The following is a 49,460-nucleotide window of genomic DNA, read 5'->3' on the forward strand; positions in this document are numbered from 1 at the left end:
CCGGAGGAGCCGCAGGCGATCATGACCCGCCCCCCAGCTCGGCCATCCGGGAGACGAGCGCCGCGTGCTGCGCCTCCAGCTCGGCCAGGCGGGTGCGCTGCTGCTCGACGACCTCGGCCGGGGCCCGCTCGACGAACGAGGCGTTGCGGAGCTTCGACCGGATGCCGCCGAGCTGCTTCTCCAGGTCCCCCTTCGCCTTCGAGAGCTTGGCCAGCTCGGCCTTCGGGTCGATCAGGCCGGCCAGGGGGAGGATGATCTCGGCGTCGGCCAGGACGGTGACGGCACTCTCGCCCGGGCGGTCGGCCGAGGGGGCGACCGTGACCGACCCGGCCCCGACGAGCGATTGAATATACGAGGCACCCCGCGCCAGGGCCTCGGCCGCGCGGCCCTGGGCGACCAGGATCGGCTCGATCTTCGCGTTCTTGGGCACGTCGCGCTCGGCGCGGAGGTTCCGCAGGGCGGCGACCTTCTCCTGCCACTGGGCGATGTCGTACTCGGCCTCGGGGTCGTCCCAGGAGTCGGGATACGACGGCCAGGCCGCGATGCAGACGCTCTCGCTCGCCTCGGCCGGCTCGGGCAGGCCGCGGGCCTTCGCCACGCCGCCGAGGGCCTGCCAGACCGACTCGGTGACGAAGGGCATGACCGGGTGGAGCAATCGGCAGAGGCCGTCGAGGACCGTCGCCAGGACGCGCTGGGCGGCCGGCCGGGTGCCTTCGTCGCGGAGGCGGGCCTTGATGAACTCGACGTACCAGTCGCAGAACTCGTTCCAGGTGAAGTCGCGGAGCCCCTTGGCCAGGTCGGCGAAGCGGAAGGCGTCGAGCTGGGTCGTGGCGTCGGCGGCGGCCCGGCGCAGGAGGCTGAGGATCCAGCGGTCCTCGACCGCCAGTTCTTCGGGCCGGACGGGGCCGGGGGTGTAGCCTTCCAGGTTCATCAGGGCGAACCGGGCGGCGTTCCAGAACTTGTTGGGGAAGGTGCGCCCCTCCTCGAACTTCTTCGAGGTGTTGACGAGCTGCTCCTTCGGCAGGTCCTTCGCCTCGTCGGCGGGGATGAAGGTGATCGGCTGGCCGGGGGCCTTTCGGGTGGCGATGCGCCCCTGGTCGTCGGTGACGCGCTCGACGGGCATCCGCAGGTCCTGGGTCTCCGTCGCCGAGGAGGCGAGGGTGAACCGCAGGGCGTCGGCCCCGTAGGTCTCGATGATGTCGACCGGGTCGACGCCGTTGCCGAGCGACTTCGACATCCGCTTGCCGTCGCCGTCCTGGATCACCGAATGGATGTAGACGTCCTTGAACGGAACGTCCCCCATGTTGAACTGGCCGAAGATGACCATGCGGGCGACCCAGAGGGTAATAATGTCCCGGGCGGTCGAGAGGACGCTGGTCGGGTAGTACTTCGCCAGCTCGGGGGTCTGCTCCGGCCAGCCGAGGGTCGAGTGGGGCCAGAGGGCCGAGCTGAACCAGGTGTCGAGGACGTCGGGGTCCTGCTCCAGGGTGTGGGAGGGGCCGAGGGCGTCGGGGGCCAGATCGGTCTCGGAGCAGACGAGCCAGCCGGAGCCGGATTCGTCGGGGCTCCAGAAGACGTCGGGGCGATCGCCGAAGGCGTGCTTCAGGTCGGCCTCGGAGCAGGTGGCGCAGTGCCAGATGGGGATGCGGTGGCCCCACCAGAGTTGCCGGCTGATGCACCAGTCGCGCTTCTCGCCGAGCCAGTCGAGGTAGCTCTTGGCGTAGCGCTCGGGGTGGATCTTGAGGCGGCCGGAGGTGACGGCGTCCATCGCCTGCTGGGCGAAGCCGGGGGAGCCGTCGGGGTCGTCGGCCATCCGGACGAACCACTGATCGGACAGATACGGCTCGATCGGCGTCTTCGAGCGGTCGGAGTAGCCGACGCGGTTGGTGTACGGCTCGGTCTTGACGAGCAAGCCCTGGGCTTCGAGATCGGCGACGACGCGCTTGCGGACCTCGCGGCGGTCGAGGCCGGCGTAGGGCCCGGCGTTCTCGTTGTAGGTGCCGTCGGGGTTCAGGAGGTTGATCTGCGGGAGGTGGTTGCGGAGGCCGGTCTGGTAGTCGTTCGGGTCGTGGGCGGGGGTGACCTTGACGCAGCCGGTGCCGAACTTCGGGTCGACGAGGATGGCGTCGCCGATGACCGGGATCTCGCGGCCCAGGAGCGGCAGGGTGACGGTCTTGCCGATCAGGTGCTTGTAGCGCTCGTCGTCGGGGTGGACGGCGACGGCGGTGTCGCCGAGCATCGTCTCGGGCCGGGTGGTCGAGACGTGGAGAGACTCGGAGTCAGAGCCGGTGACGGGGTAGCGGATGGTCCAGAGGTGCCCGTCGGTCTCCTTGTACTCGATCTCGTCGTCGGCGACGGCGGTGCGGAGCTGGGTGTCCCAGTTGACCAGGCGCTTGCCGCGGAAGATCTTCCCCTCCTGGAAGAGGCGGAAGAAGGTGGTGCGGACGGCCCGGGCGCAGATGTCATCCAGGGTGAACCGGGTGCGCGACCAGTCGCAGGAGCAGCCCATCAGGCGGAGCTGTCCCAGGATGCGGGCCTCGTACTCGTGCTTCCAGGCCCAGATGCGGGAGACGAGGGCCTCGCGGCCGATGTCGTGGCGGGTCTTGTGCTCCTCGGTGAAGAGCCGCTTCTCGACGACGGCCTGGGTGGCGATGCCGGCGTGGTCGGTGCCGGGCATCCAGAGGGTGTCATACCCTTGCATCCGACGCCAGCGGATGAGGACGTCCTGGAGCGTGTTGTTCAGGGCGTGGCCGAGGTGCAGGGCGCCGGTGACGTTCGGCGGCGGGATGACGATGGTGTACGGGGGCGCATCGCGGCCGGGGTCGGCCTGGAAGTAGCCGCGATCGACCCAGAACGGGTACCAGCGAGCCTGGGCGTCCTGGGGGTCGTACTGCTTCGGGAGTTGCTCGGCGATACTCATGGACGGTCGAGGGGGTTCCAGGCGGTGGAGCGGCCGCGCCGTTGGCGACCGGCGGTCAGACTGAAGCTCGTGGCAGAAGACGGTTCGGGGACTGGGGCGGCGACGCCGATGCGCTCGCGGCGAGGCCGATCGGTGCGCGCCCGGAGCGCCGAGGCGGCAATCGATCGCATTGGCGGAAGTCGTTGAGAGAGAACGGATTGCCCGTGACTCTTCGATTGCGCAATGGGTTCGTTCCGTCAGATGCGCGTGCCGTGAGTTCGGACTCGGGGGGCGAGCATTGGGTTCGTTTCGTCAGGAACGGTGCCAGCCGAGGACAAGGCACGCCCGGCCGTCCGGCGCGGCCCGGCGGGCAATGGGTTCGTTTCGTCAGGGACGGTGTCGGGGGGGTGGATCGGGGGGCGGTGGGCGGCCGGTGCGCGGTCGGTGCGCGGCCGGCGAGCCGGACGGGGTGGGGAAGGACCGGAGGAACCGATCGGGATGGTTGGGCTTGCGTGGGGGAGTTCGGGTTCGTTTCGCCAGGCGCTCCGTCAGCGACTGCCCGCGGGTGGGGAGAGGGGGCTTCACGCGGGACGCAGGGCCTTGAGAGCCGGACGAAGGCCCCCTCACCCGGCCTGCGGCCACCCTCTCCCCCAGAGGGGGCGAGGGGCGAGAGCGCCGGTTTGCCCCCGGCGCGAGGGGGGGCGGGGGGCGAGAGCGTCGGGTCGGCCCCGGCGCGAGGGGGGGCGGGGGGCGAGAACACCCTGCGACCCGCTCCCCCGAGAGCGCGGAGAGGGGGCCTCGGCAGGACCGGGGGCTCGGGGGGGGCGCCAGGAGTGCCAGGGCGAGTTTCGACACGCGGTCGGGGGAGCGTCATGGTGCACTTCGAGGGAGGGTGCGCGGCGAGGGTCCAATACGTCGGGTTCGAAGGTCGGACTTCGGTGGTGGGGATTCCAAATCGTTCGGGGTGCGGAGACCTGGTCGGGCGGCCCACGGGTCGAAGGGGACGCAGCGGGCATTCGAGTCGAATCACAACCATAGTATCGAAGGATTGGGCACGTCGAGTCACAATTTTCGGGCGGGGAGGTCGATTGCCGGAATCCCCCTCGCGTCGCGAGGCAGGTCGGGCCGGTCCTCCCGTCGCCGGCCCTGCCCCGTGCGAATAGCCCTCTGGAAGGACCCGCTCGGGCGCGGGCGACCGGCCCGACGACCCTCGCGACGAGGCTCCGGAGGGAGGGATCTGCTCCTCGGATCGGGCCGAGGGCCGCGTCGGAGCCGTCTTCCCGGCCGGGGGATGGGCGCTCCCCCCGGGGCCGCGTGATGCGGGATTGCAACGGGGGGTTCGAATTCATGAAGCAGTCGTTGCGATCGTGGCTGGGAGGGCCCATGATGAGCACCTCGGCGGGGTGACGGCCCCGATCGAGTCCCTCCCATTCGTAGCGTTGAAGATAGGAGATCCTGATGCAGTCTCGACAGATCCGGCCGAAGACGGCCTGGGGCCTCGTCGCCGTGGCGGCGCTGATGCTGATGGGCTCGGCCGCGCGGGCCGAGGTGATCTACGAGAGCGCCACCACCACGTTCACGGGCGAGACGCCCACGGGCGGGTCGGCCGGCGGGGTGCAGACGGACCAGGAGTTCTGGTCCGGGGTGCGATTCTTCCTCGATCGGGCGGTGATCGCCGAGGCGATCGGCGGGCATTTCACCACGCCCGTCGCCCGGGGGAACGACCAGATCTTCGGCGTGATCGCCGCGATCGAGGGCGGCCTGGACGTGCCGGACCTGGACACCGACGTCGTCGCCCAGACCCTGCTGACGCTGCCGACCCCGGGCACCTCGGCCAATATCAAGGGGAGCGTCTCGGCCCTGCTGCAACCGGGCTGGTACGCGCTCGTCTTCGGCTCGGGCCGGTACGGGGCGACCAGCGAGCTCGCCGGCGCCATCAAGTCGAACGGCAGTGGCCCCGTGAACCAGGGGATCGACCTGACCTTCTCGATCCGCCTCTCGGACAACGTGCTGATCACCCAGTCCGCCGGCGCCCGGTACTTCCTGGAGGGCCGCGAGGTGCCTTCGAGCGTCATCCCGGAGCCGGGGAGCGTGGTGCTGATGGGCCTGGGCCTGGTCGGGGCCGGCCTGGCCTCGGCGTCCCGGCGGCGGCGCCTCGCCCGCGCCTGAGGGCCGGGTCATCGTCGTGTTGGGCCTCGGCGGGGCGGGGAAGGCCGTGCCGGCCGCCCCGCCGAGGCCCTCAATTCGACGGCCCATCCCCGGGCGAAGGCGGGCGATTCCCCTTGCCCGGGCCGGTCGGCCGGGCTACGCTCAACTCCGGTTAAACATCGGTTGGTTCGGCGGGCAGGTGCACGCGGAGGGGAGATCGCCATGCGATTCGGTCATCAGCACCCGTACGGGGTCGTCCGGCGAGAATTCCTGCAGGTGGGGTTCTCGGGGTTCGTGGGGCTGGGGCTCTCCGGGTTGCTGGCGGCTCGGGCGCAGGGGAATGAAGGGGGATCGGCACCGCCGTCGTCGTCGAGGAAGGCGCGGGGCGTGATCCTCATCTTCCAGACGGGCGGGGCGAGCCATCACGAGACGTTCGACCCGAAGCCCGAGGCCCCGGACGAGATCCGGGGGGAGTTCGGGACGATCCCGACGAGCGTGCCGGGGATCCACTTCGGCGAGCACATGCCGGGGCTGGCCGAGCGGGCGGGCATGCTGGCCGTCGTCCGGACGATGTCCCACAAGCATAATAACCACCTGAACGCGACCCACTGGGTGATGACCGGCCAGGAGCAGCCGGGGGCCTTCTTCGACAAGGTGGCCTCGCGGGGGGATTACCCGTGCTATGCCTCGGCCATGTCGTACCTGAGGCCGAGGGCCGACGGCTTGCCGGGCGGGGTGATGCTGCCGACGTACCTGATGGAAGGGCCGCTCACCTGGCCGGGGCAGCATGCGGGGTTCCTCGGGCCGAAGTTCGACCCGTGGCAGTTGACGCAGGATCCGAACCGCGACGACTTCAAGGTCGAGAACCTGGCGCTCCCCGACGGCTTCAGCGTCGAGCGGCTGGGGGGTCGGCGGGCGTTGGCCGAGTCGCTGGCGAGGGAGACGGAGATCTGGCAGGCGAAGGCCGAGGCCGAATCGTTCGCGAAGCAGCGGGAGCAGGCGTATACGATGCTCCAGAGCGGCCAGGTGGGCCGGGCGTTCGACCTGACCGAGGAGCCGGATCAGCTCCGCGACCGCTACGGCAGGCACATGTTCGGGCAGTCCCTCCTGCTGGCGCGGCGGTTGATCGAGGCGGAGATCCCGATCGTCCAGGTGAACCTGGGCCGGGTGCAGACGTGGGACTCGCACGCGGACATCTTCCGGCGCTTGCGCGAGGATCTCTTGCCGCCGACTGACCAGGGGGTCTCGGCCCTGCTGGATGACTTGCAGGCGAGGGGCTTGCTGGATGACACCCTGGTGGTCCTGGCCGGCGAGTTCGGCCGGACGCCGAAGCTGTCGTTCCTGCCGGGTCAGACGATGATCGGCCGCGACCACTGGCCGCAGGTCTTCTCGGCCGCCTTCGCCGGGGCGGGTGTGAAAGGCGGCCAGGTGATCGGCCGGTCGGACAAATCCGGGGCCTATCCGGCCACGATGGCGTTCACCCCGGCCGATCTGGCGGCGACGATCTACCGGGCGCTCGGCATCTCGGGAGAGGCCGAGGTGATCGACATGCTGGGGCGGCCGATCCGACTGGTGACCGGCTCGCCGATCGAGCCCTTGTACACGGGGGCGGCGGTCTGAGTCCGGATCGCAACGGCAAGACGTCCGAGCAGGGCCCCCCCACCCGGCCTGCGGCCACCCTCTCCCCCGCGAGCGGGGAGTCCCGTAGGGTGCTGTCGAGTCTTCGAAGACGCACCGATCGGTGACCGAAGGCCGGAGGTGCGTCTTCGAAGACTCGACAGCACCCTACGCAAAACGCCGAAGAACCGAGGCGAAAGTTCCCCCTCACCCGGCCTTGCGGCCACCGGCTCCCCCAAAGGGGGCGAGGGTCGGGATGGCTCGGACGTTTTGAAGGTTTCAACGGAAATGGTCCGGGAAGAACCCAGCCAAGCCGCGTCGAGCGAGGGGAAGGAGTGTGGGAACCGGAGGGCCGGCGATTCTCAGGACTTCTTGGGCTCCTTGGTGGTGGTCTTGGCCTGTTCCTTCTTGGGTTTCTTGGTTTCCTTCTTCTGGCTGTGGTTGCCCTTGGCCATGGGTCTGCTCCTGGGGACGGATCGATCAACAGGGAGATGAGAGGGACGGCTGCGCAATCATATCCCGCTCGGCGAGGGGATGAGGAAAATTGCGCGGCGAGGGGGTGGTTCAGAAGCGGGCGAAGCGGTCGGAGAGGGCCTGGAACTGGGGGGCGACGGGGCGTTCGGGGTCGGGCCAGATGGTGAGGAAACCGTCGTAGGCGATTTCTTCGAGCGAGCCGAGGTATTCCTCCCAGTCGAGGACGCCGGAGGGGAAGCCGAAGCCTCGGGGGTGGAGGGAGAAGGCGGAGGACGGGCCGAGGTCGGAGGCGGAGGAGGCGTCTCGGGCGTAGGCGTGGGCGACGAGCGGGCCGAGGGCACGGGCGGCCTCGATCGGGTCGTGCCCCATGCGGAGGAGGAAGCCGGGGTCGAGGCTGGCGGCGAGGCCGGGCTGGCCGAGGGTGTCGAGAAACGCGCGGAGGTCGGCGCCGGACTCGGTCCCGGTCTCGATCGCCAGTCGGACGCCGCGGTGATCGGCGCGGCGGCCGAGTTCGTGCAGGGCGTGGGTGAACAGGGCGCGGCGAGGCGGGTCGGACTCGGGGGGGACGGCGCCGACCCGGGCGAGGACGAGCTTCGCGCCGAGGTCGAAGGCCAGCGTGAAGGCGGAATCGGCCTTCGCGAGGCGGTCGTCGAGCTGGTCGTCGGTGTCGAACGGGCGCCGGGTGGGGAGGCTCAGGGCGGTGAGCGACACCTCGACGGTGCGCAGGGCGTGGCGGAAGTCGCGGCGGCCGGTGTCGGAGAGTCGGGAGGGGTTGAGGTCGCCGGCGGCGTCGAGGACGATCCCTTTGGCCCCGAGGCGGGCGGCCTGGCGGAGCTGGTCCTTGACGGCCTGGTCGGGGTCGGGGAGTAAGCGGATGCCGATCGGGGAGCGGATCATGGGTTCGGGTCTCGAATCGGTCGGAATTGGCGCAGGGGTCGGCTCTTGGTCTGATGGGATTGTATCGCGGCGGCGGGCGTTTTCGAACCGATCGCGCCGCGATCCGATCCGGCGTGACGTTCGCCCGATCGCCCGACGTGCCGTGACGGACCCCCGAACCGTGCCCGAGACCCTGCCGCCGACGATCGGACCCGCGTTGCGCATCCCCCTGGATCTTCCGGCCGATCGGCTGAACCTGCGGATCGGCGGCATGCCGGGCGCGGCCCTGCTCGAAGGGGGCGCGGCCTTCGGAGACGCGGGGCGCTGGAGCATCCTGGCGGCGTATCCGGCGGGGACGTTCGAGATCGACGCGGCGGACGACCGGGAGATCGGCCGGGGCGATCCGCTGGCCCGGCTGGGAGATTGGATCGAGGAACTGGGGCTGCTCGGGCCGTTGCCGGGGGAGCTGGGAGAGGAACCGGAGGAAGACCTGCCGCCGTTCCTCGGGGGGTTGATCGGCGTCTTCGGCTACGACCTGGCCCCCTGGATCGAGCGCGTGCCGCGCAAGGCCCCGCGCGACAGCCGGATGCCGATCGCGTCCTTTCGGTTGTATGACACGTTTGTGGCGGTCGATCACCGGTCGGACTCGGCGATCCTGTGGGTGGTGAACCTCCTCGGCGAGCCGGTCGAGCGGGTCGAGGAAAAGGCGAGGCGATGGTGGGAGGAGTTGCACGAAGATCCCGGCGAGTTGCCGAGGTCGCGGTTCGAGGCACCGCCGGTCAGCAATTTTTCGGCGGAGGGCTATCGAAGGGCGGTCGGCCGGGCGGTCGAGTACATCCACGCGGGGGACATTTTCCAGGCGAACATCGCCCAGCGATTCGAGGTGAAGGGGGAGCCGGTGCCGCTCGATCTGCACCGTCGGCTGCGGGGGCGGAGCCCGGCCCCCTACTCCGCGTTCCTGAGGCTCGATGACGATCGGGCGGTGATCAGCTCCAGCCCCGAGCTGTTTTACGAGACGACGGGGGATCGGATCGTGACCCGGCCGATCAAGGGGACGCGACCGCGGGGGGCCTCAGCTCCGGAAGACGAGAGGCAGCGGGCCGAGTTGATCGCCAGCGCGAAGGACCGCGCGGAGCTGGCGATGATTGTGGACCTGGAGCGGAACGACCTGGGGAGGGTCTGCTCGTATGGATCGGTCCGGGTGACGGAGGCGTCGTCGATCGAGAGTTACGCGACCGTGCATCACCAGGTGGCGACGATCGAGGGGCGATTGCGCGCGGGGGTGGGGCCGATCGACGTGGTCCGGGCCGTCTTCCCGGGGGGGTCGATCACCGGGGCGCCGAAGATCCGGGCGATGGAGATCATCGACGAGTTGGAGCCGACCCGGAGGAGTCTGTATACGGGGGCGATCGGGTATTACAGCCTCGGCGGCCGATCGGCGTTCAATATTGCGATCAGGACGATGCTGGTGGAAGGGGACCGGGTGAGCTATCAGGTCGGCGGCGGGATCGTGGCCGACAGCGACCCGCAACTCGAATATGAGGAGACGTTGCACAAAGGGCGAGCCATGCGGGATGTACTGGAGGGCCGGGGATGATCTGGGTCCGGGGGGAGGTCGTCCCCGACGAGGCGCTGACGGTCAGCGTGCTGGACCGGACGTTCGAGCACGGGATCGGCCTGTTCGAGACGTTGCGGACCTGGGAGGGGCGGGCAACGTTGCTCGGTCGGCATCTGGCCAGATTGACGGGGTGGGCCGAGGCGCTCGGCGTGCCGATGGACCCGCATGCGCTGCCCGATCAGGGGGCGGTGGATGCGTTGCGGGAGGCCGAGGGAATCGTCGGGGATTGCTCGCTGCGGATCGTGCTCTCGGGGGGGTTCGACGACGGCAGGCCGGGGACCCTCTGGATGAGGACGCGGCCGCTCCCGCCGGCGATTCCGGAGTCGGGGGCGGCGGTCTGTGCGCGGTGGACGGTCGCCGGGGATGATCGACTGATGCAGGCGAAGACGTTGAATTACTGGTCGAGGCGGCTCGCCTTCGAGGAGGGCAGGCGGCTCGGGTTCGACGAGAACCTGAGCCGAGACGAATCGGGGGCGATCCTGGAGGGGAGCCGGAGCAATCTCTTCCTCGTGCGGAAGGGGGAGATCGTCACGCCCCGGGTTGACCGAGCGTCGGGAGGCGCGGCCCCGTTCCTGCCGGGGATCATGAGGGGGGTGGTGATGGATCGGGCGAGTGCGCTGGGATTGACGACGATCGAGGAGGATCGGATGACGCTCGCCCGGATGATCGAGGCCGACGAGTGCTTCCTCACCAACGCCGGGCGCGGGATCATGCCCGTGGCCCGGTTCGACCCGGAAGGGATGGCCGGATCGACGGAAGGCGGCCGATACGAGGCCCCCGGACCCGTCACGCATCGCCTGATGACCGACCTGAACGCCTGGCTCCGATCGGAGGATGCCCGATGACCACCGTCGCCGACCTGGCCGCCTGGATGGAAGATTTCGCCCCGCTGCGCCTGGCGGAAGACTGGGACAATGTCGGGCTCCTGCTCGGCGACCCGGGCGAGACGGTCGAGAAGGTGATGACCTGCTTGACCGTGACGCCGACGAGCGCCTCGGAGGCGATCGACGAGGGGGCGGACCTGATCGTGAGCCATCACCCGGTCTGGTTCAAGCCGGTGCAACGGCTGCGGAGCGACCAGGCGGACGGGTTCCTCTGGTCCCTGGCGAGGGCGGGGGTGTCGGTCTACAGCCCGCACACGGCGTTCGATAACACGTCCGGAGGGATCAACGATTTTTTGTGCGAGACACTCGGCCTGGTGGACGTGAGGCCCTTGAAACCGGGGGCCGAGCTGGAGGCGACCAAGGTCGTCGTGTTCACCCCGGACGAGGACCGCGAGGCCGTGCTCTCGGCGGCCTTCCGGGCGGGGGCGGGCAGAATCGGCGATTACGTCGAATGCTCGTTCTCGACCGAGGGGGTCGGCACGTTCTTCGGCCTGGAGGGGACGAACCCGACGGTGGGGGAATCGGGACACCGCGAGGTGGCCCGGGAACAGCGGATCGAGCTCGTCTGCCCGAAGGCCCGATTGGCCGCAGTGCTCTCGGCAATTCGACAGGCCCACGGCTACGAGGAACCGGCCATTGATGTTTATCCGACGATCGTCAGAGACGACACGGCGGGAGTCGGCCGGGTCGGTCGCCTGGCCGCGCCGATGACGCTGGCGGATTTCGCGAATCGGGTGCGGGAACGTCTTGCCGCCTCGGGATTGCAGTTCGTGGGGAGACCGGATCGGCGGGTCGAGCGGGTGGCGGTGGCCTGCGGTGGGGCAGACGATTTTGTGGGAGATGCGGCGCGGTCGGGGGCCGATGTGTTCCTGACCGGAGAGGCGCGGTTCCACCGGGCGTTGGAGGCCGAGGCGAAGGGGATCGGCCTGATCGTGGCCGGGCACCACGCGACCGAGCGCCCGGCGGTCGAGATGCTGGCCGATCGGCTCGGCAAATGCTTCTCAGACGTGACGGTCTGGGCAAGCCGTCGCGAGCTTGATCCGCTGCAGACCCTTTAATCGGCGGACGCTCGATCGTCGGTGAACCTGTTGTGTTGCCGGTTCGGCTCGACTCGGCCTGGCTGCACGGGACCGGCGGCCTGGCCGGTCTCGAATCGACTCCCCGGCGACGGCGCCGGGGAGGGATGGATCGGGAGTACGAGAACGGCAACGCGAGCGACCGCCGGAACTCAACGGTCCTCGGTCCCGAGGGGGGAGCACCGATCGCACGATCCTCCGCCCCGCAACGACGAGGCGGTCGGAACGCAAGCGGGTCAGGACTCGTTGATCTCGTCGGTATCGGTATCGGTGTCGATGTCGGCGTCGTCCTGGGCGTCGGCGTCGACGTCGGCGATGGGGTCAAGCTCGGCGTCGAGTTCGGTCCCGTTGCCGTTGGAGAGGGATTGGGCCTCGCCCTTGTCCTTGCGGGGGGAGGCGGGGACTTCCAGCGACTGCTGATGCTCCCACTGCCCGGCCCAGACCTGGCCGGCCCACTTCTGGAGGGAGATGGACTGAACGGTCGGCCGGTCCTCGTCGCGAATCACTTCTCCCCAGGCGCCGACATAGGCGGCGCGCACCTGAGAGGAGCTTTCGCCGACGCAGAGGAGGCGTTCGCCCCCCGAGCTGAGTTGAGCGATTGCGCGCCAGTCCTGGGTCCCCGAAGTCTGCGAAACTGCCATCGTGCTTCAATTCCCCGCCCGGCCGGTTGAGAGCGATCGCAAGGCAACGGTGCGGAGGCCGGATGGTCCGGCCCCCACGATTGCAAGGCGTCAAGTCCTGCCGGGGCTTGCCATTCAGTCAGTGCGTGAGGCGCGGATCAATGCGAAAAGATCGCCGAGGCATCCCCCGGGCGGGGGATGCGATCGTCGACCGGGAGCATGCCGACCACGATCGCAATTTAGGCTGTCCGGGACGAGAAGGCAAGCGACCCTGCCCCCGGAAACGGGTTCCGGGACATCACCGAGGACCGATTGAGGCATCGATTCGGTGGGGGAGGCGCGGGCAAGAGCCAAGGAGTCGTCGACCGGGCACCGTTGCGAGGAACGCGTTCGCGTCGGCATGCAACTGCGTTGATGGTGAATTCTACCGGCAGGAGGCCCCTTCGGCGACAAAAAAAATGAAAACAACCCGATGAGCCTCAAGAGGCTGCGTCCGAAGCCCGGAGCCGCAGGAGGACCTTCCCGGGTTTGCCCGGCTCCTCCGCCGCCCGGACGGCCTCGGGAAGCCGGTCGAGGGGGAAGCTGGGGCCGACCGAGGTGGAGAGGACCCCTTGCCGGATCAGTCGGCCGACCTGGGCGAAGAGGGGGACGGCGGCGACCTTGCTGCGCGACCGCATGAAGTGGCCGAGCCAGAACCCCCGGAGGACCCGGCCGCCGGAGATCATCAGCCGGGTGTCGATCCGGATCGGCTCGCCGGTCAGGGAGCCGTAGGCCAGGAGGGTGCCGGAGGGGGCCAGCGACTCGAAGACCCCGGTGCCGATGTCGCCGCCGACCGGGTCGACGGCGAAGCGGACCCCCTCGGGCCCGACGACCCGGCGCACCTGGTCGGGGATCGGGCCGTCGGCGGTGACGATCACGGCGTCGGCGCCCAGCTCGTGCAGCTCGTCGGCGGCCTCGGGGCGTCGGACGACGTTGATCGTCTTGAAGCCGTCGTGCCGGCCGAGGCGGACGATCATCTTGCCCAGCTCGGAGTTGGCCGCCGATTGCAGGAGCCACTCGCCTCGGGGCACGCCCAGCTCGTGGCGGACCATCGCCAGCACGGTGGCCGGGTTGACGAAGAAGGAGGCGACCTGCTCGTCGGCCAGGGAGCCGGGCACGGGGATCGCCTGGAAGGCGGGGACGACGGCGAAATCGGCCCAGTTGCCCCCCTCGCCGTTGATCACCGCGACCCGGCGGCCGACCAACGCCTTGCCGATCAGGCCCGGCCCGGCGGCGTCGACGACCCCGACCCCCTCGAAGCCGGGGGAGGCGGGCAAGGTCGGGCGGATCGAGTAGCGGCCCCGGGTGAAGAGCAGGTCGGACGGGTTGACCGGGCTGGCGATCATCCGGACCCGGACCCGATTCGGGCCGGGCTCGGGCGTGGGGACGTCTTGAATCCGCACCACCTCGGCGGGCTCGCCGAAACGATCGAAGACAGCGGCTCTCATGCGGAAGGTCGCCTCGTTGGGGGGGATCGGGACGCGAAGAACCGGCGCGCGAGGCCGACCCGGGGGGATTCGGACCGCCGTCTCGTCTCGCGGGCGGGGGCGATCGCGGCGGCATGCCTGCCGGAGGGGCCCGGGGGGCAGCGATCGGGGCCATCGGGTTGGTCATCCGGCGATCGGACACTATCCTAGTCGTTCCATCCCGTCGGATCGAGAGACTGAACCGCAACCGAGGCAAGCAAGGGGCCCGTTCATGCCGACGCACGAGCCGATTGTGTCGACCGATTGGCTGGCCGACCACCTGGACCACCCGAACCTCCGCGTGCTCGACATCAGGGGGTATGTCAGCACCCGCCCGGTCGGGCCGGGGGTCGAGGAGGCGGCCTACCGGGGCGCCCCCGAGGAATTCGAGGCCGGGCACATCCCGGGCGCCCGATTCGTGGACTGGACGGCGGACATCATCGACTCGGACGACCCGGTCCCCGCGCAGCTGGCGCGGCCCGATCGCTTCGCGAGGGCGATGGAGCGGCGCGGGGTCGGCGACGAGTCGCACGTGGTGGCCGTCGATCACATGGGGGGGCAGTTCGCCACCCGGCTCTGGTGGGCCCTGCGATCCTACGGGCACGAGGCGGTCAGCGTGCTCGACGGCGGGATGAACCGCTGGACCGAGGAAGGCAGGCCGGTCGAGTCGGGCCCGGCTCCCGACCCGGAGACGCCGCAAGGGGTGACCTTCACCCCGAGGCCTCGGGAGCGGATGTGGGTGACGGCGGCCGAGTTGCTGGCGATGCTGGGGACCGATGCGCAGATCCTCGATGCCCGCGACGCCGGGCAGTTCACCGGGGCGAAGCGTCGGGGGCCTCGCGGGGGCCACGTCCCCGGCGCCATCAACCTGCCGAGGGAGCTGTTCTTCGCCGAGGGGGGCGGGTTCCTCGACCCGGACGCCGTGCGGGGACGGCTGGAGGATCGGTCGGTCTCGCTCGATCCCGGCCGGCCGATCGTCAGCTACTGCAACGGCGGGGTGGCCGCGACGGTCATCGCCTTCCAGTTGCATCGGCTCGGGTTCGAGGACCTGGCCATCTACGACGGGTCGTGGAACGAGTGGGGGCCTCGGCTCGACTTGCCGGTCGAGGGCGGGGAGGGATGACGAGCGATCGAGGGGGATCGGGCGCGGGCCCGGCCAGGCCCGGAGGAGACCGGCCGCTTGACACGGGCGGCCCGGTCCGGTTCAACGGAGCGTCTCTCGTCACTTGGTTTCGACCGGTCGATCCTGAATCAGCCCGGGACGCAATGCGTCGAGGAGGCCCCCGTGTTCCGAACCGCGTTCTCTCCCCAACGGCGATCGATGGCGCGTGGTCTGGTCCTGGTCGCGTTGCTCGCGCCGGCGACAGGCTGCGGGGGCGACCCGAACAAGCCGAGGCTCGGCCGGGTGTCGGGCACGGTCACCTACAACGGCGAGCCGGTGACGAAGGGGATCGTCACGTTCGTGCCGACGGGCTCGGAGACCGGCCAGTCGGCGACCGGGGAGATCGGCCCGGACGGCTCGTATGAGCTGACCACCTTCGAGCAAGGCGATGGGGCCGTGCTGGGCAACCATCTCGTCCTGGTGCAATCGATGGAGATGGACCCGAGCATCGAGGGGGGGAGCATGCCCATCCCCGATGCGCAGGGGAACCTGCCCATCGCCCCGCCGAAGTACCTGGTGCCGGCGAAGTATTCCTCCACGAGCACCACCGACCTGAACCTGACGGTCGAGGAAGGGCGGAACACGCACGACCTGACCTTGACCGATTGACCGCGCGGTCACCTCAATGACCCGGGGGGGCCGGGACCCTGCCGCCGAGATCGGCGAGGGCGTCGGCCGCCTCCCGGTGCCCCGGGTCGCAGGCCAAGGCCGCGCGATACCAGGAGGCGGCGAGTTCCACCCTCCCGAGCCGCTCGGAGAGCCGGCCGAGCCGGCACCGGACGGCCGGGTCGGTCGGCCGGGCGGCGGCCTCGGCGTTCAGGGCGGACATCCGCTCGACGGCCTGCCTCAACTCCTCGGCCCGACGGGCATCGGCGGCCGCCTGTTCGTCCCGGCCGAGGATGCGGAGCAAGGCGGCGCGCTGGTGGTAGCGTCGGGAGGTGAACGGATCCTGCTCGACCGCGCGGTCGAACCAGGCGGCGGCGGCGTCGAGGCGTCCTTCGGCCTGGGCGATGAGGCCGCGGATCGCGGACAGGTCGGGGTGTTCGAGGCCTTGCTCCCGGGCCTGGTCGAGCAGGGCGAGGGTCTGGTCGCGGTCCCCGAGTTCCCAGGAGACGCGGGCGAGGAGGCTCAGGTGCTGCTCCTCGGGGACCCGGCCGCGGCAGGCGTCGAGCTGTTCCCGGGCCTCGTGCAAGTGCCCCTGGCGCAGGAGCACGTCGGCCAGCTCCAGGCGTGCCTGGGGCTGATGCGGATACAAGGTCAGGCTGGTCCGATAGGCGTCGGCCACCTCCTCCATGATCCGGTCGCCGGAGTCGGGCATCTGGAGCCGGACGAGGCCGAGGGTCCGCCAGGCGGCATGGTCGTCGGGCCGGACGCGGGTCAGGGCGCGGAGCGATCGCAGGACCGTCTCCAGGTCGCCCAGGTCGTAGGCGGCGACGGCCATGGCCCGGAGGCAATCGGGGTCGTCGGGGCGCTCCTGGAGCGACCGGGCGAACCAGGCCAGGGCGAACGGCAGATTCCCCTCGGCCAGCAGGGCCTTGCCCTTCCAGAAGGCCGCCTCGGCCGCGAGGGGGCCGTCGGGGTCGATCTGTTCGAGCGGGGCGACGGCGGCCGACGGGCTCCCGAGTTCGAGGGCGATTTGAGCGCGGAGCAGGCGGGCCCGGTCCGCCGTGCGGGGGGTCTGCTCGGGGAGGTCGAGCCAGGGCCGGGCCGAGGCGGGGCGCCCCTGCTCGACGAGCCGGGCCGCCCGGTCGAGGTGGCGTCCGGGGCGGCCGTCCCACCAGGCCCAGGAGCCCCACGAGAGGAGGGCCAGGGCAACCGCGACGGCGGCGATCAGGGGCCCTCCGCGGGGCGATCGCCCCGACTGATCCCGAGCTTCGTCCACGCTGCGCTCCGTGACCGAGGTTCAAAAAAAGCCTGGTTTCTGCTTGTTCTGCGTCTCACCCCATCACATGATAAGCGAAGCTCCGGCTTGGGGTCAGTGGGTCATCACGCAGCGCGCCGGGGCCTGAGACGCTCCAGATCCTCTCGGCGATTCGAACCATCGAGGGCCTCCCCGATCGGGCCGTGTCGGCTCGTGAGCGGGACGCTCGGGAGAAGGAGGACGGAATGCGAGGATTCCCTCAGTCGGTCTCGGGGCGAGCGAGGCGTCCCCGCCCGACCGGCTTTACCCTGATCGAGCTGCTGGTGGTCATCGCGATCATCGGCGTCCTGATCGCCCTGCTGCTGCCGGCGGTGCAGAGCGCCCGGGAGGCCGCCCGACGCGCCCAGTGCACGAACAACCTGAAGCAGCTCGGCATCGCGATGCACAATTACCACGACACGATTGGATCGTTCCCGACGTTGCTCTGGGCCTTGCCCGGGAACAATACGCTCGCGGACAACACGTTCCGCGCCAGCTTCTTCCAAATGATCCTCCCCTACATCGAGCAGAACACCATCTACGCCGCGATCAACTTCGAGGTGCCGTTCGCGAGGGGTCCGGACAACGGGGCGATCAACCTGACGGCCCTGACGACCCAGATCAACGTCTACAAATGCCCGTCGGACCCCTCGCCGGACCAGAGCTCGTTCAGCCGGTGGGATAGCGGCGTCGGCCCCACCGGGGCGAACGGCCAGGCCCCGCTGGGCCCGAAGCTGAATTACTTCGTCAATGCGGGCGACAACACGACCGGCCCGACGAACGACACCAGCCCCTGGCCGTTCCAGAGCCTGCCGAATGTGCGCAACAACGCCTTCGGCAACGGCAGGACCTGCACCGGGATCGTCTGCCGGCAAGGGGGGACCTGGGGCATCCGCGACATCACCGACGGCACGAGCAACACCTTCGCCATCGGCGAGTCGCTGTATGAGTCGTGCAACTGGTTCTCGTGGCCGAACCCGAACGGGAATTATGCGTTCACGTCGGTGCCGATCAACTGGAAGATCACGATCTTCGAGAACGTCGGCTACGGCGACGGCAACGGCCGCCTGAACAACAGCGGCAACTGGGTCCCGTGCTTCGGCTTCCGGAGCGAGCACGCGGGGATCGTCAACTTTTTGTTCGCCGACGGCCGGGTGACGGCCGTGAAGGAGACGGTGAACCGCGACGTCTACCGGGCGCTGAGCACCCGGAAGGGCGGCGAGGTGATCTCGGCGGACGCCTTCTGATCCGGCCATCGTCATTCGATTCGGGAAAAAAAGGGGGGGACGCCCGCGACCCGGGGGCGTCCCCCCATGTCGCCTGCCGGACCCCTCTGCCCCCCCGAGGATTCCACGTGGTCTTTCGCCCATGAACATGCACACGTTTGCGCGGAACGCGGTCTCGTGGGTCGTCCTGTTCGGCCTGGCGACCGGGTGCGGCGGTTCGGCGGATCGGCAGGAGACCGCCCCGGAAGGCCCGCCGCTGAGCCAGGAGGACCAGCGGCTCTATCAGGGACTGATGCAGAAGATCAGCTCGATCATCAACGAGCAATCGGCCCGCTACACGCCGCTCCAGTACGAGTACAACGAGGGGCTGCTGGAGATCCTCGACCAGATCGAGCCGCACGCGAAGGGTGAGGCCGAGGGGGAGGCGCCCCGGTTCATGACGGACCTCGAGCCGGAGGAGGAACTCGACCACCTCCGGGAGACCGTCCGACGCTGGGAAGCCGAGACGGGGTTGGACCTCCGCACCGAGGTCGACCGCTTCAAGGAGCTGATCGCCCTGCGAGACCCGAACCAGACGTCCTTCCCCGGCTTCCACGCGGAATTCTCGGAGAGCTTCGACGAGTTCATCGCGATCGAGGTCGCCGAGCTGCGCGAGCGGACCAACCGGGCGATCCATGCCGAGGCCGAGGTCCTGCTCGACCCGCACCGGGAATCGAGCCCGGAGGTGATCCGACGGATCGAGGAGGTCCTGAACACCCCGCCCTACAACCTGCCCGAGGCGGAGACGGCCCAGGAAGATTCAAGGGAAGCGGATGCCTCCTGAGACCAATCGAAGGCCGTCGGGATCGATCGTGTGTGATCGATCACGACGGCCTGGGGGGAGCGATCCGGGAGGGAGTCGCGGCGGCCGAGGTCGATCGGGCTCCCCGCCCGGTCAGTCGATCTCGGCGCGGATCACCTCGCCCCCGTTCCGGGTGATGAGGCCCCGGAGGAGGTCCCGATCGATGGCATGGGACAGGAACCGGACCGATCCGTCGCCGAAGGCGGCCTGGAAGCCATTGGGCCAGAAGCCGCCGAACTCGGGGACGATCACCGTGTCCGGGTCGATGGGATCGTTGACGGGGATGTCTTCGGGCTGGGTCCAGGGGATGGGGCGCTTCGTTTCGACGATGGCGAGGGTGTTCGAGCTGCCGTCGGTGATCTCGGCCATGCCGGTCCCCTTGCCGGGCATCCCCATCAGGGTCGTCGGGCCGACGAGGGCGAAGTAGTCGGCGTGGGTCGGGTCGCTGTCGGAGCCGGGGACGCGGAAGACCTGGGGCATCTGTTCGAGCAGCTTCCGGTTGTTCGGGCCGTCCCAGGGTTCGTTCATGCGGTACTCATTATAGAGCGGGGCCTGTTCCAGGTAGGGGAGCAAAGCGACCCGCCAGCTATACGGGGTGCCGTCCTCGGCGTAGAGCACCGGCGGGGGGAACCTGCCGAAGGTGTCGTGATAGTTGTGCAGGGCCAGGGCAATCTGCTTGAGGTTGTTCGTCGATTGCGTCCGCCGGCCGGCGATCCGGGCGGCGTTGATCGGCTCCTCGGCCAGTTGCAGCAGCGCGGCCAGGTCCTGGTCGGTCTCGGCCTGGAGTCGGACGGTGGAACCGTCGGCGGTGATCGCGGTGGCGTCGAACAGCGTGTCGACCTCGTCGAGGATCGCGAGGAACGACTGGGCCTCGGGATTCGGCTCGGTCGCCATGGTCCGGAACCGTTCCAGCACGTTGCGCCCGAACACCTTCAGGGCGATCGCGGTCTCGGCGACCTGCGTCGCGCCTTCTTCGTCGCCGCAGAGGGCGATGCCGGCGATCGAGACGCCGTCGAGCAGATCCAGGCTGATGGCATAGGCCGAGGCGCGGTCGAGCATCGGGCCGATCAGGGCGATCGGCTCGAAGGGTACGGCCCCTCGGGGGGCCCGAGGGCCGACCAGTTGAGTCAGCCAGGGGGTCTCGAAGGCGACGAGGAGCTGGCCGGCGTTGACCGGCTCGGCCGCCTCGAACCAGAGGGGAGAGCCTTTCGGCCGATTGCGGTTGGCGATCAGATACCGGATGGTCTGCTCACTCCGCGAAATGACCATCGTCTGATCATTGAACCGAAAGACCGACAGCGGCGTCCTCCGGGCCTTCTGGTAGGTGACGCCCAGGTAGGAGACGGTCTCGGCCTCATTCACGATGCTGCCGATCAGCTCCTCGCCGGCGGGCTCGACGGTGCGGACGATGATCAGGTCGGGGGCGATCGGCAGGTTTCCCCGAGCAGGGGGTTCCTCCAGGCGACGCATCTCGACGACGGTCACTTGCTGCAAACCGGAGACGGGCAGGTCGATGCCGCCGAAGAACTTGCCCATCGGGTCGAACTCGTCGATCAATGCCTGGATCTCGGGCTGGCCGGCGAGCCGGGCCGGGCGGATCGCCGCGACGAAGGCGGCGTCGCTCGGGACGGGGGAGAGGTCGAAGCCGTCGTCGCCGAGCGGGGCGGCCTCGGCGGCGGGGTTGTCTTGCGGTCGGGCCTCGGCGGGATTGGGGGCCCGGAGGCCGACGCAGAGCAAGGCCAGGGCGGACATCGAGGCGACGGTCAACCCGCGGGAGGCCCGGGAGGGGGCGTCGCGGTCGGGCGATTGCTCGGAGCGCAGCATTTCGATTCTCCTGACAAGGGTCCCTCGGACCGGGAGGAAGGCACGGACGGGCCAGCCCGACGCGCGGTCGTCGCGTCGCAGGGCGAGCCGGGCGAGGCAGGTCAGGTACGCGCGACGGCCGCCGGAGAGCCGGGCGGCGGTGGCGTCGGCGGCGAGTTCCTGGTCGAGCCGGAGCCGCCCGGCCAGCCAGTAGGCGAGCGGATTGTACGGGTGGAGCGCCACGCCGAGCTGGGCGAGGAAACTCACCGCGAAATCGGCCCGATGGATGTGCGAGAGCTCATGGGCGAGGACGGCCCGCACCTCGGCGGCGTCCCACGATCGCCAGTCGTCGGGCAGGAGCACGACCGGCCTCCGCCAGCCGATCGTCGCGGGAGTGCCCAGCCCTGGGCTCTCGCGGAGTTCGACCGGGCGTCTGACGGACAGCTCGGCCCGGAGGAGATCGAGGAGATCGCCGAGCGATTGGTCGTGGATCGGCTCCCCCCGCGATCGGAGCCGGGCGACCGCGCCGACCCCGAACCCGAGCCTCGCCATGCTGATCGCCACCAGGGACGCCAGGGCGACGGCCACCGCCGACCGCCACGACCACGTCAGGCTCATCGGCGAGTCGAGCGCCGGGAACGGGGCGGGAAGCACGTCGGCCGTCGGTTCGCGATCGGGAGGAGCGGTGCCCCTCGCGGGGGGACCGGGCGTGGGGTCGTCCGGGACGGCCGGACGCGGTCCCTGCGTCAGGGTAACGTCCTCGATTTGGAGGGGAATCGGCGGCGGAGGGGGGGCGTCGAGCTCATCGAAGGAGCCGAGCCCGGCCAGGCTCGATCCGATCGGCAGGGCCCAGCGCGGCCCGGGGACGAGGAGCAGGAACGGGAGCAGGGCCAGGAGGACGAGGCCGGTGGCCGACGCCGTGACGCCGACGATCGGCCCGGCCCGACGCACGACCAGGTAGCAGGCCCCCGACGCCACCGCCAGGGCCATGCCCCGGACGATCCAGGAGAGCGGCCAGGTCCAGGAGTCGATCATTCCTCGGCCTCCGCGTTGAGGAACCGTTCGAGGACGGCCCGCTCGCGGGCCGAGAGGGAGCGGCGCTCGACCAGTCGCAGCAGGAGTTGCTCGCGAGACCCTTTGAAGACGTGCTCCACCACCTGGTCGAGCAGGCGGCGTGACACCTCCTCATACGTCCGGGCCGGCTGATAGCGGAAGGGCCGATCCTGGTTGACCTGGCGCAGGAACCCCTTCTCGGCCAGGATCCGGACGAGGGTCGCGACCGTCGTGTAGGCGGGGGTCCCCTGCCCCTTGCGGATCAAGTCGTCGCGGGCCTCGGCCACCCCGGCCTCGCCGAGGGCCCAGAAGGCGTGCATCACTTGCAACTCCCGCTCGGTCAGCTCCTTCGACGGCCTGGCCATCGGATCGATACCCTCGCCTGGGTTGATCTCGGGTTTTTTCGTTCTGGTTTCATCGTAATGACAGCTGTCGGGGATTCAAGCGGTTTCCCCGAAATTTTTCGGTCGCGTTTCGCGGACGGCTCCGCGATCAGTCGGCCGAGGGGACGACGCGGCTGTCGCGTAAGGCGACGTAAAGGCGGGCGTAACGGGCGAACAGCTCGTCGTAAACCGGGGCGTTCCGCCGGTCGGGCTCGACGACGCGGTCGAGGATGACCATGTCGCGGGCGGCGGCGTCGAGGTCGGCGAAGAGACCGGCGGCGACGGCGGCGGTCATGGCCGAGCCGAGGGCGCAGGACTCGGTCTCGCGGGGGAGGTGGATCGGCCGGTTGAGGACGTCGGCGTGGATCTGCATCCAGAGCCGGGACTTGGCGCCGCCGCCGCCGACGATGATCCGGCCGACGTCGAGCCCGTGGGCCGCGGCGTCTTCGAGGATGTGGCGGGTGCCGCAGGCGGTGGCCTCGTAGAGCGCCCGGAAGAGGTGGCCGGGCCCGTGGGCGAGCGAGAGGCCGACGATGGCCCCCCGGGCGGCCGGATCCTTGTAGGGGGAGCGGTTGCCTTGCCAGTCGTCGCGCACGACGAGCCCCTCGGCCCCTGGGGGGACGGCGTCGGCCAGCTCATCGAGGACGGCGTAGACGTTGACGCCCCGGTCCTCGGCCTCGGCCTGCTGCGCCGCGGCGAAGTGGCGGCGGTACCAGTCGAGGATCGAGCCGGTGGCGGTCTGGCCGGCTTCGAGGGTGTAGAGCCCCTCGACGGTGGCGTCGGGATAGCAGCCGGCGGCCCCGGAGCCGAAGACGCCGCCGGAGGACTGGGCGAGGTGGCAGGTGCTCGACCCGACGATCACGGCCACGTCGCCGGCGGCGGTCGCCCCCATGCCGATCATGCCGAGGTAGGCGTCGATGCCCCCCTGGGCCACGGGGGTGCCGGGGTTCAGCCCCAGGGCCTCGGCGGCGGATCGGCAGAGGGTGGCGCCGGCCTGGCCGAGCGGCTCGATCCGGTCGGGCCACTTGTCGAGCAGGTCGTCGAGGCCGACGGCGTGGATCAAGGCGCGGGGCCATCCTCCCTCGGGCCGGGCGTAGTTCCACTTCACGGCGCAGTGGTTGAGCGAGAGGGACCATTCCCCCGTGAGCTTGAACATGAACCAGTTGGTGCATTCGACGATGCGGTCGGCCTGGTCGTAGAGCTCCGGCTCGTTCCGCTTCAGCCAGAGGGCCTTGGGGAGCATCCACTCGGGGGAGACGCGGCCGGAGACGTACTTCAGGGCCGGGTCGCCGGTCACGCCGATCGCCTCGGCCTCGCGGTAAGAGCGCTGGTCCATCCAGAGCAAGGCGGGGCGCAGGGGGGTGCCGTCGTCGCGGCAGGCGACCACGGTGCAGGCGGTGCTGTCGAGCCCGACGCCGACGATCCGGTCGGGCGAGACGTCGGCCGATCGCAGGGCCCCGGCCACGGCCGATCGGGCGGCCGACCACCAGCCGATCGGGTCCTGCTCGGCCCAGCTCGGGCGGGGGTAGGTGGTTTCCAGCGGGGCCACGCCGTACGAGATGGTCTGGCCGGTCGGGTCGACCAGGGCCGCCCGGATGCTCTGCGTGCCCACGTCCAAGCCCAGCAAGAGGGGATCGCTGCCCATGTGCGGTGCCGCCTTCGCCACCGGGCCGACGGCGTCTCGACGTGGCGTCGCCCCGTGCGACGGGTCGAGCTGATCCGCGCGTCCCGGCCCCGATCGTCAAGGATGCTCGATTCCAACGAGGGATTGTAGCGGCAGGGCCGGGGATTCGATAGCAGGTCCGCGTGGCGTGTCGACGGCGGATCTCGGCCGGGGCCGTGGCCGGTCGGCCGACGCGCTGGTAGGGTGGAGGGAGCCCCGCCCCGAGGGCAAGCGGAGAGACGGCCGCCGAGGGTCGGAACGCCCCGGAAATCGTCTCCCTCGACGCGCCGCTGGAGTTCACCCGGGTCGGAACCGGGAGGAGACGTGACCGTGAAGATCGCCATCGTGATTCCCGACGGTGCGGCCGACGAGCCGCAGGACTCGCTCAACGACATGACCCCGCTGCAGGCCGCGAGGACCCCGGAGATGGATCGCGTGGCGCGGGACGGGGTGCTCGGCCGGTCGTGCAACGTGCCCGATCGGTTCCTGCCGGGGAGCGACGTGGCGACCCTGAGCCTCTTCGGCTACGACCCGGAGCGTTACTACACGGGCCGGGCCCCGCTGGAAGTGGTGGCGATGGGCATCGCGCTCGGCCCGGACGACTGGGCCGTGCGATGCAACCTGATGACGATCCTCGACGGCAAGATGACCGACTTCACCGCCGGCCACATCTCCAGCGAGGAAGGGGCCGAGCTGATCGCCTCGCTCGCCGCGAACCTGCACGCCGAAGGGCACGCGGTCGAATTCCATCCCGGGGTCAGCTACCGGAACGCATTGATCTACCGGGGGAGACCGGGTGCCCCCGCCCCGTTCGACGACTCGACGAGGACGACCCCGCCGCACGACGTCCCCGACCAGGACGCGGCCGACCACCTGCCCCGGGGGACCGGCTCGGACCTGCTCCGCCGCCTGATGGAGGCCGGCGCCTCGATCATCCAGGAGCATCGGGTCAACCGGGCGAGGATCGACGCCGGGAAGAAGCCGGCCAACGCCATCTGGCTCTGGGGTCAGGGCAAGGCCCCCCAGGTGCCGACCTTCGCCGACTTGCACGGCCTGAAGGGGGCGATCATCTCGGCCGTCGACCTGGTCCGGGGGACCGGGATGCTTGCCGGCTGGACCCGGATCGACGTCCCCGGCGCGACCGGATACCTCGACACGGACTACGACGCCAAGGGTCGGTACGCGATCGACGCCCTGCGCGATCACGACCTCGTCTGCGTCCACGTCGAGGCGCCCGACGAGGCCAGCCACGAGGGCCGGGCCGACGCCAAGGTGGAGTCCCTGGAACGCATGGATCACGCCATCGTCGGCCCGCTCCGGGCGGCGCTGGAGTCGTACGGCGAGTACCGCCTCTTGATCTCTCCCGACCACTCCACCCTTCTCCGGACGAAGGCCCACGACCGCGCCCCCGTGCCCTGGGCCCTCTGCGGCTCGGGCCTCTCCGGCTCGGGCAAGCCGTACGACGAGATCAGCGCGATGGAGGCCGAGGGCCCGTTCCTGCCGCACGGCTGGCGACTGATGGGAGTTCATGTCCTGAAGCGTTGAACGCAGGGCACGATCGCCCCAAACGGGGAGGAATACCGACGGTCGGCGCGCGTCGTCGGCCTTCCGCCGGGCCGTCGCGTCGCCCGAGGGCAACCGGGCGAATCGAGACGTCTGGAATCTTGGGGCTCGATCTGTCATCCTGTTACGCTCGCCCCGGCGGCCGATCGAGCGCGACGACCGGCCACCCCATCCCACCCGCATTGCCCCCCCTGCCCGATCGAGCTGGAAGCAGACAGAGAAGGAGAGCCCCCGTTGCCCCTCGTGGTCCAGAAGTTCGGCGGCACGAGTGTCGCCGACGCGAACAAGATCCTTGCCGCCGCTCGACGGGCGATCCGAGCCCACCGGGAGGGGAAGCAGGTCATCGTCGTGGTCTCGGCCCGGGGTCACACGACGGACGAGCTGATCGCCCTGGCCAAGGAGATCAACGAGCAGCCGCCGGCTCGCGAGATGGACATGCTCCTCTCGACCGGCGAGCAGGTGAGCGTCGCCCTCATGGCGATGGCGATCCAGGCGCTCGGCGTCCCGGCGATCAGCTTCACCGGGGCCCAGATCGGGATCGTGACCGACAGCTACCACACGAAGGCCCGCATCCGGAACATCTCGACCGATCGGCTCCAGGCGGCGCTCGACGACGGGAAGATCGCCATCGTCGCCGGGTTCCAGGGGGTGGATGAGCACTACAACATCACGACCCTCGGCCGCGGCGGGTCGGACACGACGGCCGTGGCCCTGGCCGCGGTGCTCGGGGCCGACGCGTGCGAGATCTACACCGACGTCGACGGCGTCTACACGACCGACCCGAGGATCGTGCCCGAGGCGAGGAAGATCGACCGCATCAGTTATGACGAGATGCTGGAGCTGGCGAGCCTCGGCGCGGGGGTCATGCACTCGCGGTCGATCGAGTTCGCCAAGAAGTTCGGCGTGCCGATCCAGGTGCGAAGCGCCATGGCCGACGCGCCGGGCACCTGGATCGTGGCCGAGCAGGACGCCCGGTTCATCGGCGCGAGCGTCACCGGGGCCGCCCTGGCGCGGGACGAGGCCCGGGTGACGGTCCTGGAAATGCCCGACCGCCCCGGAGTGGTGCACGCCCTGTTCCGCCGGATCGCCGAGGCCAATATCGTCGTCGACATGATCGTGCAGAACGTCGCGACGGACGGCCGGACGGAGGTCAGCTTCACCGTCTCCGGCGGCGACCTGGCCGAGACCCTGATCGTGACCGAGCGGGCCGCGAAGGAGATCGGCGCCGGCAAGGTGACGTACGACTCGAAGGTGGCCAAGGTGTCGGTCGTCGGCCTGGGGATGCGGGTGCACACCGGGGTGGCCCAGGGGATGTTCGACGCCCTCGGCGAGGCCGGGGTGAACATCCAGATGATCACGACCAGCGAGATCAAGATCAGCGTCCTCGTCGAACGATCGCAGGCCTCGGTGGCCCTCCGGGCCGTCCATCGGGCCTTCGAGCTGGATCGGACCCGAGAGGATCACCGCCTCGAATTCGTCCCCCGGCGCGGCCAGGCGAGCGAGGGGAGCCCCCTGGCCAGCTCCGATGCCGGCTCGTTCTTCGGCAGCCTGACCGGGATGGAGGATCTGGTCGTCTCGGGCGTCGACCTCGACGAGCAGCAGGCCCGCGTCACCCTGCTCAACGTGCCGGACGAGCCCGGTTACGCCGCGAAGGTCTTCCGGGCGATCGCGGAGGTCGGCGTGAACGTGGACATGATCGTGCAGAACGTCCGCAGCGCCTCGGGCGACACCAGGCTCTCGATCACCGTGCCCCGGGGGGATGCCTCGCGGGCGGCCCGGGCCGCCGCAGGTGCGGTGGGAGACCCCGATCACGTCCTGGTCGAGCCGACGATGGCCAAGCTCTCGGTCTCCGGGATCGGCATGAGGACGCACACCGGGGTCGCCACCCGGATGTTCGGCGCTTTGGCCGAGGCCGGGATCAACATCGCCCTGATCAACACGAGCGAGGTCCGCGTCAACGTGCTCACGGACTTCGATCGCGGCCGGGAAGGGCTCGCGACCCTGGGCAAGGCGTTCGACCTGCCGACCGGCTCCTGAGCCGTCGGCTCGCGGCGCGATCGGGAGGCGTCCTGCCCGCGGGCCGGGCGATATCCCGGCCTGGATCACCCGAGGGTGGACGGCCCGTTTCCGTGCTTGGCGCGGGGCGTGAGCATCGGTCTAATTTCCATTCGAGTCGTCGGCCCGAGACCGGGGCTGGTTAGAGATCGCGCGCCGGGGACGGTTGCGGATCGGATCACGATCATTCCTGAATCCTCGCAAGGTTATCGAAAGGACAAGGCGAACCCCGTGGCACGCGACAAGGTGGTCCTGGCATACAGCGGTGGGCTCGATACGTCGGTCGCCGTGAAGTGGATCAACGAGAAATACGGGCTCGATGTGATCGCGTACACCTGCGACCTGGGCCAGGGGCAGGAGATCGAGGCGATCCGGGAGAAGGCCCTGCGCACCGGGGCGGTCGAGGCGATCGCCGAGGACGTCCGGAATCTGTTCGTCGACTACTTCGCCTTCCCGTCGCTGATGGCCGGGGCGTTGTACGAGGGGAAATACCCGCTGGCCACGGCGCTCGGCCGGCCGCTCATCGCGCAGCGGATGATCCAGGTGGCACGCGACCACGGCGCCGTGGCCGTGGCGCACGGCTGCACCGGCAAGGGGAACGACCAGGTCCGCTTCGACGTGACCTTCCAGACCCTCGCGCCCGACCTGAAGATCATCGCCCCGGTCCGCGAGTGGAAGTGGACGCGGACCGAGGAATTGAAGTACGCCGCCGACCACGGCATCGAGGTCGAGGCGACGAAGGAGAAGATCTTCAGCACCGACCAGAACCTCTGGGGCCGCTCGATCGAGGCCGGGATCCTGGAAGACCCCTGGGTCGAGCCGCCCCCGGAGACCTTCCAGTGGACGGTCGACCCGCGGAAGGCCCCCGATGAACCCGAGGTGGTCGAGATCACCTTCGACCAGGGGCGGCCCGTGGCCCTCAACGGCGTGGAGACCGACGGGGTCGAGCTGATCGAGAAGCTCAACGCGATCGCCGGCAAGCACGGCGTCGGCCGGGTCGACCACATCGAGAACCGCCTGGTCGGCATCAAGTCTCGCGAGATCTACGAGGCCCCCGCCGCCTACGTCCTGCACGAGGCCCACCGGGAGATCGAGTTCCTCACGCTCTCGAAGGACGCTCTGCGGTTCAAGACCCACGTGAGCCAGGCCTACGGCGACCTGATCTATAACGGCCTCTGGTTCAGCGCCCTGCACCAGGACCTGATGGCGTTCGTGGCGTCGAATCAGCAATATGTCTCGGGGGTCGCTCGGATCAGGCTCTATAAAGGCTCGGCGATGATCGTCGGCCGCAAGAGCGAGCACAGCCTGTATCGCCACGAGCTGGCGACCTACGAGGAGGGGGACCAGTACGACGCCTCGGCGGCGCTCGGGTTCATCACCATCCACGGGCTCGGCCAGAAGACCCAGGCCCAGCACCAGATGCTCAAGGGGCCGGGCGGCAGCCGCCGGATGGAGCTGCCGAGCATCATCCCCCCGCGGAAATCCGAGGGTTGAGAGCCCCCCGGCCGACCGCGTCGTGGCTGAGCGACGCGGCCGGCCCGGCTTCCCGCACGCCGACGAGCCCACTCCGGGCAGGGAGTCATTCCCCGCCCCCCTGCCCTCCGGTCACGCACGGGGTCGGCGCTCAGAACTGCTTGCGACTGTCGAGCAGGAGGGTGACCGGCCCGTCGTTGACCAGCGAGACGTTCATCATCGCCCGGAAGGTCCCCGTGGCGACGGGGAGGCCGAGCGACGCGATCCGGTCGCAGAGGACCTGATAGAGGCGTTCGGCCTCGCCGGGGTCGGCGGCGGCGTCGAAGCTGGGGCGTCGGCCCTTGCGGCAATCGCCGAAGAGGGTGAACTGGCTGACGACGAGGACGGCGCCGCCGATCTCGCCCACCGATCGATTCATCTTGCCGCGTTCATCCTCGAAGGCGCGGAGCCCGGCGATCTTCTCGGCGAGCCACTCGGCATCGGCATCGGTGTCCCCCTTGCCGACGCCGAGCAGGACGAGCCAGCCGCGGTCGATCCGGCCGACGATCGCCCCGTCAACCTCGACGGAGGCCCGGGACACGCGCTGGAGGACGGCTCGCATGGGGAAACTCCGAAATGACTCGCACGCAGTCCGGGATCCGGGCGTAGTAACCCCTGGCCCCTCGACCGATCCAGAACAAGGTCAGCGGCAAGGCGAAGACGTTCCCGACGAGGATCAGGATCAGGCCATACGTCCAGGCCCAGGGACGCCTCGGCAGGAACGGCCCGGCGGCGAACAGCGATGCGACGGCCAGGCAGACGGCGGCGACACCCGGCAGGACATGGCGATCGGGCCGATCGGCGGGGTCTCCGAGGAGTCCGAACTGCCAGTCGGCCGCGACGAGCAGCCCCAGGCTGCCATAAATCAAGGCAATGATCAGACAATAGATCGAAAAAGCGACATAGACCCAGGGCGGCCGATCGCGGGCGATGGCACCGCGCCCGGCAATCGGGCGCGGCGCCTCGTACGGATTCTCGATCACCGGGTCGGTCGGCCGATTCATGGCGGGCTCGTCGGCACGTCTCAGACGGCGATCGGCAAGGAGGCGTCCCCGCTCGGGCGGATCTTGTAATGCCCGGGCATGCGGTTGCCGGCGTACTGGGGGGCTTCCCAGGTGGGAAGCTCGCAGAGGCCGCCGCTGATGTAGAGGTGGTGCCAGAGCTGCGTGGCGACCACGGACGTCAGGCCGATCTGCATGATGAGCCGGCGGGGGGTGATCCGCGGGATCCGGGTCTGCCAGGCGCGCTCCCGGGCGACGGCCTCGGGGTCGAAGTAGCCGGTGGCGCGGAGCGACTCGGGGCTGAGCAATTGATCGACCCAGGCCGGCCGGTGGGGGCCGAGGAAGGTCGGCGCGAACGAGGCGCGGAACATCGTCTTCGGCCGTCCGGCGATCTGGGGGGGGAGCGTCCGCTCGGCGACCTTGCGCAGGAGCCACTTCTCGGTCTTGCCGCGGAGCTTGTACTCGGGGGCGATCCGGCTGGCGAAGGCGGTCACGTCTTCATCCAGGAACGGATAGCGCGTCTCGACCGAGGAGTGCAAGGCGATCCGGTCCCCCTTGGGTATCATCAGGAGACCGGCGAGCATGACCTTGTACCCGACGTAGAGCGACTGGTTCAGGGGTGCCCAGCGCTTCATGTTCGGATTGGTCAGGTCGAGGTCGGAGAAGGCGTGGTGATCGCCGAGGCGGTCCCACATGTCTCGGCTGTAGACGAGCTGGGTCGCCTGAGAAATCGCCTCGAACATATCTTGCTGGATCGGCCGGGTGCCGTTCATCGCCTCGACGGCCGAGGGACGCCGGGCGTTGCGACCGCCGAGGACGCGGAACATCAGCTCGCGGCCGACGTTCATCGGGCCGCGTCCGAAGCGCCGGAAGTTCTGGTCGCGCATCTGCTGGAACTTGAACCAGGCGTAGCCGGCGAAGGCCTCGTCGGCCCCCTCGCCGGTCAGGGCGACCTTGTAGCCTTCGTCGTGGACGGCACGCGCCAGGCGCATCAGGCAGGCGCACGAGGTGTCGAAGACCGGCCCCTCGGCGGCCACGACGAGTTCCGGGTACGCCTCGGCGATCTTCGCCCGGTCCATGATGACGGTCGTCAGGGGCGAGCCGAGCACGCGGGCGGCCTCGGTCGATTGCGTCCGCTCGTCGGGGCCTGCGCGGTCGAGGCCGATCGTGAACGACGGCACCGCACTCCCCCGCTGTCGCGAGCTGAGGCCGAGGACGACCGTCGAATCGAGCCCGCCGCTGATGTAGCTGACGACGGGGACGTCGCCCCGCAATCGACGCTCGACCGACTGCCGGAGCAGGGCCTCCAGCTCGTCGACGAGCGGCTCGGGGTCGTCCATCCGCAGCTCGTCGCCGGCGTCGGGGAAGTCGAGATCCCAGTACTTCTTCAGCTCGACCCGGCCGTCTCGGACCTTGAGATAGTGGCCCGGGGGGATCGACTTCACGCCGTCGAAGAAGGTGCGGGTCGTCCCGGCGCAGAAGAAGGTGAACAGGTGGTCGATCCCCTTCGGGTCGGGGGCGGCCTCGACCAGGCCGGAGCGGAGCAAGGTCTTGATCTCGGAGCCCCACAGGAGCCAGCCGTCGCGCTCGGCGTAGTAGAGCGGGGCGATGCCGACGCGGTCGCGGCCGAGGATCAGGGTGCGGGTCTTGCGGTCCCAGAGCGAGACGGCGAACTGCCCCTTGGCCTTCTCGAACATCCCCTCGCCGAAGTCCTCGTAGAGGTGGACCCAGAGTTCGGTGTCGCATCGCGTGGCGGGGCGGTGGCCGCGGGCCACGATCTCGCGATAGAGCTCGGGATACTCGAACAGCTCGCCGTTGAAGGCGACCCAGACGGACCGATCCTCGTTGCAGAGGGGCTGGCGGCCGCCCGAGAGGTCGACGATCGAGAGGCGACGCGCCCCGAGGGCCAGGCCGGCTTCCAGGTGGACGTGCTCGTCGTCGGGGCCCCGGTGGGCGATGGCGTCGGTCATGGCCCGAAGTCGGTCTTCGGGGAACGAGCGTTGGGCGCGAAGATCGAACGCGCCGGCGATTCCGCACATGAGAAGGACGTCCTCCCGTCTTCGGGCTGCGGGGTTCAAGGCGGTCGGATCGATTCGGATCGGATCGGGACGCGCGATCAGGCGGTCATCCCAGGGAAACCAGGGGGGAGGACGTCAGCCCGTCACGAATCGCGGGAGATCAGCACCGGGGCCAGGCGACGGCGCGTGGTCAACCAGTATACCAGGGAACCGAATCCTCGCGTGATCAGGCCGCCGAAGTGGAGGACCAGCCCGCGAGCACCGAGGGGGACGTAGAACGGCACGGCGACGCTCCTCGATCGGAAGGGGATGCGACACGCAACGAGGCGATGACCAGGGCTTCCTCGGCCCCGGCCCGGACCGGGAGGCTCCGGCGGCCGTCGCACAGGGCGCTCCGGCCGGCGAAGCGGTCGGGGATGCGGGGCATCAGGGGGACCCTGGTCTCCGTCTCGCCGCACTGATTGGCGAAGATGAAGGGGATGTCGAGATCCTGGGAGACGATCCGGGGGATCTCCCCCGCGAGCGGCCCGAGGTGGCCGTACAGCCAGTTCGGTCGGCCGGAACGGCGATCGGCGAAATCGGGCCAGGCGGAGCCGACGACGGCCAGGTCGATCCGGCCGCGATAGTCGCTCCATACCCTCCGGTAGATCATGTCGGCGCAGATGGCGAAGCCGACGCGCCCCCAGGGGGTCTGCGCGATCACCGGCTCGCGCCCCTTTCGGAAGCGGGTGCATTCCCAGAAGACGAGGTGGCGCTTCCGGTAGACGGAGATCGAGCCGTCGGGACCGCAGAAGGCCAGGGAATTGTACAGGTGCCCGGCGTGATGCTCGGCGTATCCGGCGGCGACCCAGAGGCCCCAGCGTCGGCTGCGGTCACGGAGCGCGGCCAGGGTCTTCCCCTCCGCGTCCTCCGCGACGCGGGGGTAATCGCCCCGGGAACAGTACCCGGTGTTGAACAATTCGGGCAGGACGGCCAGCTCGACGCCCTCGTCCCGGCATCGCGCCAGGGTGGCGTCGGCCCGGTCCAGGTTGCCGGAGACGTCTCCCGGCACCGATTGCATTTGAATCGCGGCGGCACGCAACTCCACGAGTCGGCCCTCCCAGGCCCGGACCGAGAGGAGATCCACCAGCCCGGCGCCTCCAGGAAGAACTCGGAACCTCCTTGGGCCGCCCGGCGGTAGCGTCTTCTTTCGGTGTGATCGGTCGATCCTTGACCGGACTCGATTGTTCTCTTCGATGATGACGACGCGGTGCCCCTTACGACCGTTGCGAGCCGATCGAACCCATCCGTCCGAATCGCCTCCTCGGCCGAGGAGCGTGGGGACTTTAATCCCTTTCGCCGGGACTGGCCAGAGCAAAACGCGGCGGGATCCCGCCGCGTCGCGAGGCGGCCCCGGGGCTTCGATCGACCGCGGTCGACGGTGGCGGACGTCGTGCCGGGCCTGGTATGGTTCTGCCAGTCGCACGCCCCGGTCCTGGTCCCCGAAACCCCGAACCCGCACGAGACGCGATGGAACATTTCGAGTTCCTCTACGACCTGCTCATCGTTTACGCCGTGGCCGGCCTGGTGGTCTTCGCGTTCCAGCGCATGCACATCCCGCCGGTCGTCGGGCTCCTGGTGGCGGGGCTGGTCGTCGGGCCCTCGGGGTTGGGGCTGGTCGGGGATCAGGAGCGGGTCCAGCTCCTGGCCGAGGTCGGTGTCGTCGTCCTGCTGTTCACGATCGGCCTGGAATTCTCGCTGTCGAGGCTCAAGACGCTCGGCCGCGAGATGCTGGCGATCGGGGTGCCTCAGGTGGTGCTCTGCGTCGCCGTGCCGACCCTGGCGACGCGGTGGTACCTGGGGGCCTGGGGGCCGGCCCTGTTCGTGGGGATGCTCGTGGCCATGTCGAGCACGGCCGTCGTCCTGAAAATCCTGATCGAGCGGGGAGAGGTGGGCACCCCGCACGGGAAGATCGCCGTCGCGGTCCTGCTCCTGCAGGACCTGCTGGTCATGGTCTTCATGCTGGCCGTGCCTCTGCTGTCTCCCGACGCCAGCGAGGGGGGCTGGGAAGGGGTCCTCGGGCAGCTCGGGCTCGGCATCGGCGTCGTCTTCGGCATCCTGATCGGCTCGCAATTCGTGATCCCGCCGATCCTGCTCCGCGTGGTCCAGACCCGCAACCGGGAGCTCTTCCTGATCTTCATCTTCCTGTTTTGCATCGGCATGGCGACCCTGACCGCCTGGGCGGGGCTGTCGCTGGCGCTCGGCGCCTTCCTGGCGGGCCTGGCGATCTCGGAGTCGGAATATGCTCACCAGACCCTGTCGGAGGTCTTGCCGTTCCGAGACACCCTGAGCAGCCTCTTCTTCGTGTCGGTCGGGATGCTGCTCGACCTGGAATTCCTGGCCACGCACCTCCCCCTCGTGATGGCGACGGTCGCCGCCATCCTGGCCCTGAAGTTCCTGGCCGTCGCCGTGCCGAGCTGGCTCGTCGGCTACCCGATGCGGACCGGCACCCTGGCGGGCCTCTCCCTGGCCCAGATCGGCGAGTTCTCGTTCGTGCTGGCCGGCCGGGGGATGGACGCCGGCCTCCTGAACAGCGACGACTATCAGGCGTTCCTCGCGTCGGCCGTGCTGTCGATGGCGCTCACGCCGATCCTGATCGCCTTCGGCCCGGCCGCCTCCAGCGGGTTGGAGCGCATCCCGGCCGTGCAGCGCCTCTCGGAGAAACGACGGTCGCGCCGGCAGGTCGACGAGCCGGATCTCCCGGCCGAGTCGATCGGCGATCACGTCATCATCGCCGGCTTCGGCGTGGCCGGCCGGAACCTCTCGAGGGTCCTGCAGGGCGTCGACATCCCGTACGTGATCCTGGAGATGAACCCCGATTCCGTCCGCCGCCTCCGCGGGCAAGGCCAGCCGATCTTCTACGGCGATTGCACCCAGGCCGCGGTGCTCGAACATGCCGGGATCGAGCGGGCGAAGATGCTCGTGGTGGTGATCTCCGACCCCGCCGCGACCCGGCGGGCAGTCCGGATGTCCCGCTTCCTGAACCCGAAGCTGTACATCGTGGCCCGGGTCCACGACATCGAGGACATCGACGAGCTGAGACGCCTCGGGGCCGACGAGGTCATCCCCGAGAATTTCGTCACCTCGATCGAGCTGTTCGACCGGGTCCTGGTGGAATATCAGGTGCCCCGCAACCTGATCCTCGACCTGATCGACCGGGTCCGGAGCGATCAGTACCAGGTCCTGCGATCGTCTCGGCCGGTGCGCCTGGACATGCCCTTTTCCCTGACCGAAGGGGCGGCGGTCGAGTCGTGCCTGATCCCGGAGCGGTCTCCGGCCGCCGGCCAGACGATCGCCGAGCTTCGGTTGCGGACCCTCAGCGGCGCGACGATCCTCGCCATCCGCCGAGGGTCGACCGATCTGGTCAATCCCGACCCCGAGATTCGGCTCAAGGGCGGGGACGTGGTGGTCGTCTTCGGCGAGCGGTCGCAGCTCGACCTGGCCTTCGCCCTGCTCGCCCCGGAAACCGACCTGCCCCCGCCCCAGGCCCGTCATCATTCCCTGCCGTGACGCCTCGCTCGATGACCGCAATCGAGGAGCGCGACGACGCGTCGGTCGATCACCGCCCTGGGTCATTCAACGGGGGGAGTCGATCGCCGCCGGCTCGACGGGTCGGAGGAGGCCGTCGGGGTCGGGTCTCCCGGACCGGGGCGGGTCGGGGACTCGGGCTGCGACCGGGGCAGTGCTTCGATCGGCCTCGAACCCGAGTCCGGAGCCTCGGGACGCGCGTGAATGACGGGCAGCCTGATCCCCTCGGCGCGTGCCTCGGCCCTCGGGCCCGAGTCTCCCGACGGCGAGACGGTCGGATACGGCATCGCCAGGTCGCCGGGGGGGACCGGGACCTCGCTCCCCTCGAACACGGGGGGGCCGACCGGCTTCCCCCCTCTCCTGCGCGCCCGGACGTAGCGGGCGACCACCCAGGCCGCGAGCCCGACGGCCAGGATGACGGCCACGTAGTGCTGCACTTCCCGAATCCCTGCCTCGATCTGGAAGGCGAAGAACCAGCCGAGGGCGAACATCAAGGGGGTGCTCAGCATCACCGCGAAGAGGTCGGTGACGAGCAGTTTCAGCGGCGGATGCCGCAGGATCCCGGCCGTCAGGTACGCCGCCGTCCGGAAGCCGACCGCGAACCGGCCGACGATCAGGATCTTCAGGCCGTGCCGGGTGAAATACCCCTTGATCTGCTCCTCGCGGGCCCTCGTCAGGAATTTCCGGGTGAGCCGGAAGCCCAGGACCCGCTCCCCGTAGACGTAGCCGAGCCCGTAGACGATGAAGTCGCCGAGCAGGACGCCGAACACGCAGGAGCCGAAGGCCATCGGCCCCCACATGGCCCCCTTCCGCGAGAGGATCGCCGCCACGATGATCGGCACCTCCTCGGGCACGGGGAGCCCCAGGCCGCCGAGGACCAGGAGCAGGACGATCCCGATGTAGCCAAACCGCTCGATCAAGTCCTCGGCCAACGCCCCGCTCCCCGCGATGCTCGTCCCCTCGACCGTTGAACCCTGCCGGGATCCCCCCTCCCCTCGACGCTCGCCCCCGGTCGGGGGGCGGTGCTCAGTCGGCCCCGGCCCCGGCCGATGGGCCTCCCCCGGGCGGTTCGAACCCGAAGCGTCGGAGGATCGCCTGGCCTCGATCGCTCACGAGGAACGCGCAGAACGCCCCGGCCGCGGCCCTCCCCTCGCGATCGGCGACGATGCCGAGGTACTGGTCGATCGGGTCGTGCAGGCCGGGCGGGACCGGCTCCCATCGGATCGACGGGTCGGGGACCAGGGACCGCGCGATCAGGCCCGCCTCGGCCTGCCCCGACCGGACGAACTGGGCGGCATTCTGGATCGACTGGCCGAACACGATCTTCGGCTCCAGCGCGTCCCAGAGCCCGGCGTTCTGCAACGCCTGGCGGGCCGCCATGCCGTACGGGGCGTGGTCGGGATTGGCCAGCGCGATGCTCCGGATCGACGGGTCGCTCAGGGCGTCGAGCCCCTCCCCGACCTCCGGCAACGACCGGGCGAAGGCCAGCACCAGGGGGCCCCTCGCGTAGGGTCGGACCGACCCGGGCTCGATCGCCCCCGAATCGGAAAGCCGCCGCACGTACTCGCGATTGGCCGACAGGAAGACGTCGTAAGGCGCCCCCTGCTCGATCTGCCGGGCCAGTTGCCCCGAGGAGCCGAGGATGGGGACCACCCGGACCCCCTCGCCCGCCTCGAACGCCTCGGCGAGCTCGGGCATCGCCGCGTACAGGTCGCTGGCCGCCGCGACCCGGATCTCGGGCAAGGCAGCGTCGGCCCGGGGGCGGTCGCACCCGACGAACACGAACCCGGCGACGACCCCGCTCGCCATCAGCACCAGCAAGGCCAGGAACCAGGAACCATACGCCCGCACGCCACCCCCTCTTGTCTTCCGAGGTTCACCGCCCCGGCCGGGAGCCGACCGGAACGCAACCGAGTCGACCGGGCCTTCTGCGGAGTTTCCCCACTATAACGCAAGGACGCCCCGGCGGGCGACCGCCGTCGGGGCAGCGTCGCGGAAATCGTCGCCCCGGCCGAAACGCCCCCCCTCCCCTGGGCGTCTTGCAGTGCTGCGATTGCGTCCTCACCCGGGGTTCGGGTATCACCATACACAAACGAGCCGGGCCGGGCCTCGGGAGCGTCCCGGTCGGCAACCGATTCAGAGGAGAGGACGTGGCGATCGCATGAAGACGGACCAGTTCCTCAAACACTACGGGATCACCGGCAACCCGTTCAGCGAGGAGGACGCCCAGACCGACACGGTCTTCAAGAGCGGCTGCCTCTGGACGATCCACCACCCCGCCTGGGACAAGTTCTTCGGCAGCCCGGCCGAGCCGTCGACCGCGCTCGTCTTCGGCGAGAAAGGCAGCGGCAAGACCGCCATGCGGCTCCAGGCCATCGCCGAGCTGGAGACCTTCAACAAGGAACACCCCGATTCCCGCGTCCTCGTCATCTCGTACGACGAGTTCAACCCCTTCCTCGACCACTTCCGCACCGCCATCAGGGCCAAGGACACCGCCTCGGCCCTGACCCGATGGAAGCTCCATGACCACATGGACGCCATCCTCTCGCTCGGCGTCACGCAGCTCGTCGACCGCCTGACCGAGGAGCGGACCGACCTGACCCGGCTCTCGCTCGATCGCCGCCGCGACCTCCTCCTGCTGGCCGCGCTCTACGACTCCTCGACCGGCGAGCCGATCGACCGCCGCTGGGACCGCCTCCGCCGCCGGTCCGGCTTCCGGCCCCTCTGGAGCCGCCGCGACCTGCAAATCGGCATCGGCGTCACCGTGATCGTCGCGTTGATGCTCGTGGCCTTCGATGCCCTGCGGAGCTGGTCGATCACCCCCTGGCTCGTCGGCCTGGTCGCCCTCGGCTGGCTCTACTGGGGGTGGCGCCTGCTCCAGGCCGAGTTCCGCGCGCGGGACATCCGCAAGGCCCTCCGGGTCCTGAGCCGCGACCCCTCCGCCCTCCGCTGGGAACTGCTCTGGTTCCGACCGACCGAATTGGCCGGCCAGCCGATGCCGACCGCATCGAAGGGCGGGGTCGGCGAGGAACGGTTCGAGCTGCTCCGGAAATTCCAGAGCGTCCTGAAGGACCTCGGCTACGGCGGGATCATCGTCCTGGTCGACCGGGTGGACGAGCCGCAGGCGATCGAAGGGGACCCGCGCAAGATGCGGGCCCTGGTCTGGCCGTTGCTCGATCACAAATTCCTCCGCCATCCGGGGATCGGCCTGAAACTCCTGCTCCCGATCGAGCTGGCCTACTACCTCGACAAGATGGACAAGGAGTTCTACGACCGCGCCCGGCCCGACAAGCTGAACATGATCAAGCCCTTGCGCTGGACCGGCCCGTCGCTCTACGACCTGGCGACCGACCGCCTCCGCGCCTGCGCCACCGACGGCCAGCCGAGCAACGGCAGCCCCCGGCTCCGGCAGTTCATCGACGAATCGGTGGCCGACGACGCCCTGAAAGACGCCCTCGGGCACCTCCGGACCCCCCGGCAGCTGTTCAAGTTCCTCCACCGCCTGATCGAGGAACACTGCCACCGCCACACCGAGGACAACCCCCGCTGGTCCGTCGACCAGGACACCTTCCGCTCGGTCTACTCCGACCACATGCGGAGCATCGACGCCTTCGACCGCGGCTACGGCCACGGCTGATCGCGTCCTCTTCCTCGACACATCGAAGGACTCCCATGCCCGAACCGAAGCAGGATGCCGGTCAGCAGATTGCCCAGATGCTGACCGGCTACTGGATCAGCCAGTCGATCTACGTCGCCGCCAAGCTGGAGCTGGCCGATCGGGTCGCCGACGGCCCGAAGTCGCCGGAGGAGCTGGCCGAGGGCGTCGGCGTCGATGCTCGATCGCTCCATCGGCTGCTCCGAGCCCTGGCGAGCGTCGGCGTCTTCGTCGAGGACGACCAGGGCCGCTTCGACCAGACCCCCGCCTCGGAGGCCCTCCGCCGCGACGTGCCCGGCTCGAAGTGGGCCGTCGCCGTGATGTTCGGCGAGGAGCATTACCAGGCCTGGGGCAAGCTCCTGGACTGCATCCGGACGGGGCAGACCGGCTTCGAGATGGTCTACGGCCAGCCGATCTTCCCCTACCTGGCCGAGAATCCGGAACCCGCCCGGGTCTTCGACGCCGCCATGACGAGCATCCACGGTCGCGAGACCGATGCGATCCTCGACGCCTATGACCTCTCCGGGGTCGACACCCTTGCCGACATCGGCGGCGGCAACGGCACCATGCTCCTGGGCGCCCTTCGACGGTACCCTTCCCTGAAGGGCCTGCTCTTCGACCTCCCCGGGGTCGTCGACCGGGCCCGCCCCGCCATCGAGGCCGCCGGGCAGGCTGGCCGTTGCGAGGCGATCGGCGGCGACTTCTTCCGATCCATCCCCCCGGGGGTCGATGCCTACCTGCTGCGGCACATCATCCACGACTGGGACGACGACCAGGCGACGCTCATCCTCCGCAACATCCGCGAGGCCATGCGCAGCGATTCCCGCGTCTTGATCGCCGAGGCGATCGTCCCGCGCGGCAACGACCCGGCGTTCGTCAAGCTGCTCGACCTGAACATGCTCGTCATGCCCGGCGGGCTGGAACGGACCGAAGTCCAGTACCGGAGCCTGCTTGCCGGTGCCGGCCTGACGCTCGATCGAATCGTACCGACTTCCGGCGGCGTCGACGTCATCGAATGCCGTCCGGCCTGAGTGCCCGATCACGGCCCGGCGCCTGGCCTCGGCGCCGGGCCGTCGTTACACTGTCTAAGATATGGATGTTCAGACTGGCCCCCGATGTCCGGGCGTCCGGCGTCGGGGGGCCTCACGCGAGATGTCCGATCCTGATCCGATCAACCAGCAGGGAGGGATGCCGGATCGGCCCCAATGCAGCGCCCGGGGAGGCGGAGCATGAGCGGCAGCGAATCAGGCTCGGCAGGCGATGCAGGGCGCCTCGCGTTGGCGTTCGAGGAAGGCACGCTCGTCGTCGAGGGCTTGCCGGAACACGACTCACGCGGGCTCCCCGGCCTGCAGTTCGATCCTCGCCGCCGCGGCATCTACCGCGCCCCGGCGATCTGGTACCGCGAGATTGTCCAGCACCTGCGCGATCACGGCATCCCCTACGACGATCACGCCCGCGACTACCAGGGGAAGACCCCCTGGAGCATCCGTGTCGATAAACCTGCCTTCCCGCACCAGACCGAGGCCCTGGACGCCTGGTCGTCGGCCGGGATGCGTGGCGTGGTCGTCCTGCCCACCGGCACCGGCAAGACGCACATGGCCAACCTGGCCATCCACGCGGCCCAGCGGCCGACCCTGGTCGTGACGCCGACCATCGACCTGATGAACCAGTGGTTCGACGAGCTGACCCTCTGCTTCGACGTCGAGGTCGGCCTGCTCGGCGGCGGCTATTACGAAATCAAACCTTTGACGGTGACGACCTACGATTCGGCCTACATGAACATGGACCGGATCGGGAACAAGTTCGGCTTGCTCGTCTTCGACGAGTGCCACCACCTGCCCGGCCCGACCTACGGCCTGGCCTCCACCTGCGCCATCGCCCCGTTTCGCCTCGGCCTGACGGCGACCCCCGAGCGGGCCGACAACGCCCACGAGCAGCTCGACCGCCTGATCGGCCCGATCATCTACCGCAAGGAGATCACCCAGCTCCGCGGCCAGTTCCTCGCCGATTACCGCGTCGAGACCCAATATGTGAACCTGAGCGAGGAAGAGCAGTACCGCTACGAGTCGTGCCGCGAGGTCTATCGCACCTTCACCCGCGACCACGGCATCGACTTCCGCAGGCCCGACGCCTGGGGCCAGTTCCTCCGCCTCGCCTTCCGATCCCCCGAGGGGCGGATCGCCTATCAGGCCTATCGCGAACAGCGCGAGCTGGCCCTGGCCGCCCCGGCGAAGCTGCAACTGCTGGGCCGGCTGCTCGACCACCACCACGGCGACCGCATCATCATCTTCACGCACGACAACGCGACCGTCTATCAGATCGCCCGGCGATTCCTGGTCCCGGTCATCACCCATCAGACCAAGACCAAGGAGCGCAGGGAGGTCTTGCTGCGATTCAACGACGGCCGCTTCCCGATCGTCGCCACCAGCCGGGTCCTGAACGAGGGGGTGAATGTCCCCGAGGCGAACGTGGCCATCATCCTCTCGGGCACCGGATCGGTGCGTGAACACGTGCAACGGCTCGGGCGCATCCTCCGCAAGCGGGGGGACAAGGAGGCGGTCCTCTACGAAGTGATCACGCGAGGGACCGTGGAAGAGTTCACCTCCAGCCGTCGCCGCAAGCACAGCGCCTACGGCGGGGGCTGACGACGGGACCAGGATTGCCACCGGGAGCGTTGAAATCATGTTCGGTGTTCGATCGAGCGGTTCTCGACGAATCGACCTGCGGATGGTGCTGCGGCTGGCGGTCTTCGTGAGTGGCATCGGACTGCCCACGTCCGCCCCCGCCCAGGCCGACCGCTACGAGCTGGGCCGCCGCCTCCGCGCCTTCGAAGCTCGCTGGGAACAACCCGCCGATCCCGATGCCCGGCGCAACGCCGCGCAGGCGCTCGACGCCTCGGTCAAGGACTTCTTCCGCTTCCGGTTCGACGAGGCGGCCCGGGCGATGACGCGGGCCACCCGGCTGCTCGACGGCGGCGCGAGCATCCCTGACCCGGTCCGGTGGGCCGATGCCCAGGCAATCCGGCCCTCCCGCCGGCTGATCGAACGCGGCACCGCGACGATCGAGGCCACGATCAGCCCCTCCTATCCGGTCGAGGTCGAGGCCCCGGATAGGGCGATCGCCCGCATCTCCGTCGCCATCGAGGGGCAGGAGGACGCTCGCTCGCCGGTCGAGGTCGCGATCGAGGAAGGGGAACAACGCATCGAGGTCCCGACCGCCGATCTCCCCGAGGGGGATCATCACCTGATCCTCGACGTGATCGCTTCAGGTCAAAACATCGCTCAGAGCCGATCCGTTCTGTCGGTCGTCGTCCGCCTGGCCGATCGCCTGGACGTCGCCCAGGCCACCCTCGCCACCTGGGCCGACACCGATCCCCGGGTCACCACCGACCTCGCGACGGCTCGCCAATCGCTCCAGATCCTCACCAACCTTGCCGGCGGGGGAGCCCCGGAGACGGACATCGACGCCTCGGCATTGATGACCGATCTGGAATCGTTGCTCTCCTCCCGGAACGACGATGCCCCTCATCACGGCCCCGATCGCACGGGATCGTTCCGCATGACCCTGGTGGCCCCGGGAGGCCGCCTGATCCCGTCACGCGTGTTCGTCCCCGGGACGATCGCGGAGGGAGACCCGGCCCCTTTGGTCGTGGCCCTGCATGGCATGGGCGGCAGCGAGAATCTGTTCTTCGACGGCTATGGCCGGGGCGCCGTCGTCGAGCATTGCCGGGAGCGCGGATGGCTGCTGGTCAGTCCCCGACGCGGGCCGATCGGGTCGGGACCGATCAGGGAGGTGGTCGAGGCGATGGCGTCCCTCTACCCGGTCGACCGCTCCCGGGTCTTCCTGGTGGGGCATTCCAGCGGGGCGGCCCAGGCCATCGAGGCGACCGTCCGGCACCCGGATCGCTACGCGGGAGTGAGTGCGCTCGGCGGCGGAGGACGCATCGCCGAGGTGCCAGGCCTGACGCAGGTTCCCATGTTCATCGGCATTGGCGATCTTGATTTCATGCTCGAATCGGCTCAGAATCTCCGTGATGAGCTGAGCCGGATCGGTGCCGATCGGGTCGAGTATCGTGTCTACCCCGACATCGAGCATCTTGTCATCGTCCAGGTTGCGCTGCCAGACACGTTCAGATTCTTCGACGCAGTCATGTCGAGCAATGTTGGAGCGAACGAACGTTGACCAACCCTCGTTCGAAACCATCGAGGCGGCATCAGGTCATCATCTGGACCATCCTGGTGGTAGTTTGGGGGTTTCTGGTGATTACGATCATCGGCCCCCCCTGGAAGCGGTTCATGCCCCCGGAGGGAATGAAGTCGATCGACGACCTGATCGCCGCGTTGCCCGAGACGTATTGCTTCGCGGCGGTCGAGCACGAGGGGACGCCGTATGTCGTCTGGGTCGGGAGGCCCCGGGGGCCGATCGTCTCCGGCCCTCCGGTCTGCGTGTTCGACACGGACGGCCGCCTGGTCGATTGGTCGGGTGACACGGGCGACTCGAACAACCGGTTCGTGCGGGAGATGCATGCCCTGGCGTTCCGATCGGACCCGATCAGCAAGGACGAGGCGCTTGCCCTCTGCCGGCCGTGACGCGATCGGCGACGCCCCGGCCCCGAAGGCCGGGGCGGGGCGTCGCCGGGTCGAACGCTGCCGCCGGGGTCAGAAGGTCCCGGCGTCGATCGGGCCGTCGGCGACGGCGGCGAGGTTCTCGAACCGCATGAAGTTCTTCAGGAAGGTGAGCTTCACGCTATCGGTCCGGCCGTTTCGGTTCTTGGCGACGATCAGCTCGGCAATACCCGGCTGGTCGTTCGGGTCGTAATATTCGGGGCGGTGCAGGAGGAGCACGAGGTCGGCGTCCTGCTCGATCGCACCCGACTCGCGGAGGTCGGCCATGCGGGGGCGGCGGTCCTCGCGATTCTCGACGCCTCGGTTGAGCTGGGAGAGGGCGACGACGGGCACGTTCAGCTCTCGGGCGAGCGTCTTGAGGCGGCGGCTGATCTTGGCAATCTGTTCCTGCCGGCTGTCGCGCCCCTCGCCCGAGTCGGGTTCGATGAGCTGGATGTAGTCGACCATGATCAGGCCGAGATCCTGGCTGGTCTTGGCCTGGCGGAGCTTGATCCGGCGGGCATTGGCCGTGATCTGGAGCATGTTGCGGGTCGGCGTGTCGTCGATCAGGACGGGGGCACCGGCCCGGAGTTCGTCATAGGCCCGGCCGAGCATGGTCATGTCGCGCTGATTGAGCCCCTGGCCGGTCCGGAGCTTGTGGCCGTCGACCTTGGCCCGGGCGCCGAGCATCCGGTCGGCGATCTCCAGCTTGCCCATTTCGAGCGAGACGAACAGGACCGCCTTGTTCTGGGTCAGGGCCACGTTCTCGCAGATGTTCAGGGCAATGGCCGTCTTACCCATACTCGGGCGGGCGGCGAGGATGATGAGCTGCGACCCCTGGAACCCCGTGGTGATGTCGTCGAGGTCGAGCAGGCCGCTGGCGGTCCCGGTGATCGGGTGCCGCGACTCGGAACGCAGCGCGATCCGGTCCATCGCCTCGGTGACGATGTCCTGCAGGTCGACCGTCTCGCCCGTGGCCTGCTCCTCGGCGATCCGGAAGACCTGGCGCTCGGCGTTCTGGAGGACCTCGTCGGCTGACTTGATGCTGTCGTAGCTGTCCTTGAGGATCTCGTGGGCGCCGCCGATGAGCTGGCGGAGCACCGACTTCTCGCGGACGATGACCGCGTAGTGCAGGGCGTTGGCGGCGTGGGGGACGCTGTTGATGATCGAGCCGATCAGCTCGTCGCCGCCGAGGCGATCGTATTGCTCGCGGCGCTGGAGTTCCTCGGCCAGCAGCAGGGTGTCGACGGGTCGTCCGAGGTCGTACAGCTCGCGGATGACGGTGTAGAGCGTCTGGTGGGCGTCGCGGTAGAAGTCGTCGGGGCGGAGCAAGGGGACGACGTCGTGGAGGACTTCGTTGTCGAGCAGGATCGAGCCGAGCACGCCCCGCTCGGCTTCGAGGTTCTGGGGCGGCAGGCGGTCGTCGGGCGGGGCCGACGACGGGGCGGCGTTCCGGGGGTGATGACCGTTGCCGTGACCATTGGCGTAGGGGGACATCAGCAGGCAGCTCCGACCGATCGCGGGCGGCGAATGGCCGGGCCGATCCCTCGCCGGATCAAGCCAAGAGCGGGCGATCGCCGCAGGGCCGAATCCATGGCTCTTCGAGACGTAAGGGAGGCTGCGGTTCGGCCGGCCGACAACCAGGGGAAGTGATCGGCCGGATCACGGCACCAACACCACGAAAAAGGGGCGTCTCCGACCCGAGACACGTCGACAGACGCCCACTTTCCGTCACGATCATGCGCGGAGCTTCAGGCCCGAAGCAAGCGACTCGGGGAGAGGGAGCCGATCAGGCCCCCCCCTCGTCCCCCTCGATGTGGGTCGGGACCACCCAGAGCTTGACCTCGCCGGTGATCTCCATGCCCAGGTGGATCGGGATGCTGTAGAAGCCGAGCTCCTTGAGCGGCCCCTCGATCCGGACGCTCTCGGCGTCGATCTGGACGCCATCGGTCGCCAGGGCGGCCGCGATCTGCTGGGCGTTGACCGAGCCGTAGAGGTGGCCTTCCTCGTTGGCATTGGCCTCGATGGTGATCGAGCGCTGCGAGAGCTGCGCGGCGAGGGTCTGGAGGTCGGACCGCTTGGCCTCTTCCAGGGCCTTGAGCCGCGAGCGGTGCTTCTCGACGATCCGCAGGTTGTGCGGGGTGGCGAAGGTGGCGAGCCCCTGCGGCAACAGGAAGTTGCGCGCGTAGCCCGGCCGCACCTTGACCAGGTCGCCCGGCTCGCCGAGCTTGGCGACCTTGTTGGTCAGCAGGACGTGCATGTAGCCGTTCTTCGGGCGGGTCGGGTGGTTGTGCCGGCGTTCCCAGCCCGGGCGCCGGGCCGCGCCGAGGATCGCCTGGGCGGCCTGGCTCTGGGACTGGGTGTGGGACTTGGCCCGGGCGGCCTTGGCGGCGGCCTTGGCCTGCTTGGTCTTGCTCGTGGTCTTGGCCATGATGTCGCGTCCTCGTCTCGTCGGGCGGCGCGAGCCCTGCGCCGTCGGCGGGTCGGGCCGTGCAATCGCCTTGCGGTTGCGTGGTACGGGTCGGGTCAGAACGGGATATCCTCGTCGCCTTGGTCGTCGTGGCTGGGGGCCGGCCGGCGAGGAGGAGGGGCATAGGGTCGGGGGCCGGAGCCGTTGGCGGCCCCTCGGGGCTCGCCGTGATCGGGGGCGGCCCGTCGGGGTTCCCGGGCCGGGGGGTCATCATACTCGACATCGTGCCGGGGAGGCGAGCCGCCGGAGTCGTCGGACCCTCGGCGGCTGTCGAGGAACTGGACGCGATCGGCCTCGACCTTGATCTTCGTCCGCCGCTCGCCGCTGTTGCGGTCTTCCCAGGAATCCATCTTCAGGAACCCGTCGACGTGGATCTGGCTGCCCTTCTTGAGGTACTGGCAGCAGTTCTCGGCCTGGCGGTTCCAGACGGTGATGTCGATGTAGAGGGTCTCCTCGCGGCGGTCCCCGTCTTTGGTATTGTAGACGCGGCTGGTGGCCAGGCGAAGGTCGCTGACCGGGGCCCCGCTGGGGGTGTAGCGCAGCTCGGGGTCATGGGTCAGGCGTCCGATCAGGAACACCTTGTTGAAGTCGGCCATCGAGACGAACCTCCCCGGCTCCGGACCGGTGGGTCACGGCGGATTGCGGACGGGACGCGGACGCACAACACTAAACGGTTGTCACCTTGGAAGAACCGTACCACATGGACCCGCCGGACACAAGCGAAGAAGTCGAACCGGGATGGGCCACCCCGGTCCGGACGCGGACGGATCAGTCGCGGTCGCGATCCCGGTCGCGGTCTCGGCCGCGACGCTCGCCGCGGTCTCCCCGGTCGCGGCGATCGCGGCGATCGTCGTCCTCGGGCGGGCCGCTCTCGTCGGTCGGGGTGAAGGACATGGCCTGCGTGACCAGGTGATCGACCAGCTTCGGGTGGACCTTGAGGATCAGCTCGCGGACCACCAGCTCGTCGAGGTGGAGGTCGGAAACCAGTTCCTTCAGCTTGTCGCCCTCGACCCGGAAGAAGGTCAGCAGGTAGCTGCCCTTCTTGTGGGGGCCGATCTGGTAGGCGAGGCGGCGGTCGTCCCACTGGCGGCTGGCGACGATCTCGGCCTGATGCTTCTGCAAGAGGTCGTGGACGTGCCGCTCCGACTCCTCCCAGGAGGAGGCGACCTTGGTGCTGTCGAGCAGGAACATACCCTCGTACGTATTGACCGGCACGGCGGACTCCTCAAGGACAAAAAGGGGCTCCGTGGAGCGTCGGCGGGGGGCGGGGGCGAGGCGACCCGGGCGGGGGGCCCGGGCTCGTGGCCCGCCGGCGATGCCGACGCCCGTCGCTCCTCCCTTCGGAGCGACGGTGCTCGAAACCCGTCAGGACGTTGCGAAAAGGAAACGGTGTTGCGGGGAAGCGGGCAGGCCCGGCGGGCGGGTCAGCCGCCGGCCGCGTTGAAGCGGTTCATGGCGGCCTCGAGGCCCTGGGTCACCCAGACGGCGACGGCCTGCGTGGCCTCGATCAGGGCGTCGTCGATCGCGGGGCGTTCGGTGTTCCGCCATCGGCCGAGGACGTAGTCGGCGGCGTCGGCCGGGCCGGGGTCGCCGACCCCGATCCGGAGGCGGGGGAAGTCCTGGGTGCCGAGCTGGGCGATGATGTCCCGCAGGCCCTTCTGGCCCCCGTCGGAGCCCTTCGGGCGGATGCGGAGCTTGCCCAGCGGCAGGCTGATGTCGTCGCAGATGACCAGCAGGTCGGTCGCCGGATCGAGCTTGTAGAACTGGACAGCCTGCCGGACGCTCCGGCCGCTGAGATTCATGAAGGTCTGGGGCTTGAGCAGCAGGACGCGCCGGTAATCGATCTCGACCTCGGCCAGGAACCCGTCGAACTTGCGGGAGACGGCGGCCCCGGGGCTCCCCTGGGCCAGCCGGTCGAGCGCGTCGAAGCCGACGTTGTGGCGGGTCCCTTCGTACTTGGGGCCGGGGTTGCCGAGGCCGACCACGACTTTCCGATCGCTCATCATCTGCTGCCCTGAGACCGGCCCGAATCACGCGTGACCCGGGCCAGCACGCCGCGACGGGGCGAAGATTACTCGGACGAAGGCTCCTCACCGCCGGCCTCGGACTCGCCGGCCTCGCCCTCCTCATCCGAGGCGGCGGCGCCGCCGCCCGACCCGGCCTTCTTCTCGACGACGTGGACGAGCATGATGCTGTCATCGGCGTCGGTCGTCACGCCCTCGGGGAGCATCCCCTTGAGGTCCCGGACGAGGATCGCCTGGCCGAGGCCGAGGTCGCCGACCTCCAGCGTGATGACCTTGGGGATGGCCGTCGGCTTGGCCTTGACCTTCAGGCTGCGGACGATCTGCTCGAGCCGGCCGCCGAGGGCAAGGCCGGCGGGCTCGCCGTGCAGCTCGAGGGCCACCTCCGACTCGACCGTCTCGCCGGCGCTGACGCGGAGGAAGTCGAGGTGGATGATGTCCTTGCCCAGGTAATCCCACTGCACGTCGCGGACGACGGCCAGCTCGGTCGTGCCGTCCCAGGCGAGCTGGGCCAGGTGGATCGACCGCTTGAGCATCAGGGCCACATCGTCCTTCGACAGGGAGATGGGGACCGGGTCCTTCTTGTGCCCGTAGATGATCGCCGGTACGCGACCCTGGGCCCGCAGCTTCCGAGCGACTCGGCTGCCGGTGCCCTTGTTCTTCGCCGGGTCGCGCGGCTCGACCTGGATGGTAACCGCTTCGGCCATGGGTAGGGTGTCCGTCCCTCCGTCGCCGGGCCCGCCCATTCCGCGCCAAGCGGGACGGGCCGGAACGATCCGGATCGGGAGCTCGCAAAAGGTCCGAGAGAAACACGGCCCGGCCCGCGCCCGACCCAACCTTGCCTTGACCTGGGGGATCGAGCCGCGCCGGACCTGTCAGCAAAACGAAAAAAACGCCGCCCGCCGGGCCGCGCATCATGCGATTATGACGATCCTGCCCCCGACCCGCAAGACCCCAGCCCCGGCCGAACCCGCTCGGGCCGCCGGGACGCCGCCCGGCACGCCCGGGAGCGCCCCGACCAATCGACGTATCTTCTTTCGAGTTAAGACCAAGAGACGATCGCGTTGGGTTCGTTCCGGGAATGAGTCGCAGGCACCGTCGTCGCGGTCGCCCCGATATGCCTCCATGAGCCACCTCGGCGGCCGGGTGCGCCGTGGTGCGCCGAAGGGTGCGCCGCCAGGACGCGAGCCGGATCGTCGTAACCCGTTTCTCGGCAAGAGATTCCCGATCCGCGATTGGCTTCGTT

38 protein-coding genes are annotated in these 49,460 nt (G+C 69.5%); 18 read left to right on the forward strand and 20 right to left on the reverse strand.

Features of this window, described 5'->3' with window-relative positions:
• Positions 1-19: 19 nt before the first annotated feature.
• Entirely contained in the window at positions 20-2,920 is a 2,901-nt protein-coding gene (locus tag AB1L88_RS24650; protein WP_367099366.1) for a valine--tRNA ligase, read from the reverse strand.
• Between the two features lie 1,437 nt (positions 2,921-4,357).
• Here AB1L88_RS24650 and AB1L88_RS24655 point away from each other — a divergent pair.
• Together AB1L88_RS24655 and AB1L88_RS24660 are read left to right on the forward strand one after the other, a co-directional pair.
• Positions 4,358-5,068 carry a PEP-CTERM sorting domain-containing protein gene (locus AB1L88_RS24655; RefSeq protein WP_367099367.1) on the forward strand — a complete coding sequence of 237 codons (711 nt, stop codon included), beginning with the start codon at positions 4,358-4,360 and terminating at the stop codon, positions 5,066-5,068.
• Between the two features lie 201 nt (positions 5,069-5,269).
• Positions 5,270-6,667 carry a DUF1501 domain-containing protein gene (locus tag AB1L88_RS24660; RefSeq protein WP_367099368.1) on the forward strand — a complete coding sequence of 466 codons (1,398 nt, stop codon included), beginning with the start codon at positions 5,270-5,272 and terminating at the stop codon, positions 6,665-6,667.
• A gap of 561 nt (positions 6,668-7,228) precedes the next feature.
• Here AB1L88_RS24660 and AB1L88_RS24665 read toward each other — a convergent pair.
• Positions 7,229-8,035: a sugar phosphate isomerase/epimerase family protein gene (locus tag AB1L88_RS24665; protein WP_367099369.1), complete on the reverse strand. Its 807-nt coding sequence runs from the start codon at positions 8,033-8,035 to the stop codon at positions 7,229-7,231.
• 160 nt (positions 8,036-8,195) lie between these two features.
• Here AB1L88_RS24665 and pabB point away from each other — a divergent pair, with 160 nt between their 5' ends.
• From pabB to AB1L88_RS24680, 3 genes are read left to right on the forward strand one after another with little or no spacing between them, the layout of a single operon-like run.
• Complete coding sequence (gene pabB / locus AB1L88_RS24670) at positions 8,196-9,611, forward strand: aminodeoxychorismate synthase component I (protein ID WP_367099370.1); 1,416 nt, start codon at positions 8,196-8,198, stop codon at positions 9,609-9,611.
• Positions 9,608-10,477 (forward strand): aminotransferase class IV, encoded by an 870-nt coding sequence (locus AB1L88_RS24675; RefSeq protein ID WP_367099371.1) that lies wholly within the window; start codon positions 9,608-9,610, stop codon positions 10,475-10,477. Before pabB ends, AB1L88_RS24675 begins: the two co-directional genes overlap by 4 nt.
• Positions 10,474-11,574 (forward strand): Nif3-like dinuclear metal center hexameric protein, encoded by a 1,101-nt coding sequence (locus AB1L88_RS24680; protein WP_367099372.1) that lies wholly within the window; start codon positions 10,474-10,476, stop codon positions 11,572-11,574. The genes AB1L88_RS24675 and AB1L88_RS24680 overlap by 4 nt, the downstream gene beginning before the upstream one ends.
• 254 nt (positions 11,575-11,828) lie before the next feature.
• On the opposite strand, the gene AB1L88_RS24685 is transcribed toward AB1L88_RS24680, so the two are convergent.
• Both AB1L88_RS24685 and AB1L88_RS24690 read right to left on the reverse strand, forming a co-directional pair.
• Entirely contained in the window at positions 11,829-12,233 is a 405-nt protein-coding gene (locus AB1L88_RS24685; RefSeq protein WP_367099373.1) for a hypothetical protein, read from the reverse strand.
• 458 nt (positions 12,234-12,691) lie between these two features.
• On the reverse strand, positions 12,692-13,699 hold the full coding sequence (locus tag AB1L88_RS24690; RefSeq protein WP_367099374.1) for a zinc-dependent alcohol dehydrogenase family protein: 1,008 nt from the start codon (positions 13,697-13,699) through the stop codon (positions 12,692-12,694).
• Between the two features lie 250 nt (positions 13,700-13,949).
• On the opposite strand from AB1L88_RS24690, the gene AB1L88_RS24695 reads away from it, so the two are divergent.
• Entirely contained in the window at positions 13,950-14,840 is an 891-nt protein-coding gene (locus AB1L88_RS24695; protein WP_367099375.1) for a sulfurtransferase, read from the forward strand.
• Between the two features lie 162 nt (positions 14,841-15,002).
• Complete coding sequence (locus AB1L88_RS24700) at positions 15,003-15,488, forward strand: hypothetical protein (RefSeq protein WP_367099376.1); 486 nt, start codon at positions 15,003-15,005, stop codon at positions 15,486-15,488.
• Positions 15,489-15,501: 13 nt separating this feature from the next.
• Here AB1L88_RS24700 and AB1L88_RS24705 read toward each other — a convergent pair whose 3' ends face one another.
• Entirely contained in the window at positions 15,502-16,761 is a 1,260-nt protein-coding gene (locus AB1L88_RS24705) for a tetratricopeptide repeat protein (protein WP_367099377.1), read from the reverse strand.
• A 224-nt stretch (positions 16,762-16,985) separates the two neighbouring features.
• Between AB1L88_RS24705 and AB1L88_RS24710 the strand changes: the two genes are divergently transcribed.
• Positions 16,986-18,026 (forward strand): DUF1559 domain-containing protein, encoded by a 1,041-nt coding sequence (locus AB1L88_RS24710; protein WP_367099378.1) that lies wholly within the window; start codon positions 16,986-16,988, stop codon positions 18,024-18,026.
• Between the two features lie 121 nt (positions 18,027-18,147).
• A complete protein-coding gene (locus AB1L88_RS24715; RefSeq protein WP_367099379.1) occupies positions 18,148-18,828 on the forward strand; it encodes a hypothetical protein in 681 nt (226 codons plus the stop codon).
• A 111-nt stretch (positions 18,829-18,939) separates the two neighbouring features.
• Here the strand turns inward: AB1L88_RS24715 and AB1L88_RS24720 are convergent, their stop codons facing one another.
• The 3 genes from AB1L88_RS24720 to AB1L88_RS24730 form a co-directional block, all read right to left on the reverse strand.
• Positions 18,940-21,684 (reverse strand): M56 family metallopeptidase, encoded by a 2,745-nt coding sequence (locus tag AB1L88_RS24720; protein ID WP_367099380.1) that lies wholly within the window; start codon positions 21,682-21,684, stop codon positions 18,940-18,942.
• Positions 21,681-22,067 (reverse strand): BlaI/MecI/CopY family transcriptional regulator, encoded by a 387-nt coding sequence (locus AB1L88_RS24725; protein WP_367099381.1) that lies wholly within the window; start codon positions 22,065-22,067, stop codon positions 21,681-21,683. The genes AB1L88_RS24720 and AB1L88_RS24725 overlap by 4 nt, the downstream gene beginning before the upstream one ends.
• Positions 22,068-22,194: 127 nt before the next feature.
• Positions 22,195-23,730 carry an FGGY-family carbohydrate kinase gene (locus AB1L88_RS24730; protein ID WP_367099382.1) on the reverse strand — a complete coding sequence of 512 codons (1,536 nt, stop codon included), beginning with the start codon at positions 23,728-23,730 and terminating at the stop codon, positions 22,195-22,197.
• A gap of 348 nt (positions 23,731-24,078) precedes the next feature.
• Between AB1L88_RS24730 and AB1L88_RS24735 the strand changes: the two genes are divergently transcribed.
• The 3 genes from AB1L88_RS24735 to AB1L88_RS24745 all read left to right on the forward strand — a co-directional run bounded on the left by AB1L88_RS24735 (position 24,079) and on the right by AB1L88_RS24745 (position 28,860).
• On the forward strand, positions 24,079-25,293 hold the full coding sequence (locus AB1L88_RS24735; RefSeq protein WP_367099383.1) for a cofactor-independent phosphoglycerate mutase: 1,215 nt from the start codon (positions 24,079-24,081) through the stop codon (positions 25,291-25,293).
• A gap of 261 nt (positions 25,294-25,554) precedes the next feature.
• Positions 25,555-27,348 (forward strand): aspartate kinase, encoded by a 1,794-nt coding sequence (locus tag AB1L88_RS24740; RefSeq protein WP_367099403.1) that lies wholly within the window; start codon positions 25,555-25,557, stop codon positions 27,346-27,348.
• A 249-nt stretch (positions 27,349-27,597) separates the two neighbouring features.
• Positions 27,598-28,860: an argininosuccinate synthase gene (locus AB1L88_RS24745; RefSeq protein WP_367099384.1), complete on the forward strand. Its 1,263-nt coding sequence runs from the start codon at positions 27,598-27,600 to the stop codon at positions 28,858-28,860.
• A 130-nt stretch (positions 28,861-28,990) separates the two neighbouring features.
• Here the strand turns inward: AB1L88_RS24745 and dtd are convergent, their stop codons facing one another.
• From dtd to AB1L88_RS24765, 4 genes are all read right to left on the reverse strand, one after another.
• Positions 28,991-29,440 carry a D-aminoacyl-tRNA deacylase gene (gene dtd / locus AB1L88_RS24750; RefSeq protein ID WP_367099385.1) on the reverse strand — a complete coding sequence of 150 codons (450 nt, stop codon included), beginning with the start codon at positions 29,438-29,440 and terminating at the stop codon, positions 28,991-28,993.
• Positions 29,394-29,882: a hypothetical protein gene (locus AB1L88_RS24755; protein WP_367099386.1), complete on the reverse strand. Its 489-nt coding sequence runs from the start codon at positions 29,880-29,882 to the stop codon at positions 29,394-29,396. The genes dtd and AB1L88_RS24755 overlap by 47 nt, the downstream gene beginning before the upstream one ends.
• A gap of 20 nt (positions 29,883-29,902) precedes the next feature.
• Positions 29,903-31,918 (reverse strand): asparagine synthase (glutamine-hydrolyzing), encoded by a 2,016-nt coding sequence (asnB, locus tag AB1L88_RS24760; RefSeq protein WP_367099387.1) that lies wholly within the window; start codon positions 31,916-31,918, stop codon positions 29,903-29,905.
• Between the two features lie 205 nt (positions 31,919-32,123).
• Positions 32,124-33,023, reverse strand: a complete 900-nt coding sequence (locus AB1L88_RS24765; protein WP_367099388.1) for a carbon-nitrogen hydrolase family protein — start codon at positions 33,021-33,023, stop codon at positions 32,124-32,126.
• A 383-nt stretch (positions 33,024-33,406) separates the two neighbouring features.
• On the opposite strand from AB1L88_RS24765, the gene AB1L88_RS24770 reads away from it, so the two are divergent.
• Positions 33,407-35,446 carry a cation:proton antiporter gene (locus tag AB1L88_RS24770; protein ID WP_367099389.1) on the forward strand — a complete coding sequence of 680 codons (2,040 nt, stop codon included), beginning with the start codon at positions 33,407-33,409 and terminating at the stop codon, positions 35,444-35,446.
• Positions 35,447-35,508: 62 nt separating this feature from the next.
• Here the strand turns inward: AB1L88_RS24770 and AB1L88_RS24775 are convergent, their stop codons facing one another.
• Together AB1L88_RS24775 and modA are read right to left on the reverse strand one after the other, a co-directional pair.
• Positions 35,509-36,396 (reverse strand): VTT domain-containing protein, encoded by an 888-nt coding sequence (locus AB1L88_RS24775; protein WP_367099390.1) that lies wholly within the window; start codon positions 36,394-36,396, stop codon positions 35,509-35,511.
• Between the two features lie 94 nt (positions 36,397-36,490).
• Entirely contained in the window at positions 36,491-37,315 is an 825-nt protein-coding gene (gene modA / locus AB1L88_RS24780) for a molybdate ABC transporter substrate-binding protein (RefSeq protein WP_367099391.1), read from the reverse strand.
• Positions 37,316-37,625: 310 nt separating this feature from the next.
• On the opposite strand from modA, the gene AB1L88_RS24785 reads away from it, so the two are divergent.
• The 5 genes from AB1L88_RS24785 (at position 37,626) to AB1L88_RS24805 (ending at position 43,708) form a co-directional block, all read left to right on the forward strand.
• Positions 37,626-39,101: a hypothetical protein gene (locus AB1L88_RS24785; RefSeq protein ID WP_367099392.1), complete on the forward strand. Its 1,476-nt coding sequence runs from the start codon at positions 37,626-37,628 to the stop codon at positions 39,099-39,101.
• 35 nt (positions 39,102-39,136) lie between these two features.
• On the forward strand, positions 39,137-40,150 hold the full coding sequence (locus AB1L88_RS24790) for a methyltransferase (protein ID WP_367099393.1): 1,014 nt from the start codon (positions 39,137-39,139) through the stop codon (positions 40,148-40,150).
• Between the two features lie 198 nt (positions 40,151-40,348).
• Positions 40,349-41,764: a DEAD/DEAH box helicase family protein gene (locus AB1L88_RS24795; protein WP_367099394.1), complete on the forward strand. Its 1,416-nt coding sequence runs from the start codon at positions 40,349-40,351 to the stop codon at positions 41,762-41,764.
• A gap of 37 nt (positions 41,765-41,801) precedes the next feature.
• Complete coding sequence (locus AB1L88_RS24800; protein ID WP_367099395.1) at positions 41,802-43,301, forward strand: hypothetical protein; 1,500 nt, start codon at positions 41,802-41,804, stop codon at positions 43,299-43,301.
• Positions 43,298-43,708: a hypothetical protein gene (locus AB1L88_RS24805; RefSeq protein ID WP_367099396.1), complete on the forward strand. Its 411-nt coding sequence runs from the start codon at positions 43,298-43,300 to the stop codon at positions 43,706-43,708. Before AB1L88_RS24800 ends, AB1L88_RS24805 begins: the two co-directional genes overlap by 4 nt.
• Before the next feature lie 69 nt (positions 43,709-43,777).
• On the opposite strand, the gene dnaB is transcribed toward AB1L88_RS24805, so the two are convergent.
• The 6 genes from dnaB to AB1L88_RS24835 all read right to left on the reverse strand — a co-directional run bounded on the left by dnaB (position 43,778) and on the right by AB1L88_RS24835 (position 48,921).
• Positions 43,778-45,220, reverse strand: coding sequence for a replicative DNA helicase (dnaB, locus tag AB1L88_RS24810; RefSeq protein WP_367099397.1), 1,443 nt, complete (start codon positions 45,218-45,220; stop codon positions 43,778-43,780).
• Positions 45,221-45,512: 292 nt separating this feature from the next.
• The gene (gene rplI / locus AB1L88_RS24815; RefSeq protein WP_367099398.1) at positions 45,513-46,154 is read right to left on the reverse strand and encodes a 50S ribosomal protein L9; all 642 of its coding nucleotides are present in this window, start codon (positions 46,152-46,154) and stop codon (positions 45,513-45,515) included.
• A gap of 95 nt (positions 46,155-46,249) precedes the next feature.
• Positions 46,250-46,789 carry a single-stranded DNA-binding protein gene (locus AB1L88_RS24820; protein WP_367099399.1) on the reverse strand — a complete coding sequence of 180 codons (540 nt, stop codon included), beginning with the start codon at positions 46,787-46,789 and terminating at the stop codon, positions 46,250-46,252.
• Positions 46,790-46,961: 172 nt separating this feature from the next.
• A complete protein-coding gene (gene rpsF / locus AB1L88_RS24825; protein ID WP_367099400.1) occupies positions 46,962-47,408 on the reverse strand; it encodes a 30S ribosomal protein S6 in 447 nt (148 codons plus the stop codon).
• 209 nt (positions 47,409-47,617) lie between these two features.
• Complete coding sequence (gene pth / locus AB1L88_RS24830) at positions 47,618-48,196, reverse strand: aminoacyl-tRNA hydrolase (protein WP_367099401.1); 579 nt, start codon at positions 48,194-48,196, stop codon at positions 47,618-47,620.
• A gap of 68 nt (positions 48,197-48,264) precedes the next feature.
• Positions 48,265-48,921: a 50S ribosomal protein L25 gene (locus AB1L88_RS24835; RefSeq protein WP_367099402.1), complete on the reverse strand. Its 657-nt coding sequence runs from the start codon at positions 48,919-48,921 to the stop codon at positions 48,265-48,267.
• Positions 48,922-49,460: the final 539 nt, after the last annotated feature.

The sequence above is a fragment of the Tautonia sp. JC769 genome, assembly GCF_040717455.1.
Taxonomy (GTDB): domain Bacteria; phylum Planctomycetota; class Planctomycetia; order Isosphaerales; family Isosphaeraceae; genus Tautonia.

Excerpts from the sequence above, each read along its gene's own strand:
- AB1L88_RS24650 (WP_367099366.1), bottom strand. The coding sequence starts at position 2,920 with ATGAGTATCGCCGAGCAACTCCCGAAGCAGTACGACCCCCAGGACGCC.
- AB1L88_RS24655 (WP_367099367.1), top strand. The coding sequence starts at position 4,358 with ATGCAGTCTCGACAGATCCGGCCGAAGACGGCCTGGGGCCTCGTCGCC.
- AB1L88_RS24660 (WP_367099368.1), top strand. The coding sequence starts at position 5,270 with ATGCGATTCGGTCATCAGCACCCGTACGGGGTCGTCCGGCGAGAATTC.
- AB1L88_RS24665 (WP_367099369.1), bottom strand. The coding sequence starts at position 8,035 with ATGATCCGCTCCCCGATCGGCATCCGCTTACTCCCCGACCCCGACCAG.
- AB1L88_RS24675 (WP_367099371.1), top strand. The coding sequence starts at position 9,608 with ATGATCTGGGTCCGGGGGGAGGTCGTCCCCGACGAGGCGCTGACGGTC.
- AB1L88_RS24680 (WP_367099372.1), top strand. The coding sequence starts at position 10,474 with ATGACCACCGTCGCCGACCTGGCCGCCTGGATGGAAGATTTCGCCCCG.
- AB1L88_RS24685 (WP_367099373.1), bottom strand. The coding sequence starts at position 12,233 with ATGGCAGTTTCGCAGACTTCGGGGACCCAGGACTGGCGCGCAATCGCT.
- AB1L88_RS24690 (WP_367099374.1), bottom strand. The coding sequence starts at position 13,699 with ATGAGAGCCGCTGTCTTCGATCGTTTCGGCGAGCCCGCCGAGGTGGTG.
- AB1L88_RS24695 (WP_367099375.1), top strand. The coding sequence starts at position 13,950 with ATGCCGACGCACGAGCCGATTGTGTCGACCGATTGGCTGGCCGACCAC.
- AB1L88_RS24710 (WP_367099378.1), top strand. The coding sequence starts at position 16,986 with ATGCGAGGATTCCCTCAGTCGGTCTCGGGGCGAGCGAGGCGTCCCCGC.
- AB1L88_RS24715 (WP_367099379.1), top strand. The coding sequence starts at position 18,148 with ATGAACATGCACACGTTTGCGCGGAACGCGGTCTCGTGGGTCGTCCTG.
- AB1L88_RS24720 (WP_367099380.1), bottom strand. The coding sequence starts at position 21,684 with ATGATCGACTCCTGGACCTGGCCGCTCTCCTGGATCGTCCGGGGCATG.
- AB1L88_RS24725 (WP_367099381.1), bottom strand. The coding sequence starts at position 22,067 with ATGGCCAGGCCGTCGAAGGAGCTGACCGAGCGGGAGTTGCAAGTGATG.
- AB1L88_RS24730 (WP_367099382.1), bottom strand. The coding sequence starts at position 23,730 with ATGGGCAGCGATCCCCTCTTGCTGGGCTTGGACGTGGGCACGCAGAGC.
- dtd (WP_367099385.1), bottom strand. The coding sequence starts at position 29,440 with ATGCGAGCCGTCCTCCAGCGCGTGTCCCGGGCCTCCGTCGAGGTTGAC.
- AB1L88_RS24755 (WP_367099386.1), bottom strand. The coding sequence starts at position 29,882 with ATGAATCGGCCGACCGACCCGGTGATCGAGAATCCGTACGAGGCGCCG.
- asnB (WP_367099387.1), bottom strand. The coding sequence starts at position 31,918 with ATGTGCGGAATCGCCGGCGCGTTCGATCTTCGCGCCCAACGCTCGTTC.
- AB1L88_RS24770 (WP_367099389.1), top strand. The coding sequence starts at position 33,407 with ATGGAACATTTCGAGTTCCTCTACGACCTGCTCATCGTTTACGCCGTG.
- AB1L88_RS24785 (WP_367099392.1), top strand. The coding sequence starts at position 37,626 with ATGAAGACGGACCAGTTCCTCAAACACTACGGGATCACCGGCAACCCG.
- AB1L88_RS24790 (WP_367099393.1), top strand. The coding sequence starts at position 39,137 with ATGCCCGAACCGAAGCAGGATGCCGGTCAGCAGATTGCCCAGATGCTG.
- AB1L88_RS24795 (WP_367099394.1), top strand. The coding sequence starts at position 40,349 with ATGAGCGGCAGCGAATCAGGCTCGGCAGGCGATGCAGGGCGCCTCGCG.
- AB1L88_RS24800 (WP_367099395.1), top strand. The coding sequence starts at position 41,802 with ATGTTCGGTGTTCGATCGAGCGGTTCTCGACGAATCGACCTGCGGATG.
- dnaB (WP_367099397.1), bottom strand. The coding sequence starts at position 45,220 with ATGTCCCCCTACGCCAATGGTCACGGCAACGGTCATCACCCCCGGAAC.
- rplI (WP_367099398.1), bottom strand. The coding sequence starts at position 46,154 with ATGGCCAAGACCACGAGCAAGACCAAGCAGGCCAAGGCCGCCGCCAAG.
- AB1L88_RS24820 (WP_367099399.1), bottom strand. The coding sequence starts at position 46,789 with ATGGCCGACTTCAACAAGGTGTTCCTGATCGGACGCCTGACCCATGAC.
- pth (WP_367099401.1), bottom strand. The coding sequence starts at position 48,196 with ATGAGCGATCGGAAAGTCGTGGTCGGCCTCGGCAACCCCGGCCCCAAG.
- AB1L88_RS24835 (WP_367099402.1), bottom strand. The coding sequence starts at position 48,921 with ATGGCCGAAGCGGTTACCATCCAGGTCGAGCCGCGCGACCCGGCGAAG.